Source organism: Mycobacterium sp. NGS50, from assembly GCF_059812545.1.
Genome location: NZ_JCALCW010000026.1, coordinates 1 through 57,133, shown reverse-complemented (window position 1 = coordinate 57,133; position 57,133 = coordinate 1). Strand labels below are relative to the sequence as shown.

Genomic DNA, 57,133 nt, shown 5'->3' with positions numbered 1-57,133 from the left:
GACTTGGCCAACATGCTCAGCAGCTTCGACGCCTCGGACCTTCTCACCACGGCCCCAGTTGATCCGACTGACATCGTCACCGGTGTTAGTGATGTCGTCGACCCCGGTGTAATCGCCGATACCGCCGCGAACACCGCCACCGACATGGCTACCAGCGTCGGTACCGACCTGGCGCCCAGTGTCGGCGGTGAGGTCGCATGCGGCGTCCTCACCATCTTCGGATGGTGCTAGGTCCAAACCAACAGGTTCTGGCTACTGCGCAACGATCAATGCGGTAGCGATCGCTGCCAGCCCCTCACCGCGGCCGGTCAATCCCAGACCGTCGGTGGTCGTCGCCGAAACCGAAACCGGCGCGCCCAGCAGGTCGGACAGCACGCGCTGAGCCTCGGCCCGCCGCGGGCCGATCTTGGGGCGGTTGCCGATCACCTGCACCGCGACATTGCCGATCACGAAACCGCGTTCGGCAAGCATTTCGCGGACGTGGCCGAGCATCGCGGCCCCGGTCACCCCGGCCCAGCGGGGATCGTCGACACCGAAGACCGCCCCGATATCGCCGAGTCCGGCCGCCGACAGCAGGGCGTCGCACATGGCGTGCGCCGCAACGTCGCCGTCGGAGTGCCCGGCGCAGCCGTCGGTGTCTGGGAACTGCAGGCCCAGCAGCCAGCACAGCCGTCCCGATTCGATTGGGTGAACATCAGTCCCGAGCCCGATGCGCGGTAGCGGATTCATCGCCGCACGATCGTTTCGGCCAGCATCAGATCCAACCCGTTGGTGATCTTGAATGCCAGCGGGTCGCCGTCGACCACCTGCACCTGCACTCCGATGTGCTCGACCATCGAGGCGTCGTCGGTGAACGCGCCCGCCCCGGCGCGCTGGTAGGCGCGGGTGAGCAGATCGGCAGCAAAGCCCTGCGGCGTCTGCACCGCGCGCAGGCCGTCACGTTCCGGAGTGCCCAACACCGCGCCGTTGGCGTCGACGGCTTTGATGGTGTCGGCGACCGGCAGCGCGGGCACGACGGCGAGGTGACCGGCGCGCAGCGCCTCGACCACACGCAGGATCAGCGCGGGCGGGGTGAGCGGCCGGGCGGCATCGTGTACCAGTACGAATTCGGGATGTCCGGCGGCTTGCAGGGCCAACCGCACCGACTCGAGCCGCTGGGCGCCCCCGGCGATGACGGTGGCGTCCGACCCGAGGATCAGCTTGGCCTGGTCAATGCGGTCGGCGGGCACCGCAACCACCACGTGGTCGACGACCCCGGATTCGCGCAAGCCGAGCACGGCGCGCTCCACCAGGGTGTGTCCGCCGAGTTCGACGAACGCCTTGGGAACCCCGGCCGCCAACCGTTCACCGGACCCCGCGGCCGGAACGACCGCGACGGTGCCCGTCAATGAATCCTCCGGGAACTCAGGATGCGGCGGCCAGGACCTCGTCGAGGATGGTCTCCGCCTTGGCGTCGTCGGTGTTCTCCGCCAACGCCAGTTCACCAACAAGAATCTGCCGCGCCTTGGCTAGCATCCGCTTCTCGCCGGCCGACAGCCCGCGCTCCTGGTCGCGGCGCCACAGGTCACGCACTACCTCGGCAACCTTGTGAACATCGCCGGAGGCGAGCTTCTCCAGGTTGGCCTTGTAGCGGCGGGACCAGTTCGTCGGCTCCTCGGTGTGCGGGGCGCGCAGCACCTGAAACACCTTGTCGAGGCCTTCCTGCCCGACCACGTCACGCACACCGACATATTCCGCGTTGTCGGCGGGGACCCGGACGGTGAGGTCGCCCTGCGCGACCTTCAACACGAGATACTCTTTTTTCTCACCTTTGATGGTCCGGGTTTCGATCGCCTCAATTAATGCGGCACCGTGGTGTGGGTAAACGACGGTGTCTCCGACCTTGAAAATCATCTGATTCGAGCCCCTTTCGCTCCTCCATGTTAACACGCGCCGCAGACACCCGCGGATCAACGGTGCAGGTCAGGGGCATCGTCACCGAAAGCCCGGGGTTGACAGGGCGACGAATTCGTGCAACAGGTCACACCATTTGCACCGCTGCCGAGCCTGCTCAGCGCCCCGGGCAGCGCCCAACGGCGCCCTGCGCTACCGCAAGCCGAGGCGTCCTACTACAGTGCATAGTCACAACCGCAGAGTCGGTTTCGCTGGGCAGGAGGCTTTGAGTGAACCGCTTCGTTACCCGCCTCTCGGCGGCGGCCGCAGGCCTGGTGACCGCCGTCGCGCTCGCCGGCTGCGGAACCGGCCAGATCTCGCAGACCGCGAACCAGGAGCCTGCCGTCAACGGCACCGGGGGCGTCCTGAAGAACGTGTCGCTGCGCAATGTGCGGATCCAGGCCGAGCAGAACGGCGAGTCCATCCAGCCGGGGCAAACCGCCGACCTGATGTTCGTGGTCAGCAATCAGTCGCCGGACACCGACGACCAGCTGACCGGGGTGAAGACCGACATCGGCAAGGTGGCCTGGCCGGGCGCCAAGAGCTTGCCGGCCGGCGGCATGCTGATCGTCGGGACCCCCGCAGGCGCGGATGTGGCACCGATGAACGCCCTGCAGAAGCTGCACGGCGAGAACGTGAAAACCGGAACCGCCACGGTCGCGTTGACCGAGGCGATCAGCAACGGCCTGACCTACGACGTCACGTTCACCTTCGCCAAGGCCGGCAGCATCACGCTGGGGGTGCCGATCTCCGCGGTGACCAAGACGCAACCGGTGCTGGCCGGAGAACACTAACCGGCTGTCATACCGGCCCGATACGGTCACCACCGTGGCCAAGGCACGATCGCACTACCGCTGCTCGGAGTGCCGCCATGTCACGGCCAAATGGGTGGGTCGGTGTCCGGAATGCGGAACCTGGGGCACCGTCGACGAAGTCGCTGCCCCGACCTCGGTGCCCGGCGCCGCCCGAGTCGCCCCGTCGTCTCCTGCAGTGCCGCTGAGCTCCATCGAGCCGGGCCGCACCCGCCACCATCCGACCGGTGTCGGTGAACTGGACCGGGTACTCGGCGGCGGAGTGGTGCCCGGATCGGTCACCCTGCTGGCCGGGGACCCCGGTGTCGGCAAGTCCACGCTGCTGCTGGAGGTAGCTCACCGCTGGGCGGAATCCGGTCGGCGTGCGCTGTACGTCTCCGGCGAGGAGTCGAGCGGGCAGATCCGGTTGCGCGCGGAACGGACCGGATGCAGCCACGACGAGATCTACCTGGCCGCCGAATCCGACCTGCAGACGGTGCTGGGGCACATCGACACGGTGACGCCGACGCTGGTGGTGGTCGACTCCGTGCAGACCATCTCCACCACCGAAGCCGACGGGGTCAGCGGCGGCGTCACCCAGGTGCGGGCGGTGACCGGCGCGCTGACCGCCGCCGCGAAGACCACCGGGGTGGCGATGGTGCTGGTCGGCCACGTCACCAAGGACGGCGCCATCGCCGGACCACGTTCGCTGGAACACCTGGTCGATGTGGTGCTGCATTTCGAGGGTGACCGCCACTCGGCGTTACGGATGGTGCGCGGGGTGAAGAACCGGTTCGGGGCCTCCGACGAGGTCGGCTGCTTCCTGCTGCACGACAACGGGATCGAGGGCGTGGCCGATCCCTCCGGGCTGTTCCTGGAGCAGCGGCCCGAACCGGTTCCCGGCACCGCGATCACGGTGACGCTGGACGGCAAACGACCGATGATCGGCGAGGTCCAGGCGTTGCTGGCCGCCTCGGCCGGCGGGTCGCCGCGTCGCGCGGTCAGCGGCATCGACCATTCCCGGGCCGCCATGATCACCGCGGTGCTGGAGAAGCACACCGGATTCAAGACCGCGGCCAACGACATCTATCTGTCCACTGTCGGCGGCATGCGGCTGACTGATCCCTCCGCGGACCTGGCGGTGGCCGTCGCGCTGGCCTCCGCGATCCTGGACGTGCCGCTACCGGCGCACACGGTGGCGATCGGCGAGGTGGGGCTGGCCGGTGACCTGCGGCAGGTGGCCGGGATGGATCGCCGGCTGGCCGAGGCGGCCCGGCTCGGATTCACCACCGCGCTGATCCCGCCCGGGTGCACCGCGGTGCCGCCCGCGCTACGCACCTTGGAGGCCGCCACCATCGCCACCGCGCTGGGACACCTGCTCAACGTCGGCGGATACCGTGCCGGCGCACCCACCCGGCCGCATAGCCTGGATGCGCCCGCCGAGCACGTCGGCACCGAACAGAACGGATGGTCGTGAGTATGGGCAGACGGACGGTCCGGGCCATCGCGCCGGCGCCCCAGCCCACCTTGCGCGACGCCATCGAACAACTGGCGCCCGGGACACCGCTGCGCGACGGCCTGGAACGGATCCTGCGGGGCAGAACCGGCGGGCTGGTGGTGCTGGGCTGCGACGAGCGGGTCGAGGCGATCTGCGACGGCGGCTTCGAACTCGACATCCGCTATGCACCGACCCGGCTGCGCGAGCTGGCGAAGATGGACGGGGCTGTGGTGCTGTCCACCGACGCCAGCCGGATCGTGCGGGCCAACGTCCAGCTGGTGCCCGACCCGTCGATCGCCACCGACGAATCGGGCACCCGGCACCGCTCGGCCGAGCGCACCGCGATCCAGACCGGGTTCCCGGTGATCTCGGTGAGCCACTCGATGAACATCGTCACCGTGTACGTCGGCGGGGAACGCCATGTGCTCGCCGACTCGGCGACCATCCTGTCGCGGGCCAATCAGGCCATCGCGACGCTGGAGCGCTACAAAACCCGGCTCGACGAGGTCAGCCGGCAGCTGTCCCGGGCCGAGATCGAGGACTTCGCCACGCTGCGCGATGTGATGACCGTGGTGCAGCGGCTCGAGATGGTCCGCCGCATCGGTCTGGTGATCGACAACGACGTGGTGGAGCTGGGCACCGACGGCCGTCAGCTACGGCTGCAGCTCGACGAACTACTCGGCGGCAACGACACCGACCGTGCATTGATGGTGCACGACTATCACGCCAATCCCGAGCCGTTGTCCAAGGAGGAGGTGGCCGCCACGCTCCGCGAACTGGACACCCTGTCCGACACCGACCTGCTCGACTTCACCACGCTGGCAACAATTTTCGGATATCCGTCGACGGTCGAGGCGCAAGACTCGGCGATGAGCGCACGCGGCTACCGGGCGATGGCCACGATACCGCGGCTGCAGTTCGCCCATTCCGATCTGTTGGTCCGGACGTTCGGAACGCTGCAAGGCCTGTTGGCGGCCAGCGCCAGCGACCTGCAGGCGGTCGAGGGCATCGGCGCGATGTGGGCCCGTCACATCCGCGAAGGGCTCTCACATCTGGCGGAGTCGACGATCGCCGACCGGCTGGACTGACCGTCGTCAGTTGTGCGGCGGCCCGGGCGCCGGCGGCGGTCCGGGCGGCGGCCCCTGCGGCGGGGACAGCTGCCCGTCGGCCGGCGGCGCACCTTCCTGGGGCGCCCCGGTGGCCGGGGATGCCTCGGCCAGGACGAACGGCACCGTCGCCGATCGCAGGTTCCCCAGCTGCACGACGAGGTTGTAGGTTCCGGGCCCGATCGGCTGCCTCGGCAGCGGGCACTGCGGCGCCGAACCCATCCCCGTCCACGTCACCGCGGTGGTCACCTGCTCGCCCGGGGTGAAGGTCTTCACCAACGTCTCGTTGGAGGGCGCGCAGTCCAGGTTGGACCACAGCCGTTGGTTGTCCAGCGAATAGACGTAGGCCGCCAGCACCGCGGCCCCCACGTCACGCTTGCAGGCCACCAACCCGATATTGGTGACGACCATGGTGAACTTCGGCTGCTCCCCCACCGTGAAGCGGGGTTGGTTGGTGTAGCCCTTGACCGCCAGCGTCGAGTCCGGGCAGTCGTCGCCCTCCCGCAGTATCGGCGCCGGCTCCACAGCGGCCGTCGGCGTCGGGGCGTTTCCCTGGTTGGCCGCCGGCGGCGCCACCTGCGTCTGGCCGGCCTCGGGATGCGGCGCCTGGGATGCCTGCCCGGCCGGCGGCTTCTCGGCGGTCGGTTTGGCGCCCGCGCTGCTGCTCATCACCGAGACGATGATCGCGATAACGGCCCCGATGACCAGCACCGCAATGCCCAGTGCCAGCCCCCGGCGGCGCCAGTAGATTTGCGATGGTAGCGGCCCTTGCGGTTCCAAATCGAGCACGTTCTCACGGTAAGCCCAGGTCACGCAGATTCGTCCGACCCGTGTCGGCGTGTCGTTGCCGCGTTGTGACCTTGCCCGACTATTCGCCGCCGCGCATTCCACATTTGTTGTCACCGATTGACGGCCAACGCGTCCGCTACACCCGACCGCTGACCCGGCTGGGATCGGCGCCGCGTCCGCGCTGGCAGTGCTCTGGGCCACCAGAACCAGCGTCCCAACATCACCACCAACGCGGGCATCAGAAACGTCCGCACGACCAGGGTGTCCAGCAGTAGACCGACCGAGACCGTGACCCCGATCTGGGCGATGCTGGTGACACTGCTCGCGACTAGGGCGAGCATGGTGAGGCCGAATACGATCCCGGCGATGGTGACCACGCCGCCGGTGCCGGCAAACGCTCGCACTAGGCCGGTGCGGATGCCGGCGCCGGATTCTTCCCGAATCCGCAGGGTCAGCAGCAGGTTGTAGTCGGCGCCGACGGCGACCAGCGCGATGAATGCCACCGGCGCGACAGCCCAGTGCAACGGCTGACCCACCAGGTGCTGCCAGGTGAGCACACTTATCCCCAACGCCGACGCGTAGGACACGATCACCGTGCCCACCACCGCCAGCGCGGCGACCGGGCTGCGCACCATCACCAGCACGATGCCGAAGATCAACGCCAGCATCGACACCGCCAACAGCGTGACGTCGCCGCGAACCAACCCCTGCAGATCCCGGGCGAACGCCCCGACTCCGACGACATCCACCGAGACCGGGGTCAGCGTGCCCTCCTTGGTGGTTTCGGCGACGGCGACGTCGATCTGCCGGGCTCGCTGGGCGCCGTCGACGCCCCATTCCTCTCCAGCGCCGAACACCAGCAGTCGGGTGGCGCGGCCATCCGGCGAGATCAGCATCGTCAACGCTTCCCGATAACGCGGATCGACCAACGCCTGGTCGGGCAAGTAAAAGCCGCCGGCCGCGCTGGCCCGAAAGTCGGTGTCGATCTCGTGCAGAAAATCGGTGAGCTGTCGCAGCTGCGGCGAGGACGCGGCGATGGCGCCGCGTAGTTCGCCGGTGGCGTCTCGGGCCTGGCTTAGCACGTCGCGCATCGCCTGTAGCGCCGGCGGCAGTTGCGCCATCCCCGAGGTGGTGACAGCGGATCCGGCAGTGAGTTGCGCAGCGCCACCGGATAATTCGGTACTGCTTCGGACCATGCTGTCGACGGGCTCCAGCACGCGCTGCACGATCGAGCAAATCGGGTTCGTCGGACAGTCCGGGGTGGCATCGACATAGTCGCGTAGCGGGTCCAGATATCCCGACAACGTGGTGGCGCTGGTCTGCAGCCCCTCCATCCCGGAGCGCAGATCGGTGGCGGCCGAGCCGATCACGCGCATTCCGTTGGCGCCGCTCGCCATCCCGCTGCCCATGCGATCGACCGCCCCGTCGAGCCGGGTCAGCATGGCATCCAGATCGGCAAAGCGCGCCAGGCGGTCGCTCAACGAGTCGAAGCCGTCGCCGAGTCGCTGTCCCAACAACCCGGCCTGATAACTCAGGGTCGCCTCTTTCGGTACGGTGCCTGCGGGCCGGCTGGCGGATTGCACCATCCGCACCCCGGGGAGAGCCATCAACCCTCGGGTGATCCGTTCGACGGCGATCAGCCCGGCCGGGTTGCGCAGATCGTGATCGGCAGCGACCGTCACCACCGCGGGCAGCAGGGTGTTGACCGGGAAGTGCCGATCCATTGCCGCATAGCCCCGGTTCGACTCGGTGTCGGCCGGTGTCGCCGACGGTTCGTTCCAGCCGGCGCGGATACCGGCAACCGGCAACATCAAGACGACGATCAGCCCGAGGGTGGCCGCCAATATCGGCGCCGGCCAACGTGCCACCATCACCCCGATACGACGCCAGCGCCGCGCGGTGCGCGAACGGTCCGGCTCCAGCCAGGCACGTCGAGCCGCCAGCGCGATCAACGCCGGGGTCAGCGTCAAGGCGGCCAGCATGCCCATCGAAATTCCTATCGCACAGGGGATTCCGGTGCTACGAAACATGCCGATCTTGGCCAGGCTCAAACATGCCAGCGCCGCCGATACGGTCGATGCGGAACCGACGATCACCGGTGCCACTCCCCGCACGGCTGCGGTCAAGGCAGCCGTCGATTCGATGCCACGACGGCGGCCCTCCTGGTAGCGGCCGATCAGAAAGATCGCGAAATCGGTTCCGGTGCCGAGCACCATGGCCGCAAGCAAGGCAACGGTGAATAGCGACACCTCGATGATTCCGTGGCTGCCGAGCAGGGCCACCAGCGGCCGGGCGACCCCCAACCCTAAACCCACCGCGATCAGCGGGACGGCAGCCGCGACCGCCGAACGGTAGACAATCAGCAACAGCGCCATGATCACCAGCACGGTGGCAGCGGTGATAGCCAGCATCTGGTTGTCGATCGCGGCCAACTCGTCGGAGATGCTGGCGCCCGGCCCGGTGAGGTAGACGTGCAGGCCGGCGGGCGGATCGAGTCGGGCCATCGTGGCGCGTACCGCGTTGACGGCATCGGCGGCCGCAGAGGTGCCGATCATCCCTGGCAGTTGCAGCATCAGGCTGACCGCGCCACCATCGCGACTCTGCGCCAACGGCGCGGTCACCGGTGCCGACCACAGGTCAGTGACCGAGTCGACATGGCGGATGTCGGCGTGCAGGGAGGTGACCAGGCTGTCGTAGTAGCTGCGGTCGGCCGCCTGTAGTGGCTTGTCGCGTTCCAGCACGACGTAACAGAAGTTGTTGCCGGGTGGTTCGTCGAATTGTTGGGCCGCATGTGTTCCGGCGGCCACGCTGGGTGCGCCTCCGGGAATGAAAGCTCGGGAATGCGCAGCGACGACCCGCTCCAACTGCGGTACCGCCAGATTGGCGAGGGCCGCGGCCGCGATCCACCCCAGAACGATCATCGCGGCCCAGCGCTGGGTGAACCGGGCGGCGGAGCCCAGCAGATCAGGCAATGGCCTGCAGCGGGATCGGCATACCGTCGAACAGCCCGTTGAGTCGTGGTTCATCATGCTGGATCGCCCGCACCCGCACCGATCGATGCGATGCGGCGTCAAGCAGGGAACGCAGCCCCCGCTGTTGCGCCGCCAGCTCGGCTCTGGCGTCTTCGGCGGGCACCCCGTCGTGGTGGGCCTGATCCAGCTTGGCTGTCAGCGCAGTCATCCAGCGGTGCTGCAACGCCAACAGCAGTCCTTCTTCGTCGCCGAAGAGCCGCTCGATGTCAGGCAGCCTGCCGGTGAAATCCAGTGCCGCGTCCACATCTTCGGCGGCGCGTTCGATCAGTTCGGCCATGAAGGCCATTCGTTCGTGGAATTGTGTCCAGGTCATGACTTCGACGCTAGGCAGCCTGCGCGGCGCCGACATCATGCCGGAGTTCGGTTTTCGGTCTCCTACCGCGGTCGCAAACGAGATCCTCCCGCGGCATGATGTGTAACGCTGCGTCAGCTTCTACGATGGGTCGATGCTGCGAGTGAGCGAGTTCGCCCAGGGCTGGGCGAAGCGGCACGCCGTGCTGATACCTCCGGGGTTCTCGTTGATTTTCGGCATCACGATCGACGCCACGACGGTACTGATCCTGATCGGGTCCATGCTGCAGCGCACCAGCGCCGATCTGCCCGCGGTGGGCGTCGCGGCAGGATTCGTGGCCCTACCGATGCTGCTGATTCCCGTCGTGGCGGTCGGATACAAACCGGGGTTGGCGTGGATCAGCTACGTTTCGGCCTGCATCGTTCTACTGTTCGCCACCTCCACACCGGTCGCCAATGACTTCGCCCCGCTGCTGCTGGTGTTGATGACGGGCGCCGTCGCGGCCCTCACCGGGACGCTGTGGGCATCGTTGGCTTTCGTCTCGGCGGTCGCGGTGTTGGTCGCCGCGTGGGCCACACACCGTCTCGACGGGCTCCCGCTGTACCTGAGCGTGCTGGCGTTCGGTTGGTTGATCGGATACCTGCTCCGAACCCAGGCGCAGCTGCTGGTCGCCCAGCAGCAGATGCAGGCCGATTTGGCCGCCCATGCCGCCGCCGACGAGCGCCGCCGCATCGCCCGTGAAGTGCACGACGTCATCGCCCATTCGCTGTCCATCACGCTGCTGCACGTCACCGGTGCCCGGCACGCACTGCAGCAGGATCGCGACATCGACGATGCGGTTGACGCGCTCAGCGACGCCGAGCGGCTGGGCCGGCAGGCGATGGCCGACATCCGGCGCACCGTCGGCCTGCTCGATGCCGGACCGGCGGGTACTGCACCGGAACCCGGCATCGCCGACATCGGCGAGCTGATCGCGGACTATCTGCAGGCCGGGCTGGATGTCTCGCTGCGCGTCGACGGGCAAGACGACGACGTGTCGGCGGCGGTGGGGCTGGCGCTGTACCGCATCACCCAGGAGTCGCTGGCGAACATCGCCAAGCATGCGCCGGACGCGAAAGCGACAGTGGATCTGATGATTTCGCCCTCCTCGGCGCGCCTATCGATCCTCAATGCGGTGCCGGTGCCGGTGCCGGTGCCGGGGTCGGCGTCGTCCGCCGGCGGTCATGGCCTGGCCGGGATGCGGCAACGCGTCGAGCTGCTCGGCGGCGTGATCGACGCCGGCCCGTGCCGGCAGGGCTGGTCGGTGTGCGCCGATATCCCGCTGACCGAGCCCGGCCCGCCGCGGCGACGGTGCCCCCGCTGACATGGACGGCGCCGAGATTTCCGTGCTCCTGGTCGACGACCAGGACCTGGTCCGGTCCGGCCTGCGCCGGATTCTGCGCCGCAAGGACGGGTTCGTCATCGTCGCCGAATGCGCGGACGGTGACGAGGTTCCCGGTGCCGTCGCCGAGCACCGCCCCGACGTGGTGGTGATGGATCTGCGGATGAAGCGGGTGGACGGCATCGAGGCCACCCGCAGGCTCGCGGCGCCGGGGTCGCCGCCGGTGCTCGCGTTGACCACGTTCAACGAGGACGAGCTGCTGTCCGGGGCGTTGCGCGCCGGGGCGTCGGGTTTCGTGCTCAAGGACTCCTCCGCCGAGGAGGTGATCCGGGCGGTGCGCGCCGTCGCCCAGGGCGATGGCTACCTCGACCCGGCCGTCACCGCTCGGGTGCTCGGCACCTACCGCGAGGTGGTTGCCGAACGACGGGCGGACCCGGTGGTCGGGCTGACCGCCCGCGAGCTCGACGTCCTGACGTTGATCGGGCAGGGCCGGTCGAACGGTGAAATCGCCGAGGAGCTCTACATTTCGGAGGTGACGGTGAAAAGCCACATCGGTCGCATCTTTCTCAAACTGGATCTACGCGACCGGGCGGCAGCCATCGTCTACGCCTACGACCACGGCATCGTCGTACCGCGGCAGGGCGGCGGAAACTAATCGGCGGGTTCGTCACCGATTTCGCCGAGGTGATCGCGCAGCACCGCCCGACCGTCAGCCAACTGATAGGTGACCCCGGCGATCGCCAGCGTGCCGTTATCCACCCGTTCGGCGATCGCCCGCGAGCGAGCCAGCAACTGTGCGCCGGTCTCGGTCACGTGGCGGGCTTCGAATTCGTCGACCCGGGTCAACCCTTCGCGCCGGCCCAGCAGGATCGACGGTGTCACCCGTTCGACCACGTCGCGCACGTACCCGCCGGGCAGCACACCGTCGTCGAGCGCAGCCAGCGTCGACTTGACCGCGCCGCAGCTGTCGTGGCCGAGCACCACGATGAGCGGCACGTTGAGCACCACCACGGCGAACTCGATCGAGCCCAGCACCGCGGAGTCGATGACGTGCCCGGCGGTGCGCACCACGAACACGTCGCCCAAGCCCTGGTCGAAGATGATCTCGGCGGCCACCCGGGAGTCACCGCAGCCGAACACCACCGCAGTCGGTTTTTGTCCCTCGGCCAGACTGGCCCGGTATTCGATGCTCTGGCTGGGATGCTGCGGGTTTCCGGCGACGAATCGCTCGTTACCCTCTCGGAGTGCCTTCCACGCGGATATCGGGTTCGAATTCGGCATGTCCGACATTCTGCCTTGGATGCGGTGCCGCCGCGAGATGAGTATCGGTGTCGACGAACTGGTGGACTGGTATGACCGGGCCCACCGCGACCTGCCGTGGCGCCAACCCGGGGTCAGTGCGTGGCAGATCCTGGTCAGCGAGTTCATGCTGCAGCAGACCCCGGTGGCGCGGGTGCTGCCGGTGTGGACGGACTGGGTGGCGCGCTGGCCGACCGCGTCGGCGACGGCGGCGGCCAGTACGGCCGATGTGCTGCGGGCCTGGGGGAAGCTGGGCTACCCACGCCGCGCCAAGTGGCTGCACGAGTGCGCGGTGGTGATCGCCCGCGACTACCGCGACGTGGTTCCCGACGACGTCGACACGCTGCTGACGTTGCCCGGCATCGGCAGCTACACCGCCCGTGCGGTGGCCTGCTTCGCCTACGGCCAGTCGGTTCCGGTGGTCGACACCAACGTGCGGCGGGTGGTGGCCCGCACGGTGCACGGCCGCGCCGACGCCGCGGCGCCCGCGGTGACCCGCGACCACGCCGATGTCACCGCGCTGCTCCCCGACGATGCGCGGGCACCGAAGTTCTCGGCGGCGTTGATGGAACTCGGGGCAATCGTGTGTACCGCCCGGACACCGAATTGCGGCGTGTGCCCGCTGCCGTCCTGTGCGTGGCGCGCCGCCGGTCATCCGCCCGCCACCGGTCCGGCACGGCGGGTGCAGCGCTACGCCGGCACCGACCGGCAGGTGCGCGGACGGCTGCTCGATGTGTTGCGGGACAGCGATTCACCGGTAACCCGTACCGCGCTGGACCTGGCCTGGACGGCCGACCCGGTACAGCGCGACCGGGCGTTGGATTCGCTGCTGGCCGACGGGCTGGTGGAGCAGACTTTCGACGGTCGCTTCGGGCTGGCCGGCGAGGGCTAGCGGTGGCGAGGGCTAGCGGTGGCGAGGAGACGCAAATGTGCCTAATTCCATTGCGAATTAGGCACATTTGCGTCTGCTCGCGCTAGGAAAGGAACGCCTCGACGGCATCGCGGAACACCTGCGGCGCGTCGTCGTGCACCAGGTGTCCGGCGCCGGGAACATGCAAATACGTGGTCCGGTGGCCGTTCTCATGCATTTCCCGCATCTGCCCCGGCGGCGTGACCGAATCCCCGGCCTCGATCAGCAACACCGGCGCACGTACCGCTCGCCACTGCGCCCAATAGTCGCGGGTGCCCCACTCGGCGGCGATCTCGACCCACCGCTCCGCGCGACCGTGTAGCCGCCAGCCGGTCGGGGTGCGGTCGAACGCCTCCAGGAAGTACTGCCCCGCGATGGGGCCGAACTGGGCCAGCACCTGTTCGGCGGAGCTGAACTCGACCGGCAGCGCGTGCGCCCAGGGCTCCCAGGCGCCGGTGGTCATACCGCGGAAGTCTGGTGCCATGTCTTCCACCACCAGCGCCGTGACGAGTTCGGGTTGCTGCGCCGCCAGGCACCACGAGTGCAGGCCACCCATCGAATGCCCGACCAGCCGTACCGGCTCGCCCAGCGTCGCGACCGCCTCGCCGAGGTCGGCGACGAATCGCTCGGTGCTGACGGGGTAGGGGTCACAGACCTCGCGGCCGCGGTGCCAGGGCGCGTCATAGGTGTAGACCGCACCCAGCTGGGCCAGCCACCGCAGCTGCCGCGCCCAGGTGCTGCCACGGCCCATCAGACCGTGCACCAGAACCAGGGGCTCGCCGTGCCCACCGGCGTGGGTCAGCGCAGTGCTCCGCATGCCGTCCATCTTGCGTGGCAGGCCGCGTCGAGCTCGCACCGGCCGCCCGGGGACACCCTGCGGCCCGCAGCCCCACCGGGCGCGGCAGGTAGCCTTAGAGCCATGCCAGTGGTGAAGATCAACGCAATCGAGGTACCCGCGGATGCGGGCCCTGAACTGGAGAAACGGTTCGCCAACCGGGCCCACACGGTGGAGAATTCGCCGGGTTTCCTGGGTTTTCAGCTGTTGCGCCCGGTCAAGGGTGAAGACCGGTACTTCGTGGTGACGCAGTGGGAATCCGACGAGGCATTCGAGGCGTGGCGGACCGGTCGGGCGGCTCACGCTCACGCCGGTCAGCAGAATCCGGTCGCGACCGGTGCATCCCTGCTGGAATTCGAGGTTGTGTTGGACGTTGCCGCAGCCGGCGACCAGGCGTAGCCGGGGCCAGGCGCGGCGACGTGCGACGGCGCTGGCAAGCGTCGCCGCGTTGACCGTGACGCTGGTCGCAGGCTGCACCCCCTCCCCCGCCGCGCCCGCCCACGCCGGCGACTCGGCGGTGTCGATCGATACCGCAACCCCGGCGGGTCTGCGGGCGAAGCAGACGTGGGACATGCTCAACTCGGACTGGCCGATCGGCCCGGTCGGCGTGCGCACCCTGGCCGCCCCGGACAAGGTCGATCCGGTCGTCACCACGATGGAAGGGCTGTGGTGGGATCGGCCGTTCACGTTCGACGGCGTCGACATCCGCGGCCAGACGGCCATCCTGCACCTGGTCGCGTCCTACGGGGCCCGCCACGACGTCGAATTGCACGCCGACCGGGCGGGGCTGGTGGACCGGTTCGACGTCACCACCCGCAAGACGCCGATCAATTCCTGGCACGAACTGGACGCCACCCTGGACCGGACCGGCGCGCGGTACTCCTATCAGGCCGCCAAGGTCAACGCCGGCAACTGCGAGCCGGTGGCAGGGGTCAACACCGCCGAATCTCTGCCGTTGGCCTCGATTTTCAAGCTGTATGTGCTCTACGCGGTGGCCACCGCGGTCAAAGCGGGGACACTGTCCTGGGACGACCAGTTGACGATCACCGAGCGCGCCAAGGCGGTCGGCTCGTCCGGATTGGAACAACTGCCACCCGGCGCCAAGGTTTCGGTCCGTATCGCCGCCGAGAAGATGATCGCCACCAGTGACAACATGGCCACCGATCTGTTGATCGGCAAGGTCGGCAACAAGGCCGTCGAGCAGGCCTTGGTCGCCGCCGGCAACCACGACCCGGCCAGAATGACCCCGTTTCCCACCATGCACGAACTGTTTTCAGTCGGATGGGGCAAACCCGACCTGCGGGAGCAGTGGCAGCACGGCTCCCCGCAGGCGCGCGCCGAGTTGCTGCGACAAACCGATTCCCGGCCCTACGAACCCGATCCGTTACGCGCCCACGTCCCCGCCTCGGAGTACGGCGCGGAGTGGTACGGCAGCGCGGCGGACATCTGCCGGGTTCACGCCGCGCTGCAAACCGGGGCAGTCGGTGCTGCGGCACCGGTCAAGGACATCGTGTCCGCCGTCGCCGGCATCGAACTCAACCGCAGCCAGTGGCCATACATCGGCGCCAAAGCCGGTGGGCTGCCGGGGGATCTGACGTTCAGCTGGTACGCGATCGACAAGGCCGGCCAGCCGTGGGTGCTCAGTTTCCAGCTGAACTGGACCCGCGACCACGGCCCACGGGCCGTGGGTTGGATGATCCAGATCGCCCAGCAGGTATTCGGGCTGCTACCCCGAGAGCACTGACGCGGGCGAGCAGACGTAAAAGTGCCCTAAACCAGCGGGTTTAGGGCACTTTTACGTCTGCTCGGCAGTTACTCGGCGGCGTGGGCTCCGCCCGCGCTGTGGGCACCGGCCTTCGCCAGATCCGAGTCGACGGGTTCGGGCTTGCGGATTCCGGTGAACGTGAACACCGCTTCCTCGCCGGCGGATTCGCCGTCCCAGTTGTCGACACCGACCGTGACGATCTGACCGGGGCCGACCTCCTCGAAGAGAATCTTCTCGGACAGTTGGTCCTCGATCTCGCGCTGGATGGTGCGGCGCAGTGGCCGCGCACCCAGCACCGGGTCGAACCCACGCTTGGCCAGTAAGGCCTTGGCCTGGTCGGTGAGCTCCAGCTCCATGTCCTTGCTCTTGAGCTGCCTGGCCACCCGGGCGATCATCAGGTCCACCATCTGGATGATCTCTTCGCGAGTCAGCTGGTGGAACACGATGATGTCGTCGATCCGGTTCAGGAACTCCGGGCGGAAGTGCTTCTTGAGCTCGTCGTTGACCTTCTGCTTCATCCGCTCGTAGTTGTTCTCGCCGCCGCCCTGGGTGAAGCCGAGCCCGACCGCCTTGGAGATGTCGGAGGTGCCCAGGTTGGAGGTGAAGATCAACACGGTGTTCTTGAAGTCCACCGTGCGGCCCTGACCGTCGGTGAGCCGGCCGTCCTCGAGAACCTGCAACAGGCTGTTGTAGATCTCCTGGTGCGCCTTCTCGATCTCGTCGAACAGCACCACCGAGAACGGCTTGCGCCGCACCTTCTCGGTCAGCTGGCCGCCCTCCTCGTAGCCGACGTAGCCCGGAGGGGCACCGAACAGCCGCGACGCGGTGAACCGGTCGTGGAACTCGCCCATGTCGATCTGGATGAGCGCGTCGTCGTCGCCGAACAGGAACTCGGCCAGCGCCTTGGACAGCTCGGTCTTACCGACACCGGACGGGCCGGCGAAGATGAACGAGCCGGACGGCCGCTTGGGGTCCTTCAGCCCGGCGCGGGTACGCCGGATCGCCTTGGAAACGGCCTTGACGGCATCGGTCTGGCCGATGATCCGCTTGTGCAGCTCGTCTTCCATCCGCAGCAGGCGGGTGGTCTCGGCCTCGGTCAGCTTGAACACCGGGATGCCGGTCCAGTTCCCAAGCACCTCGGCGATCTGCTCGTCGTCGACTTCGGCGACCACGTCGAGATCACCGGAACGCCACTGCTTTTCGCGCTCGGCGCGTTGGGCGACCAGTTGCTTCTCCCGGTCGCGGAGGCTCGCGGCCTTCTCGAAGTCCTGCGCGTCGATCGCGGACTCCTTCTCCCGGCGCGCGTCGGCGATCTTCTCGTCGAACTCGCGCAGGTCCGGCGGCGCGGTCATCCGGCGGATCCGCATCCGGGCGCCGGCCTCGTCGATCAGGTCGATGGCCTTGTCCGGCAGGAAGCGGTCGTTGATGTAACGGTCGGCCAGGGTGGCCGCCGCAACCAGCGCCGAGTCGGAGATCGACACCCGGTGGTGCGCCTCGTAGCGGTCCCGCAGACCCTTGAGGATCTCGATGGTGTGCTCGACGGTGGGCTCACCGACCTGCACCGGCTGGAACCGGCGCTCCAGGGCGGCGTCCTTCTCGATGTACTTGCGGTACTCGTCGAGGGTGGTGGCACCGATCGTCTGCAGCTCACCGCGGGCCAGCTTGGGTTTGAGGATGGACGCGGCGTCGATCGCGCCCTCGGCCGCCCCGGCACCGACCAGCGTGTGCAACTCGTCGATGAACAGGATGATGTCGCCGCGGGTGTTGATCTCCTTGAGGACCTTCTTCAACCGTTCCTCGAAGTCACCGCGATAGCGGCTGCCGGCCACCAGCGAACCCAGGTCCAAGGTGTAGAGCTGCTTGTCCTTGAGCGTCTCGGGAACCTCGCCGGCCACGATGGCCTGCGCCAGCCCCTCGACGACGGCGGTCTTGCCGACGCCGGGCTCACCGATCAGCACCGGGTTGTTCTTGGTGCGCCGGGAAAGCACCTGCATGACCCGCTCGATTTCCTTCTCCCGGCCGATGACCGGGTCGAGCTTGCCCTCCATGGCCGCCGCGGTCAGGTTGCGACCGAACTGGTCGAGCACCAACGAGGTGGACGGGTTGCCCGACTCGCCGCCGCGGCCCCCGGTACCCGCCTCGGCGGTCTCCTTGCCCTGGTAGCCGCTCAGCAGCTGGATCACCTGCTGGCGCACCCGGGTCAGTTCAGCGCCCAGCTTCACCAGGACCTGCGCGGCGACGCCTTCACCCTCACGGATCAGGCCGAGCAGAATGTGCTCGGTCCCGATGTAGTTGTGACCGAGCTGCAGCGCCTCGCGCAGGCTCAGCTCGAGCACCTTCTTGGCGCGCGGGGTGAACGGGATGTGCCCCGACGGCGCCTGCTGGCCCTGGCCGATGATCTCCTCGACCTGGCTGCGGACACCCTCCAGGGAGATTCCCAGCGACTCCAGCGACTTGGCGGCGACGCCTTCGCCCTCGTGGATCAGGCCCAACAGAATGTGCTCGGTCCCGATGTAGTTGTGGTTGAGCATCCTGGCCTCTTCTTGGGCCAGGACAACGACCCGACGCGCCCGGTCGGTAAATCTCTCGAACATCGGCGGTTACCTGCTCTCCCTCACATCGGCACTTGGTCGGCCTCGGCTCGGCCCTGTGTACCTGCCATCCACTCTAATGGGCGGCATGGCGCGCTGTGACCTGCCTTGCAGTGCGCACCGCGTTGACAACCCGGGTGCGGACCCACGAAAGGCGTGGCCCTGGACGCAAGAGAGCAACGTCGCAACCCCCGAATACGTTTCCGGGAGGCGATCCGGTTCGCTCGAGGCGAAAACCCGGGGTTAGGTCGCCGCGTGGAAGGCGTCGATGATCTCGGCCGGAATCCGCCCGCGGGTCGACACATTGTGCCCGTTACGGCGGGCCCAGTCCCGGATCGCGGCGCTTTGCTCGCGGTCGATGGTGCCGCGGCGGCCGGTGGCCGCACGGCCCCGACGACGTCCGCTGGTCCGGCGCCCGGCCTCCACCCACTTCTTCAGGTCGTTACGAAGTTTCGTGGCGTTCTTGCTCGAAAGGTCGATCTCATAGGTAACCCCGTCGAGCCCGAATTCGACCGTCTCATCGGCGGCGCCTTGACCGTCGAAATCATCGATCAAGGTGACGGTCACTTTCCTCGCCATTGGCTCACCCTAACGTTTCGTCCTGTGAACTGACTGTGCACAAGTTTGTATTGAGTCCCCGACGAACCAATGTGCCATAAAAGTTCGAGGTATTCAACACAACCGCGGGCGACTCGGTTCAGTTGCCGTGCCGGCGAACAATCGGGAACAAAACCGTCTCTCTAATTGATAGCCCCGTCAACGCCATCAGCAACCGGTCGATGCCCATTCCCGTTCCGGTGCACGGCGGCATGGCGTGCTCCATCGCCGCCAGAAAGTCCTCGTCGAGTGCCATCGCCTCGTCGTCGCCGGCGGCCGCCGCTTTGGCCTGCGCAGCGAACCTCTCCCGTTGCACCACGGGATCGATGAGTTCTGAATAGCCGGTGGCCAACTCGAAGCCCCGCACGTAGAGGTCCCACTTCTCGGTGACGCCGGCGATACTCCGATGCTGCCGTGTCAGTGGCGTTGTCTCCACCGGGAAATCCCGGACGAAGGTGGGCGCCGAAAGCGTGTCGCCGACCGTGTGTTCCCACAATTCTTCGACCATTTTGCCGTGCCCGTAGCCGCGATCGGTCGGGATCTCCACACCCAGTCGCTCCGCGATACGCCGCAATTGAGCGGGCGTCGTGTCCGGAGTGATCTCCTCACCCAGCGCCGCCGACAACGACGGATACATTTCGATCGACGCCCATTCTCCGTCGATGTCGTAGACGGTGCCGTCGGGCAACGGCAGTTGCCTGGTACCGATCGCCTCGTCAGCAACTTCTTGAATTAACTCTCGCGTAACAATCGCGGAATCGTCATAGGTGCCGTACGCCTGGTAGGTCTCCAACATGGCGAATTCCGGAGAATGGGTGGAATCGGCCCCTTCGTTGCGGAACACCCGATTCAGTTCGAAGACCCGGTCGAGTCCGCCGACGACACAGCGCTTCAAGAACAGCTCCGGCGCGATTCGCAGGTACAGATCAACGTCCAGGGCATTGGAATGCGTGACGAACGGGCGCGCCGCCGCCCCACCAGCCAATGTCTGCAACATGGGTGTCTCGACCTCGAGGAATCCTCGGCGCTCCAGCGCGCTTCGGACCGCGCGGACCACCGCGATCCGCTGCCGGGCCACGGCACGCGCTTCCGGGCGCACGATCAGGTCGACGTAGCGCTGCCGGACCCGGGATTCTTCGTTCATCTCCTTGTGTGCGACCGGCAGCGGCCGCAGCGACTTGGACGCCATCTGCCAGCGGTCGGCCAGCACCGACAACTCGCCGCGCCGCGAGCTGATCACCTCGCCGTGCACATAGACGATGTCGCCGAGATCGACATCGGTCTTCCACGCCTCCAGCACCTGCTCACCGACGCTGGCCAGGCTGATCATCACCTGCAGCTGGGTGCCGTCGCCGTCCTGCAGGGTGGCGAAGCACAGCTTGCCGGAGTTGCGGGCGAACACCACCCGGCCGGCGACGCCGACCAGGTCACCGGTCGTGGTGTCGGCGGCCAGGTCGGGGTATGCGGCGCGCACCTCGGCCAGCGAGTGGGTGCGGTCAACGGCGACCGGGTAGGGGTCTTGCCCCTCCGCCAGCAGGCGCTCACGCTTGGCCCGGCGGATCCGGTACTGCTCGGGAACGGCGGATTCGTCAGAGCTCACGACGTGCCAGCTTAATTCAACGGGCAGGCCGGCCTACACCGCGGCGGCACGCCGTAGCGTCGGGGCCATGACCGTCCTCCGATCCACTCTGCTGTTCGTCGTCGCCGCGCTGGCCGAGATCGGCGGAGCATGGCTGATCTGGCAGGGCTGGCGCGAACACCGCGGTGTGGGGTGGATCGCGGCGGGGATCATCGCGCTGGGTGCCTATGGGTTCGTCGCCACTTTCCAGCCCGAGGCCCACTTCGGTCGGATCCTGGCCGCCTACGGGGGCGTTTTCGTAGCCGGGTCGCTGGCGTGGGGCGTCGTCGTCGACAAGTTTCAGCCGGACCGGTGGGATTACCTGGGTGCGGCCGTGTGCCTACTCGGTGTCGCGGTGATCATGTACGCACCCCGCTGACACCATCGCCTCACGTTGAGTCTGCGTCCAGGGTGGGAAATCGGCGCCGGATGCCGCCCTCAACGCATAGTCAACGCCAAGACCGCCCTACCGCGCCGTCTTGAGCTTTCCGCGCTGGCTGTCCCGGTTACGTTCGAAGACCAACCGCAGTCCCTGCAGGGTGAGGTTGGCGTCATAGTGCGCGACGGTTTGCAGGTCGGGTAGCAGCAACGGGGCGGTGTGCCCGGTGGCAACCACCGCGACGTCGTCCCCGCCGAAACCTTCCATTTCGCGGATCCGGCGGACCAGACCGTCGACCAGTCCGGCGAAGCCGAACACGGCGCCGGCCTGCATGCATTCGACGGTGTTCTTGCCCACGACCGAGCGGGGTCGGGTGAGCTCCACCCGGCGCAGTGCCGCTGAGCGGGCAGCGGCCGCATCGGAGGACACCTGCAACCCGGGCGCGATCGCGCCGCCCAGGAATTCACCCTTCGCCGAGACCACGTCCACGCAGATCGAGGATCCGAAGTCGACGACGATGGCCGCCGTCGAGAACTTGTGGAACGCCGCCAGACAATTCACGATCCGGTCGGCGCCGACTTCCTTGGGGTTGTCGACCAGTAGCGGGATGCCGGTGCGCACCCCGGGTTCGATCAGCACCTGCGGCACCGATGGCCAGTACTGCTCGAGCATCAGCCGCACTTCATGTTGCACCGACGGAACGGTGGAAAGCGCGGCCGCACCGGTGAGCCGCTCGCTGTCGTCGCCGATCAGGCCGTCGATCGTCAGCGCCAATTCGTCGGCGGTGATCTCGGCCTCGGTACGAATCCGCCACTGCTGCACCACCGTCGCGTGATCGCCCGAGCCGGACAACAGCCCGACGACGGTGTGGGTGTTGCGGACGTCGATTGCCAGCAGCACGGTTATCGCGCGCTCATTCGGGGGGACAGCAGGTCGGCGGCGTCATCCGGCACGAACGCCGGGTCGCTGCCCAGATCGATCGGCTTGTTGGCGGCGTCGACGAAAACGATGCGGGGCTGGTAGCTACGTGCCTCGGCGTCCTCCATCGAGGCGTACGCGATCAGAATGACCAGGTCACCGGGGTGCACCAGATGTGCTGCGGCACCGTTGATCCCGATGATGCCGCTGCCCCGCTCACCGGTGATCGCGTAGGTGACCAGCCGGGCGCCATTGTCGATGTCGACGATGGTGACCTGCTCGCCCTCCAGCAGGTCGGCGGCGTCCATCAGGTCGGCGTCGATGGTCACCGAACCGACGTAGTGCAGGTCGGCTTGAGTCACCGTGGCGCGGTGGATCTTCGACTTCAGCATTGTCCGAAACATCAATTGGCTCCGATCTCAATGGCGATGTTGTCCAGCAGTCTGGTGGTGCCGAGCTTGGCGGCGACGAGCATGCGAGCGGGTCCGTAGGAGGGGGCGGGGCCCAGTGCGAGGTCCCGGATCTGCAGGTAGTCGACGTCGATCCCGGGTACCGAGGCGAGCGCGGCGCGGGCTGCCACCAGCCCGGCCTCCACCCCGTCGGACGCGGCGACCGCACCGGCCAGCAAGGCCGCTGACAGGGTGGCGGCCAGGTCGCGCTGCACCTGGTCCAGGTACCGGTTACGGGAGGACATCGCCAGCCCGTCGGCTTCGCGCACGATCGGCACTCCGACCACTTGTACGTCGATGTTGAGATCGGCGACCATCTGCCGGATCAACACCAATTGCTGGTAGTCCTTTTCGCCGAAGAACGCGCGATCCGGGTGCACGATCTGCAGCAACTTGCACACCACGGTGAGCACGCCGGCGAAATGGGTTGGCCGCGAAGCGCCTTCGAGTTCGGCACCGAGCGGGCCGGGCTCCACGACGGTGCGGGTCCCGTCGGGATAGATGTCGGCGACGGAAGGGGTGAACACGATCTCGACCCCTTCACCGCGCAGCAGTTCCAGATCCTCATCGAGGATGCGGGGATAGGCGTCGAGGTCTTCGGCGGCGCCGAACTGCAGCGGGTTGACGAAGATCGATACCACCACCACCGCGCCAGGAACCCGTTTGGCAGCGCGGACCAGCGCCAGGTGCCCGTCGTGCAGCGCGCCCATGGTGGGCACCAGCATCACCCGGCGGCCGGTGCGCCGCAGCGCGCGGCTGACGTCGGCGACGTCACCCGGCTTCGGGTAGACGTTGAGCTCACCCGCCGTGAATGTCGGGGTCATTGCGCCAGCACCTCGAAGACGGCGCCGGGGGCGTGGGCGCGCTGCGCGGTGCGCAGCGAGTTCGCCCGGTAGGCCTGTTCCAGGCCGGGATCGATCTCGGCCAGCGCGCGCAGATGCCCACTGAGCGCGGCGGCGTCCCCGCGGGCGACCGGGCCGGTGAGAGCGGCCTGCCCACGCAGCAGCGTGTTCTCCAGCGACGCCCTGGCCAGCGGTCCGATCACGCGTTCGGCGATGCCGCCGGGCTCGTCGCGTACGAGTTCTTGTCCGAGCAGTTCTTGGCCGGCCAAGGCGGCCCGCAGCGCCTGCACCGCATCGGCCAGCACCGTCACCAGGTGATTGCTGGCGTGAGCGAGTGCCGCGTGGTACAGCGGCCGGGCGTCCTCGCGGACGCGGAACGGCTCACCGCCGATCTCCAGCACCAGCGCCTGCGCAATCGCGTATCCGATTTCGTCGGCGGCGGTGATACCGAAACAGGCGTCGGCGAGCCGGGCGATGTCCTCGTCGGCCCCGGTGAACGTCATCGCCGGGTGGATTGCCAACGGCACGCAGCCCTGCGCGGCCAGCGGCGCCAGCACATCCACTCCATTGGCGCCGGAAGTATGGGCGACGATCGTGCCGGGCCGGACCGCGGAGGTGGCGGCCAGACCGGACACCAACCCCGCCAGTTCGGCGTCGGGGACGGCCAAAAGCAGCAGTTCAGCGCCACCGGCGACATCGTCTACCGGCATGATCGGGGTGTCGGGCAGTCGCTGCTCGGCACGCCGCCGCGACGCATGCGAGATGGCGCTGCACGCCACCACCACGTGGTCGGCACGTTCCAGCGCAACACCTAATGCGGTACCGACCCGGCCAGCCGAGACGACACCGATTTTGAGCCGAGCTGGGCGCAATCCGTCGACCTGCTCCATCGCAGAGAAGACCCTCGCAAGTTCTCTTGGTTCGTTCCAGTCCCGCGCTGCGGGTACCGGACGGTCTCCCGGAGTCTAGCCCGGCGAAACGGTGGCCCCCAGTACTAGTTCATCGGATGTGCGGCAATTCACTTTGGAGCGGCTACGCCGCAGGTCTACTTTGGAGCGGCTACGCCGCTGGTCAATCCTCGCGTCGGCGCCGCCGGCCCCCGGTACTCTGTCCGGCCTGCAGTCGTGCTAGCAGGTCAGCCACCGATTGCCCACCGGTGGCCGGGCCGTCGGTGTCGAGGGCCGAATCCGGACCGCGGTGCCGCGGCGGCGCTGCCTGCGGGCCAGTGCCCACCCCGTGGTCTTCAGGCTCGGTGGCGTGCCGCGCCCGTGCCCGGCGCCCCTCATCGCGATACTGCGCGGCAGCCTCGGCACCGCCGATCGGACCGGACGGGAATTCCTGGTGATCGACCGATTCGGACGGACCGGCGTGGCGTCCCCGCCGCTCGGTCGCCGGCGGCACCGGTGGCGGCGTGGTGTTCGGGAACGCCCCCGCATCGTTGAACGCGTTGTCGGCGCTCTCCGCGGGAGTGGACACCCAGTTGCTGCCCGGGGTCCCCGGTGGCAGCCACTGTCCCTCGGCGCCGACCGGCTGCCAACCGCCGGGCTGTTCAGGCACGACTGGTCCCGGCGCAACGGGAGGTTGCGGCGCGGGATGCCACGTTTCCGGGCGTACCGGTTCAGGCGCCTGAGGCGGAGGCGGTGGGGGCGGCGGGGGAGGTGCGGGTTCGCGTCGCGGCGGCGGCTGCTGCTGCCAGCTGCGCTCGTCGCGACCCCAGCCCGGATCCGTTTGCTGCCAGTGCGCGCCGCTGTCTGCGCGCGCATAGCGATCACCGCCGCGATACGGCTCGGCAGGCCGGTAGCCGACGTCGGTGCTGCCTTCGGCACCGAACCCGGCCGGTACCTCCGGTACATCGATGATCGGGTTCATATCGGTGCGACCGCCGGACTCCTCGGCGACCGTTTCCACCCGGCTGCTCGATACCCGGTTAGCCCCCGGGCCGTCGGTCTCGCGACCCCAGTCGCTGTAGGCGCGCACCGGACCGCGTTCGGTCTCCAGCGCCGGGCGGTGCTCGAAGTCGGTGTCGAACAGGATCTCCAGGTTCGTGCGCAGCGCGGCCAACTCGGCGCGTAGCGCCGCCACCTCGTCGGCGGCCTGCGATTGCAGTTCGGAGGACAACTCGCGCCGCAGCTGCGACTCCACCGTCAGCTCGTACTCGCGGCGAGCCGAGATCTCCCGGTCCAGCTGCAGGTCGTAGACCAGCTTCAGATCACGCGCCCGCGCTTGATCCGCATCGCTTTGCCGGCGATAGATCACCGACACGAACGCGGCGGCCACGGCAGCCCACAACGCCAGGATGACGGCGAGCTTCAGCAGCTCCACCCGATTGGTGAAAACGAGTGCGGAACTCGCCCCGATGGCGAGCACCAGCAACGCCGTCAGAAGCGGCCAGCCCGGCCTGCGACCGCCGCGCCGAACCCGGGCGCCGCGGGACAGAACCGTTGTCATTTGCGTCGCTCTCCCCCGTAAACGGGTAGGCGTCCGTCTCTCTGGGGGCTTGCCCCCACCTCAGCTCCCCCGATCTGCATCGTCGCCGGCGCGCATGGGCCCGACTGTACCCGTACGAGGTCAGTCAGCGTGTCGCTGCGCACGGCGATTCTCCCTCGGGCTGCAACGGGTGGCCTACTGCCCGCTATCGGCGGCGGGGTCGGACTGATCGGGTGGCGATTTGCAGCAATGCTGGAGCCACAGCGCCGCAGCCACCAAGGCCGCCGCACTCACGGCGGCCACCAACGCTCCGGGGGTGTCCGTGCCGGCAACCCGCAACGTCGATCGCTGCGGCACCAGGTAGACGAGCACCCCGACCCACCAACCCGCGACCAACGCCCCCACCCATGCCGAGGCCTTGGCGACCATCAGGCTGCGCGCCACCGCCAGCGGGTGTAGCCGGCCGGCTCCCTCGCCGATCTCGCCGTCGTCGATTTTGGCGCGGACATGTCGGCCCCAGCCCGCCTCAGCGACCGCGAACGCCAGCAGCGACACGCCGGTCCACACCGTGATCGGGGGAAACCATCGGTAGGACAGCGTGACCAACACGTAGCCCACCACCGCCGTGGCAACTGCCGCCGCGGTGAGATCACGTTTGCGGGTCGGTCCCATCAGCCGGTGTGCAACCGCAGATCGGTCAGCCGCACTCCCGCCCGGTCCGCGGCGTCCAGTTCAGCCAGCAGCGCGGCGACGGTGCGCGGCTGGCCGGCGACGGTCAGTGCCGCCTCCGGGTCGATCGCCAACCACGGCAGCATCACGAATGCGCGCAGGTGGGCAAGCGGGTGCGGCAGGGTGAGGCCCTCATCGCGGGAAAACATCTCGGCGCCATTGCCTTCGTAGCAGGTGACGATGTCGACGTCGAGGGACCGCGGACCCCACCGCTGACCCCGAACCCGGTCGGCCGCGTTCTCCAACTCGTGCGCGCATCGCAACCAGCCCTGCCCATCACGGGCCGGGTCGTCGACGATCAGCACCGCGTTCAGGAACCGGCCCTGATCCACCCCGCCCCATGGGTCGGTTTCATAGACGCCGGAAACGGCCCGCACCGCGGCACCCAGTCCGTCGACCACCCCTTGCAGCCGGGCCAGCCGGTCGCCCAGGTTCGACCCGATCGACAACACCGCTGTACTCACGGGCGCCGCTCCTCCCCATCACATCGTTCTGCATCGTCGCCGGCGCGACTCACGGGCGCCGCTCCTCCCCATCACATCGTTCTGCATCGTCGCCGGCGCGACTCACGGGCGCCGCTCCTCCCCATCGCTCATGCGCTGACTCCGGCCGGCACCACCGTGCCCCGCCCGCGGCGCGACCGCCGCGCCACCACCCCGACGTCGCGGAACGTCAGCGCGATCGGCGCGTTCGGTTTGTGCACAGTGACCTCCACGGCGTGCACCCGTTGGTCGTTCATTACGTCGTCGGCGATCTCGCCGGCAACAGTTTCAATCAGGTTGCGGGCCGGCCCCGCGACGATGGCCGCGGCCCGTTCCGCCAGCACGCCGTAGTCGTAGGTGTCGGACAGTTCGTCGCTGGCAGCCGCGTCGGCGAGGTCGATCCACACGGTGATGTCGACGAAGAATTCCTGTCCGTCGCGGCGCTCGTGCTCGAAAACACCATGATTTCCCCGAACAGCCAAGCCGCGCAACTCGATTCGGTCAGACATTGTTACACCCTCCGGACGTCCACGCTTCCGCGACCTTCAGCGCGTCCACTGAGGATCGAACGTCGTGTACGCGCACACCCCAGGCGCCATGCACCGCAGCCAGCGCTGAGATCACCGCGGACGCCGTTTCGCGTCCGTCCGGCGGCCGTGCGCTGCCGTCTGATTCCGCCAGCAACGCCCCGAGGAATCGCTTACGTGACGCGCCGACCAGCACCGGCACACCGGTGGCGACCAGCTCCGGCAACGCGTGCAGCAGCGCCCAGTTGTGTTGTGCGGTCTTGGCGAACCCGAGTCCGGGATCGATCACCAGTTTCGCCGGGTCAACGCCGGCGGCGACCGCGCTGTCGATGCTGTCGAGCAGTTCGGTTCGCACCTCGGCGACCACATCGCCGTAGGGCGGCACCTGGTGCGGATGCTTGGCGGACACCGGGCGCCAGTGCATCAGCACCCATGTCGCTTCCGACTCGGCGACCAGTGCGGCCATCGCGGGGTCCGCGCGACCACCCGACACGTCGTTGACGATCCGGGCACCGTTTTCCACCGCCGCCCGGGCGACCGCCGCGTTCATGGTGTCGATGCTCACGGTAATCCCTTGGGAGGAAAGCTTTTTGACAACGGGCGCAATGCGCGCTGTCTCCGTCGCCGGATCTACCCGTACCGCGCCGGGCCGGGTCGACTCGCCCCCAACGTCGATGATCGCCGCACCCTGGGCGGCCAGTTCCAGTCCATGCCGCACCGCCCGGTCAACATCCAGGTAGCGCCCGCCATCGGAGAACGAGTCGTCGGTGACGTTGACCACCCCCATAACCTGCACGCGCGTCGGCTTCACTTGCGCAGGATCAAATCCAGGGCTTCGGCGCGAGAAGCGCTGTCGGTCTTGAATTGGCCACGCACCGCGGAGGTGGTGGTTACCGCGCCGGGCTTGCGGACCCCGCGCATCGACATGCACAGATGCTCGGCTTCGATGACGACGATCACGCCGCGCGGGTCGAGCTTGCGCACCAACGCGTCGGCGATCTGGGCGGTCAGCCGTTCCTGAATCTGAGGACGCTTGGCGTAGAGGTCGACCAGGCGCGCAATTTTCGACAGTCCGGTGACCCGCCCGTCGCGCCCCGGGATGTACCCGACGTGCGCGACTCCGTGAAACGACACCAGGTGGTGTTCGCACGTGGAGTACAACGGAATCTGTTTGACCAGAACCAATTCGTCGTGCTGCTCGTCGAACGTGGTGTCCAACACGGTGTCCGGGTCGGTGTAGAGGCCGGCGAACACCTCGCGGTAGGCGCGCGCGACCCGGGCCGGGGTGTCCACCAGACCGTGCCGATCCGGGTCTTCGCCGACCGCGAACAGCAGTTCGCGGATCGCGGCCTCAGCGCGCTCCTGGTCAAATTGCAGACCGCCAGGCGCCAGGGCATGGGAATTCGGCTGAGCCATCACAGTTCTCCGTCTTCTCAACCGTGCGCCGGCGGTTGCTGCCGACTGCCGTCGGGAGCCGGCTCGTCGGGGGACTCGTCAGGCTGGGGCGGCGCCTGCGGCGCGGGCTGATACGGGGGGTACGGCGCCGGCGGGTAATGCTGCCCCGGTTGCGGCCATTGCGGATGCCAGTAGCCCGGCTGCTGGGGCGGCCAGCCCGGCGCATGCCAGCCGGCCGGAGCCCCGTAGTCGGGTTGAGTTCCCTGCGGTGTGGCACCGTGGCCGTAGCGGGGCGCGCTGTAGCCGCCGGCACCGTATGACCCATTCGTACCGTTGGGCTGCCGCGCGGCGGCCTCCCTGCTCGCCTGGGCGATGGCGGCCTTGAACGCCGGCTCGGGTACCGGCAGCGGCCACGGCTCGCCGCGCTCGATGGCCAGTTCGCCGGGAGTTTTGATCGGCGGCTTGTCCGACGGGATACGGCCACCGAAATCGTCGAACATCGTCAGACGCGGCCGCTTGGTCACGTTGGCGAAGATCGCCTCCAGTTCGCTGCGGTGCAGGGTTTCCTTCTCCAGCAGCTCGCCGGCCAACGTGTCGAGCACGTCGCGGTACTCGGTGAGGATCTCCCAGGCTTCGGTGTGGGCGGCTTCGATGAGTTTGCGGACCTCGTCGTCGATACCGCGGGCGACCTCGTGGGAGTAGTCGGGTTGGGTGCCCATCGTGCGGCCCAGGAACGGGTCGCCGTGTTCGGTTCCATACTTGACGGCGCCCAGCTTGGCGCTCATCCCGTATTCGGTCACCATCGCCCGGGCGATCTTGGTGGCCTTCTCGATGTCGGAGACCGCACCGGTGGTCGGTTCCCGGAACACCAGTTCCTCGGCGGCGCGTCCGCCCATGGCGAAGACCAGCCGCGCGATCATCTCGGATCGCGTCATCAGCCCCTTGTCGTCCTCGGGCACCGACACCGCGTGCCCGCCGGTGCGGCCGCGGGCCAGGATGGTGACCTTGTAGATCGGCTCGATGTCGGGCATCGCCCACGCCGCCAGGGTGTGGCCGCCTTCGTGGTAGGCGGTGATCTTCTTTTCCAGTTCGCTGATGATGCGGCCCTTGCGGCGCGGGCCGCCGACCACCCGGTCCACTGCCTCCTCCAGCGCCGGCCCGGTGATCACGGTGCCGTTCTCCCGCGCCGTCAGCAGTGCGGCCTCGTTGATGACGTTGGCCAGGTCGGCGCCGGACATGCCGACGGTGCGCTTGGCCAACCCGTCGAGGTCGGCGTCGGGTGCCATCGGCTTACCCTTGGCGTGCACCCGCAGCACCGCCTTGCGCCCGGCCAGATCCGGGTTGGACACCGGGATCTGCCGGTCGAACCGGCCCGGGCGCAGCAGCGCCGGGTCCAGGATGTCGGGTCGGTTGGTGGCCGCGATCAAGATGACGCCGGCCCGCTCGCCGAAGCCGTCCATCTCGACCAGCAGCTGGTTCAAGGTCTGCTCACGCTCGTCGTGGCCGCCGCCGAGTCCGGCGCCGCGCTGACGGCCCACGGCGTCGATCTCGTCGACGAAGATGATGCAGGGGCTGTTCTGTTTGGCCTGCTCGAACAGGTCCCGGACCCGCGAGGCGCCCACTCCGACGAACATCTCGACGAAGTCCGATCCGGAGATGGTGAAGAACGGGACCCCGGCTTCCCCGGCGACAGCACGCGCCAGCAGGGTTTTCCCCGTTCCGGGCGGTCCGAACAGCAGGACGCCCTTGGGGATCTTGGCGCCCAGCGCCTGATACCGCGCCGGGTTCTGCAGGAAGTCCTTGATCTCGTAGAGCTCCTCGACCGCCTCATCGACGCCCGCAACGTCGGCGAACGTGGTCTTGGGCATGTCCTTACCCAGCTGCTTGGCGCGAGATTTGCCGAATCCGAACCCCATCCGCGCGCCGCCCTGCATCCGGGAGAACATCACGAACAGCCCGACCAGCAGCAGCGGCGGCAACAGATAAACCAGCAGCGAACCCAGAACGCTGCCCTGGTTGACGACGGTGTTGATCTGAGCATGTTTGCTGTTCAGCGCGTCGTAGAGGGGGACGGCGTACCCGGTCGGATATTTGGTGAGGACCTTGTCGGATCCGTGGGTGTCGTCGTTGGCCTTCTTCAGCGTCAACCGCAGCTGTTGCTCACGGTCGTCGATCTGGGCCTGGGCGACGTTGTCGCTGTCGATCTGCGCCATCGCCACCGAGGTGTCGACGGGCTTATAACCACGGGTGTCGTCGCTCAGATAGAAGAACAACCAGCCCAACAGCAACACCACGGCGAGCGCCGTGACGATGCGGATCACATTTTTGCGGTTCATCAAGCATCGGCCTTAACCGGCCAAGTCCTTCCCATATGCGCAGCTGGACGTAGTTCAGGCTACCGCTAACTAACGTCACTCCAACGACCGGCGGTTCCCGGCACCCGCGCGGTGCGGCCCCTTCCCGACCGCATGGTGCTGTGCTTTGGTGAGACGGTGCGCACATCTACCGAACGGTTCGTGGACACCAACGGCGTGCGGCTGCGGGTGACAGAGGCGGGTGATCGCGGAGCGCCGGTCGTCGTCCTCGCGCACGGCTTCCCCGAACTGGCGTTTTCCTGGCGGCATCAGATCCCGGTGCTGGCCGATGCCGGCTACCACGTGCTGGCCCCTGATCAGCGCGGCTACGGCGGCTCGTCGCGGCCGGAGGCCGTCGAAGCCTACGACATCCACGCGCTGACCGGCGACATCGTCGGCCTGCTCGACGATGTCGGTGCGCAGCGCGCCGTCTGGGTGGGGCACGACTGGGGTGCGCCGGTGGTGTGGAACGCCGCACTGCTGCACCGCGATCGGGTTGCCGCGGTCGCCGGGCTGAGCGTGCCGCCGACGCCGAGGCCACGTCGGGCCCCCACCGAGGTATGGCGGGAGGTCTTCGGTGAGAATTTCTTCTACATCCTGTACTTCCAGCAACCCGGCGTCGCCGACGCTGAGCTGGACGGGGATCCGGGCCGCACCATGCGCCGCCTGATCGGCGGCCCAAGCACCACCGATGATGCCGCGGCGCTGCGGATGGTGGCCGCGGGCCCGGACGGCTTCATCGATCGGCTGCCCGAGCCGGACGGGCGACCGGACTGGATCAGCGCCGAGGAGCTCGACCACTACATCGCCACCTTCACCCGGACCGGTTTCACCGGCGGGCTGAACTGGTACCGCAATTATCGCCGCAACTGGGAAACCACCGCGCACCTGGCCGGCGCCACCACCGAAGTTCCCGCGTTGTTCGTGGGCGGCTCTGCCGACCCGGTCCTGACGTTCACCCGCCGCGACCGCGCCACCGAGGTCTGCACCGGCCCCTACCGCGAGGTGTTGATCGAGGGTGCCGGGCATTGGCTGCAGCAGGAGCGGCCCGAGGAGGTCAATGCCGCCCTGCTGGACTTCCTGAGCGGAGTGCAGTGGCCATGAGCACACCGAATGCTCCACTGCGCTTCGGCGCCTTCATCACCCCGTTTCATCCGGTCGGCCAATCCCCCACGCTGGCACTCGAATACGACCTGGATCGGGTGGTGGCGCTGGACCGACTGGGGTTCGACGAGGCGTGGTTCGGCGAACACCACTCCGGTGGCTACGAACTGATCTCGTGTCCTGAGGTGTTCATCGCCGCTGCCGCCGAGCGCACCAAACACATCCGGCTGGGCACCGGCGTGGTGTCGCTGCCCTATCACCACCCGCTGATGGTGGCCGACCGTTGGGTACTGCTGGATCACCTGACCCGCGGCAGGGTGATGTTCGGTGCCGGCCCCGGGGCGTTGCCGACGGACGCCTACATGATGGGCATCGACCCGGTCGAGCAGCGCCGGATGATGCAGGAATCCCTCGAAGCGATTTTGGCGCTGTTCCGGGCCGCGCCCGGGGAACGCATCGATCGGCATTCAGACTGGTTCACGCTGTGCGACGCCGCCCTGCACATCCGGCCCTACACCCACCCGTATCCCGAAATCTCCACCGCCGCGATGATTTCGCCGTCCGGACCCCGGCTGGCCGGCGCGCTGGGTACCTCGCTGCTGTCGCTGTCGATGTCGGTACCCGGCGGATTTGCCGCACTGGAGACCGCCTGGGAGGTGGTCCGTGAGCAGGCCGCCAAAGCCGGCCACGACGAGCCGGACCGCGCCGACTGGCGGGTGCTGGCCATCATGCACATCGCCGACACCCGCGAACAGGCCATCGAGGACTGCATCTACGGGCTGCCGGAGTTCGCCGACTACTTCGGGGCGGCCGGTTTCGTTCCACTGGCCAGTGAGGTCGATGCCGCGACATCCTCGCCACGGGACTTTGTCGAGGCCTACGCGGCCAGCGGCAGTTGCTGCATCGGCACACCGGATGATGCGATCAGCTACATCACCGGTCTGCTGGAGCGCTCCGGGGGGTTCGGGACGCTGCTGCTGCTCGGCCACGACTGGGCGTCTCCGGCGGCCACCTACCACTGCTATGAATTGTTCGCCCGCACGGTGATCCCGCATTTCACCGGGCAGTTGACGGCGGCCGCGGCATCACACGACTGGGCCAAGGGGGTGCGCGACAAGCTGTTCGGGCGCGCCGGTGAGGCGATCATGAAGGCGGTCAGCGAACACGCCCAAGAGCAGAGCTGAGGCGCAGCCCGCTGCGGTGTCAGCCGTTTGACGCCGTGCCGACGTCGTGCGGCCCCACCGGCTGATAGCTGTGCGCCGCCAGCAGCTGCCGTGACCAGGCACCGACCGTCCCGATCAGCTCGTCGAGGTCCTCGCCGAGTGCCGCGATGATCGGTGCGCAGGCGTTGTCGGTGGCCACCTCGATGTCCTCGCGGACCGTGGCGCCGGCCTCGGTGAGGGTGCCCTCGCCCAGCAGCCCGCGCGACCGCAGCCGTTCGTGTGCGGCGTCCAGATCGGCGTCGCTCCAGGCCCGCGTCCGGATGTAGCTGCGCGGCGGCAGCCCCCGGTACAACTCGGTGATCAATCCGATCTCGGCACCGTCGAAACCGGCACTGCTCCATGCATTTACGTGAACGTCGCCGCGGTATTCGCGCAATTGATCGGCCAGCACCCAGGCGTCGGTCAACGCATCACCGGTCAGGCCCCGGGCAACCAGGCCGGCGAACAGCGGCTTGCCGGCCAGCGACAATGGCTCGGTGGCCCGCCGCAACAGTTGCCCGACGCGGTCCAGGCCGTCGGGACGGGCACCCAGAACGCGGCGCAGTTGGGCCGCTGCTCCGTCGGTACGCGCCTGGCAGATCGTGGCGGCGTCGGTCAGTGTCCAGCCGTAACTGACCGCCGGCACCACGACAGCCGGATTGAACACCCCGAAGGCCGATGCGACCACTTCTCCGGGCACCTGCCCCAGCAGTGCGCCACGGCTGCAGAAGTAGGCCGCCCCGTCGGGCCATTCGACGCCCGCCAGGGTGCGGGGGCTGGGACCGAACCCGAGGGTTTGGTAGCCGCGGTGGCATTCCGGGGCGAAATAGACCTGTCCGGCGAACGGCTCGATAGCCCGCGCGAGCACCCGGGAGGGGTTGGTTGTCATGGTCGCCTCCTTGACGCCAGTGTGCCGCACCGTTGCGCCCGCCAAGCGGTTAGGGTGCCAGGCATGTCGATCGCACGCACCACCCTGCCCACCCGTGTGTTTCTGGCCGTGGCCGCAACCGGCCTGACGGTGGCCACCCTGTCGGCGTGCGACTCCGACCACGAGGTCGGGGACAACCCGCGCCAAGTGGCCGTGGTCGGCGTCGGCGAGGTCAAAGGCGCGCCGGACACACTGATCGCCGAGGTCGGAATCGAGTTCGTCGCATCCGATGTCACGACCGCCATGAATCAGAGCAACGAACGCCAGCAGGCGGTCATCAACGCGCTGGTGGATGCCGCGGTGGACCGCAAGGACATCGCCACCACCCAGGTCGGCCTGCAGCCGCAGTACGCCAACTCCGACAACACGTCGTCGCCCATCACCGGCTATCGCGCCAGCAACGCGATTCGAGTCACCATCCGCCAGCTGGACACCGCGTCGCGGGTGCTGGCGATCATCGTGCACGCCGGTGGTGACGCGACCCGGATCAACTCGGTGGGCTACACCATCGAAGACGATTCGGAGCTGGTGAAGTCGGCTCGAAGCCGGGCTTTCGAAGATGCCAAGGGCCGCGCCGCGCAGTACGCGCAGCTGTCCGGGCTGAAGCTGGGCAGGGTGATCTCGATTTCCGAATCATCCGGCGGCGCGGTGCCCCGCTCGCCGTCGCCGATGCCGCGTGCCATGGCCACCGACGTGCCACTGGAGCCCGGTCAGCAGACGGTGAGTTTCTCGGTCTCGGCGGTCTGGGAGCTGGGCTAAGGCGCAGCGGGTCGCCGCCATCAGTCCCCGACGGTCAGCAGTCCTGATAGATGCGCGGGTCCAGGGTGCCGATATAGGGCAGGTCGCGGTAGCGCTCCAAGTAATCCAGCCCATAGCCCACCACGAACTCGTTCGGGATATCGAAACCCACGTAGGCGATATCGACGCCGACGCGCGCGGCATCGGGCTTGCGCAGCAGCGTGCACACCCGCATCGATCGGGGTTGGCGGGTGGCCAGGTTCCGCAGCAGCCAGGACAGCGTCAACCCGGAGTCCACGACGTCCTCGACGATCAAGACGTCGCGGCCGCTGATATCGCGGTCGAGGTCTTTGAGGATGCGCACCACTCCCGACGACGACGTCGAGGACCCGTACGAGCTGACCGCCATGAACTCGAACTGGGTAGGCAGCGGAATCGCCCGCGCAAGATCGGTGACGAACATGACTGCGCCTTTGAGGACGGTGATCAGTAGCAGGTCCTGCGCGCCACTGTCTCGGTCGGCGCGATAGTCGTCGCCGATCTGCGCTCCCAGTTCGGCGATGCGGTCCTGGACCTGCTGCTCGGTCAGCAGCACCGATTTGATGTCACCGGGATAGAGCTCGGCCGTCACGCTGACAGCGTGCCATGCCACGGCGCAGACAACCAACGGGCACCGCAAAACCCGACGTCACGGCCTTCTGACCGGCTCGTAGCGCAGCGTCAGCACACCCGCCTGCCGACCGGCGAACAGCCGCAGACCAGGCCGGTTGGAACCGACCGCGACCCCGCCTTGCCCCCGCCAACCGGTGACCAACGTGTCCACCGCACGGATCTGCTTGTCGGTCAGGCCGACCGCGCTCCCGGCCAGCAACCAGCTGCGGATCACTCCGCGCCGTATCGGCCCCGGCAGCCCGGCCAGCACCTGGGTGTCCAGGCCGTCACCGGTCAACGCGGTCGGCAGGGCCTCGGCGGACAGGGTGTCGATCAGGTCGGTGTCATCACGCAAGGCGGTCGCGGTGCGGGCCAGCGCCTCGGCGACGCCGCCGCCCAGCACGTCCTCCAGCAGCGGCAGCACCTCGGTGCGCAGCCTGCTGCGGGTGAAGCGGGGATCGGCGTTGTGCGGGTCGCGCCACACCTCAAGCCCCAGCTCTGCGCAGGCGGCATGGCTGATGTCGCGCCGCACCCCCAGCAGCGGGCGGCACCACGGCGGATCGTGTGGCCGCATCCCGGCGATCGAGCGGGCACCCGATCCCCGGCCCAGGCCCAGCAGCACGGTCTCGGCCTGATCGTCGAGCGTGTGCCCCAGCAGCACCGGGGTGCCGGCGCGGGCCGCGTCCAGCGCCGCGTAACGGGCACTGCGCGCCGCCGCCTCGGGCCCCCCAGAGGTCCCGACCCGCACGGGCAGCACCCGCACCTCGACGCAGCCCAGCTCCGCGGCCTGTGCGGCGGCCCGCGTCGCCACCGCAGCGGAGTCGGGCTGCAGGCCATGGTCGACGATCAGCGCCGTGGTGGGCCGGCTGGTCGCGGCAACCGCGGTGAGCGCCAACGAGTCCGGCCCCCCGGACAACGCCACGCACCACGGCCCCGCGGTCGGCATCCACGCCTGGGTGAACGCCGTGACCGCGGCGTGCAGTTGCGCTACAGCACGCGATCGATCCACCGGCGCGGTTCTTCGATCTCAGCGGGCAGCGGCAGCGTCTCCGGACCCGACCAGATCGTGTTGAACCGGTCCATCCCCACATCGCCGACCACCCGGTCCACGAATGCCTTGCCACGGGTGTACTGGCTGAGCTTGGCGTCGAGGCCGAGCATCGCACGCAGCAGCCGCTGCAGCGGCGGTTGGCTGCGCTGGCGCCTTTCCTCGAACCGGCTGCGGATGGTCGCCACCGAGGGCACCGCGGCCGGACCGACGGCATCCATCACGTGATCGGCGTGACCCTCCAACAGCGTTCCGAGGACCAGTAATTGGTCCAGGGCCCGGCGTTGGGGCTCGCCCTGCACCGCGCGAAACAGCCCCAGGATGCCGGTGTTCTCCGGGCCGCCGTCACGGCGGCCCCTGACATAGTCGGCGAGCCTGCCCACCATCTGCAGCACGTCGTCGCCGCTTTCGGTGGTCAGCACCCCCAGTGCGGCCGACATGTACTGCGACAGCCAAGGATTGACGCTGAACTGCACCCGGTGCGTGACCTCGTGCAGGCACACCCACAGCCGGAAATCCGAAGGCCGCACGCGCAGTTGTCGTTCAATCGCAATAACGTTGGGGTACACCAGCAGCAGGGTGCCGTGACCGTCCGCGGCAAACGGGTCGTACTGGCCGAGGATGCCCGAGGAGACGAACGCCAGCACCGCGCCGGTCTGCGTCCCGGTGACACGGGAAGTGAAGCCTCCCGGTGGTTCTTCGGTCCCGCCGGTCATGACCCGCATCGACTCGGCCGCCGCGGCGATCCACTGCCCCCGGTCGACGATGCGGGCCTCGGGCACCGCCTCATCGGAGCCCAGCGCGGTCACCTCGCGCACCAGCGGTTCGGCCGCCCTGGCGGCGTCGGCGAGCTCGTCGATCACCTGGCGACGGGTGTAATCGGTGGTCGGCGGTCCCGATCGGGCCAGCCAGCCGCCGACGGTGGCGGCGAATCGCCAGTCGACGGAGCGACCGACGGTGACCTCGCTGGTGTCACTCACGAGCGCCGCTCCTCACGAGCGGCACCCGCAGGAGCGCAACAGGGCGGCCAGGGCGTCGATCGCGGTGCGACCGGTCGGTCCGGCGTCGTTGGAAATGAACGCGAAGGTCAGCACCCGCCCGTCGCGGTCGGTGACCACCCCGGCCAACGCGTTGGTGCGGGTCAACGAACCGGTCTTGGCCCGCAACCAGCCGGCCGCCCCTTGGTCGATGGCCGGGTCGACGAACCGCTCGGACAGGGTTCCGCTGCCACCGGCCACCGGCAGCAGATCCAGCAATGCCCGCAGCGACGGCTGACCGGGCCCGGCCGCGGCCTGCATCACGCCGTCGAGGGTCTTTGCGGTCAGCCGGTCATCGACCGACAGCCCGCTGGAATCCATCAGGGTGGCGCCGCCGGTGTCGACGTGGGCGGTCCGCAACTGGGCGAGCACCGCATCAACCGCGCCGGCAAACGAGCGGGGGCGGCTGGTGGCCGCGGCAACCTCGCGTCCGATGCATTCGGCCATCACGTTGTCGGAAGCATTCATCATCTCGTTGAGCCGCAGCATCAACGGCGCTGACCGCACCGAGGCAAGTTCACGGGCATCGGCCGGGGCGGCGCCGATGCTGACCCGCCCGACGTCGACGCCGAGTGCTCTGGCCAACGCGAGCCCGGCGTCCAACGCCGGGGTCGTCGACCGTCGGGATTCCACTGTGGTGGGCTGGATCCGGCCGGCATCGACCATCACCGATTCGACCGGGGCGATGTCGCCGCCATCGATATCCAGCGCGTCCCAACCCGGCGCCATCTTCGGACCGGTGAACAACGAGGTGTCGACGCGTACCGCGGTGACATTGACACCTCGGTGGCGTACCTGATCGGCCAAGTCGCTGACGCGGGCTGCTCCGCGATACCAGGTGTCCTCGTCGGGTCCGGCCGCAGACAGAGTGGGATCGCCACCGCCGACCAGCACCACGGTTCCCGCGTCTTCGGCCGCCACCACCCGGGTGGTGACCCGCGCGTCGAGGTCCAGTGTCAGCAGCGCCGCCGCCGAGGTCAGCACCTTGTTGGTCGATGCCGGCTGCAGCGGCAGGTCGGGCGTCTGCGCCCACAGCTGCTGCGCGCTGGCAGCGTCGGTGATCCGTCCGACCAGCCTGCCCAGGTTCGGGTCGGCTACCGCGGCGGCGATGGCGGCCGTCACTCCTGCCGCGGTCGGTGTCGGAGCCGTGTCGGCTACCGGCACCAGCCCCGGATCAGGCGTTACCGGGGCCGGGACCGGAGCGATCTGGGCGTCGCTGTGGTGCCGGGCAGCGGTCATCAGGGCCGCCACCACGACCGTCGCCGCGACCAGCGCCAGCACGATTGCCCCGATCACCAGGTGCGTGGATCGGGCCCACCGAGTCGGACGCATGGCACTCCTGACTTCCGCGGCCCCGTTCCTCCCGGCCGGCACGTGTTCTCCTGCAGCGTATCGCTCCACTAAGGTGGGCCAACGGCGCGCAGCCGACAGCCTTAAACTCACCCAGATACCTACCGACCCACCCAGCTCAAGGAGCCGACACGGTGCAATTCGACGTGACCATCGAAATCCCGAAGGGCCAGCGCAACAAGTACGAGGTCGACCACGAGAGCGGCCGGGTCCGGCTGGACCGTTACCTGTACACGCCGATGGGCTACCCCGCCGACTACGGCTTCATCGAGGACACGCTGGGTGAGGACGGCGACCCGCTGGACGCGATGGTGCTGCTGCCACAGTCGGTTTTTCCCGGCGTGATCGTCGAGGCCCGTCCGGTGGGGATGTTCCGGATGACCGACGAGGCGGGTGGCGACGACAAGGTGCTGTGCGTACCGGCTGGTGACTACCGGTGGGATCACATCGCCGACATCGGCGACGTCCCGTCCTACGAGCTGGACGCGATCAAACACTTCTTCGTGCACTACAAGGACCTGGAGCCGGGCAAGTTCGTCAAGGCCGCCGATTGGGTGGGTCGCGCCGAGGCTGAGGCTGAGGTGCAGCGCTCCGTCGAGCGTTTCAAGACCTCCGGTCACTGAGTCCGGCGGCTGAGCCGCCGTCGAGATCGCATCCAGCGTCGGTGTTTCGAGGCGACGATGCTGGATGCCATCTCGATGGGCGTCGGCGATCCGCGCCAGTGGCATCCTGGAGACTGTGCTGCATTTCGCCGCGAACTTCTGGTGGCTGATCTTCCCGCTGGGCGGGGCGGTAGGCGGTGCACTGCGGGCGGTCGCGGCGGCCAACGAACGCCGGGCCGAACGGCGGTTGGAGCGCTACCGGATCAAACAGCAGACCAAGGTAGCGATGGCCGAGGCGGCCGGCCGCGCCAGGGACAGCGGCAGGGACGGCCGGGACCGCTTTCGCCGCGAGATGACGAAGGTCGCCGAGACCCACAGCCGCACCGATGCCCGTTGGCTGGACTACGAGATGGACATCGCCAAGCTGCTGGACTTCCCACTGATGACCGACCTGCGGAATCCGCTGACCGTCGCGTTCCACCAGGCCAAACAGCGCGCCGACCTGCTGCGACCCGCCAGTGTCGATGAGATTCTCGGAGACCGGGACGCGCAGTTGGAGTATCGCGACGCGGTTCACGGATACGTGAGTGCGTTCGAGATCGCCGAGACCGAGGCGGTTCGCCGCCGGCGCAGCGATTTCTCCGAAGACGAGCAACAACGACTGGCGCGCGCGCAGAATCTGCTGCACCTGGCAGCCGACGATGCCGCCACTCCGCAGGAACGCCAGAACGCTTACGCGCGGGCGAGCAGGGAGCTCGACGGCTTGATCGTGCTGCCGGCCGCGGCCCGCGCCGGCATCGAACGGCGCATTGCCGGACAGATCGAGGCATAGCCTGTCGACACCCGCGACCGGCCGAATCCAATTGCGCTGCGCCGGCTGCCGTAGGTGAGATGCTGACCGCATGGCCCGTCGCGAAGAACCGTCGCGCGGCATTCTCGACCCGGTCGCGAAGATGCTGCGATTGCCGTTCAGCACCCCGGAGTTCATCGACAGAATCATCACCGGCAGCGTGAATCAGGCCGGCCGTCGCACGCTGTACACGCTGATCACCGCCTGGGATCTGGCCGGCGGTGGCCCGTTCGCCGCCAGCGCGATCGCCTCCACCGGCCTGGCCAAAGCCGTCGAGCTGGTGCAAGGCCAGTTCATCGGCCCGGTGTTCGACCCGGTGCTGCGGGCGCTGGGCGCCGACCAGATCCTGTTGCGGGCGTCGCTGTGTTCCTCGCAGCTGGTCGGCCTGGGCATCATGCGCTACGGGGTGCGCGCCGAGCCGATCCACTCGATGGAGGTCAGCGCGCTGGTCGACGCGATGGGCCCCACCCTGCAGCGTTACCTGGTCGGCGACATCGGCTGACCGCGTCGGGTTCGGCGCGAGCGGCAATGTGACGACACGCCATCCGCGTGTCGCGTCGTGAATTTGGCTCTCGCGGCCCGCAACAGCCACAGCGTGAGCCGACCCGGATGCTCAGTCGTCGACGGTGCGGGTTTTGTAGAGGCTGACGACGGCGGTGCCGACCAGCGTCACCACGATGACAGCGAGACTGGCCGCGGTGGAAATTCTTGGCACGTCCAGCGGCTGGCCGCCGTTGACGAACGGCAACTCGTTGCGGCGCAGCGCTTGCAGAATCATCTTGACCCCGATGAACAGCAGGATCAGCGACAGGCCGCGGGATAGGTACTGCAGCCGCTTCATCATCCCGCCCAGCAGGAAATACAGCTGGCGAAGCCCCATCAGGGCCAACACGTTCGCGCTGAACACCAGATACGGCTCCCTGGTCAGCCCGTAGATCGCCGGGATGGAATCCAGTGCGAACACCAGGTCGGTGGTTCCCAGGGCCAGCACGACGAAGAACATCGGTGTCGCCACCCGTTTGGCGCCGTCGCGCAGATACAGCCGCAAGCCATCCCAGCTGTCGGTGGTGTTCAGATACTTGCGGGCGAACCGCACCACCGCGTTATCGCCGTCGCTGTCCTCGGCGCCGCCCAACAGCAGCCGGAACGCGGTCCAGATGATGAACGCGCCGAACAGATAGAACGTCCACGACACCTTCTGGATTGCCACGGCGCCGGCGGTGATGAACAGGCCACGGAATACCAGCGCCAAGATGATGCCGAAAAACAGCACTTCCTGCTGGTAGCGCCTGGGCACATTGAAGCTGGCCATGATGAGGACGAACACGAACAGGTTGTCCACCGACAGGCTGTACTCGGTGAGCCACCCGGCGAAGAATTGCATCCCGAACCGGGCGTCGTGACCGAACCAGATCCAGCCGCCGAACAGGACGGCGAGCAGGATGTAGCACGACAGCGCGACCGCGCATTCCCGCATCGACGGTTCGTGGGGCCGGCGTGCGATCACCAGCACGTCGAACAACAGCACGGAGATGGTCACCGCCAGGGTGACGATCCACTCCAGCAGCGATATGTGCAACGGCACGGCCTCCGGTCGTCAGGCAAGGGGGTACTGCGGCCGCTGAGCTGGCTTGCAGCGAAAAAGAAGTCCCCTCGCCGGAACAGTGTCTCAGGTCACCGGCCGAACGGCATTCCGAGATTCCACAGCCCGCCCGATCCCCAGCTTTTTCACCAGCATTCGCGGCCTGGTAACGGGACGGTCACCGACGGGCCGACCGTTACCACCACTGTGGGGCTCATGCAGGCGACAGGTGCTCTGGATGACCTACTAGTTTCAGCGACCGCCCGCCTTCTGACCGTGCCGGTGGAGCAGCTGTACGCGCTGCTTTGGCGCGCGGGGGTACTGGAGGTCGTTTCTCAGGCGCCGAGGAGCCGTCCCCCGGTGCCGAGCGCCGGGCAGCCGACACGCCATGTGCGACGGCAACCGCAGCCGTCGCGGCAGCAGCCGACGACAGCGCCTGCGCCCAGCCGACCGGCCCCACCGGTGTACAGCCGAGCAGCTGGCTGACCCCGGGGGTGCTGACCAGCAGCCCGAACACCGCAAACGAGCCGGCTGCGGTCACCACCACCAGCGGGGCGTGCGAGTCGACCAGGGTCTGACCGAGCTCGGTGGTAACCAACGAGATCAGCGCCACCGTGGCGGCACGCTGCGGGGTGCCGGTCACCGACGCCATTCCCCACGCGGCGGTGGCCGCGGCTGCGGTGACCGCCCCGCGGAATGCCACCGCACGCCACAGTCCGCGCTCGTCGAGGCCGTGCCCTCCGACCCGGTCGACCGGGCCGGCCGGGGTGCTGACCGCGACCGCGGTGGCCGGAAGCGCGTCGGTCAGCGTGTTCATCAGCAGCAGCTGGCGGGTGTTCAGCGGCGACATCCCGGTGAACGCGGTACCGATGACCGAGAAGATCACCTCGCCGGCGTTGCCGCCGAGCAGCCCGGACACCGCCGTCTGCACACCCCGCCACAGTCGCCGGCCCTCGTCGATGGCATCGGTCAGCGCACCGATGCGGCCGTCGGTCAGCACCACGTCGGCCACCGTGTGCGCCGAGTCGCTGCCGCGGGCCACCACTCCGACACCGACGGTGGCAACCCGGATCGCGGCGGCGTCGTTGGCGCCGTCGCCGACCATCGCCGACACCTTGCCGGCGCGCTCGAGGGTCTGGACGATCTGCACCTTGTTCTCCGGTGACATCCGGGCGAAGATCACCCGCTCACATGCCACCCGCTCCTGATCCTTGCGGGACAGTTCGTCCCACTCCGATCCGGTGATGACCTGCTCGGGCTGGACCTGCAGCCCCAGGTCTGCCGCGATCGCGGTGACGGTGACCGGGTGGTCGCCGGAGATCAGCCGGATGCCCAAACCCCGTTCGGTCAGGTCGGCAAGCAGCTTGGCGGCGCCCGGCCGCGGCGTGTCGGCGATGCCGACCAGGCCGGTCAGCGTCAGCCCGGCTGCGGCCAGCTCGACCATCTTGTCCGTGTCACCCATGGCTGACTTGGCCTGCGCAGCGGTCAGCGTGCGCTGGGCCACCGCGATCACCCGCAGCCCCCGGGCCGCCAGTTCGTCCACCGTGACCTGTAGTTCAGCGGCCACGGCGCTGTCTTTGCAGGCTGCCAGCATGACTTCGGGCGCACCCTTGATGCTCAGCTCGGTGCCCGACAACGCCGCCGAGAACGCCCGCCCGGAACGGAACGGCAGGAACGCGTCCGGGGCGGCGGCCTTGGCGGCCGCCTTGGCAGCGTCGGCGTTGTCGGCTGCGCCCTCGATGATGGCCTGGTCGGTGGCGTGGGCGTGCGCATCGCCGTGCGCCGGCGGCGCGGCGTAGGCGGCGACACGCAGCACGTCGGCCTCGGAGTGCCCCGACACCGGGTGCACCAGGGTGACCCGCAGCCGGTTCTCGCTGAGGGTTCCGGTCTTGTCGAAGCAGACCACGTCGAGCCGGCCGAGCGCCTCGACCGCCCGCGGCACCCGCACCAGCGCACCGGTGTCGGTCAGCCGGCGTGCCGAGGCGTACTGCGCCAGCGTCGCCATCAGCGGCATCCCCTCGGGCACCGCGGCCACCGCGATCGCGATGGCGTCACCGAGGGCTTGGCGCAGCTGACCGCCGCGCAACAGCCCAAGTGCACCGACCAGCACACCACCGCCGGCACTGACCGGGAACGCCTTGTACATGACCCGGCTGAGCTGGTGCTGCAGGCCCACCACCGGCAGATCCCCGGCGGCAAGTTCGGCGGCCCGGCGGGTCTGGGTGTCGGCACCGACGGCGGTGACCAGCCCGACCGCCGTACCGGCGACGACGGTGCTGCCCGCATAGAGCATGCAGCTGCGTTCGGCCAGCTCGGCGCCCGGTGTAGGCGCGGTCTGCTTGTCCACCGACAGCGATTCACCGGTCAGCGAGGACTCGTCGACCTCCAGGTCGATCGCCTCGATCACCCGGGCGTCGGCCGGTACCACCTCGTTGCTGCGCACTTCGATGACGTCACCGGGCACCAGCAGCTCGGCCTTGACCTCGGCGTACGTCGAGGTGCCGTCGGGACCGGCGGTGACCCGGCGGGCCAGCGGGGTCTGCTGCGCCAACAGCACGTTGAGCTGGCTCTCGGCCCGCATCTGCTGCCCGGCCGCCAGCATGGCGTTGCCGACCAAGACGAAACCAACCATCACCGCGTCGACCGGGGAACCCAGGATCGCGGTGGCCGCCGATCCCACCGCCATGATCGGGGTCAGCGGGTCGGACAGCTCGGCGCGGACCGCCTTGGCGAACTGCCAAGCCGGGTGCGGGGGCCGGGTCTCGTCGCCGAACGTCGACGCATGGGCGTCGGCATCCGGTTCGGGCAGGATGCCACGCACCTGGTCGATCGACATCGCGTGCCACTCGTAGGACGGCGCCGGCCGCGGTGCGGGCGTCCGGATGACCCGGCGCGCCAGCAGATACCCGGAGAACAACCCGGCGGCACCGCCGATGGTCACCGGCCCGGGCCCGCGCCCTTGGCGGATCCGGATGCCGGGCACCATCAACACCGCACCCAGCGCCGAAGCACCGGCCGACAGGGTGATGCCGCTTTGGCTGGCCTGCCGCGCCGCCGGCAGCGCACGCAGCACGTGCCAGACGCCGGCCAGGTCGTCCAGCAGCAGGTCGGCATGCCACGGCGGTGCGGTATCGGTGGCCGGCATGACGCCCAGCGCCAGATCGGCGCCGGCCAGTGCCTGCGCCGCGGTCGAAGACAGCACCGCGACTGTGCGCCCGGCCCGCTGCAACTCGGTCAGCGCGACACTCAGGGCTTCGTCGATGGCCTCCTGGCCGGCCGGACACGGTTGAAGCTCGTCGAACGCGGTGCGCAGCTCGCCGAGGGTGTCGACGTCGACGGAGACCATCTCCACATCCGCGACCCGCGCCTCGGCCAGCACTGCTGCCGCCAGCGGGTGCAGTGCCGGGGCGATCAGGACCTCCACCGCCTGTTTCTGGGTGCCCTGGCCGCCGCCGGGCACCCGCGGCACCCGGTGCCAGCCCGGGTTCAGGCCCGGCTTGTCGAGCAACTTCTGCGCCTTCTCCCAAGCCGCCGTGAGCTGCGTGGCACTGGCGCCTCGGACGGTCACCACGCGCAGCGTCTGGCTGCACAACACCCGCGGGTCGACCACGATGGCATCCACCTTGTCCAGGCGGCGCAGCGCATCCGGTCGCAGCGGCAGCACCCCGTGCTGGTCGGCCAGACCGCGGCCGAGCGTTGCCGCGAACGATTCGCGGGTGGTGCGCAGCGCCTTCGGTGCGGCGGTCACCGCCGCGGTCGACGCCATGTTGACGTCGCGGGTGATGGCGCCGACCAATCCGGCGCCGATCAACTGCACCCAGGCGATGCGGTTGCCGTGCCGCTCGGCCGGTCCGTCCGGTGCGGTGGTCGGGCGCCGCACATCCTCGGGGACGTCGGGCTGTTCGGCGTAGGCGGCCAGTGCCGGTTCGTAGCGGCTCCAGGCCTGCGCCGCCGCCCGGCTCTCGGTGGCCTTGATGCCCTGCATCGCCAGGTCCACCGTGAGCGTCGTCATCGACAGGGTGGCGACGTGCGCGCCGATCGAGACCAGTGACAGCACGCTGTCGGTCGCGACGGTGCCGATCCGGTCCTCGAGCAGGTTGCGCACCCACGGCTGGTAGTTGGCGACCGCCGACACCGCGCCGACCGCGACCGGCGCTGCCGGGATCCGCATCGTCTTACCGACGGCCGCGATGGCCAGTCCGGCGGCGTTCGCGCCAAGCAACGCCCCGCGAACCGCCAGCAGCAGGCCATCGCCGGGCAGGCTGCCCGATGAAGCCTCTGGACGCACTGGGCCGCACTGCTTTTCGGCGTCGTCGACTACCGAACACAATGCGTCGATAGAGGTTTGGTCGCCGTCGATCTCAACGACGACCCGCGACAGTGGGCGGTTCAGGTGTACCGAGGTGACACCGGGCTGCTCTTGCAGCGCGGCGCGCACCACCGATCCCAGTTCGGCACCGTCGGGTCCGGCCAGGTTGCGTACCTCGATCCAGGCGCGCCCGTCGCCGCTCCACGAGTGTCTGGTCAGCCTGGCAACGGAGGTTTCACCCGAGAGCACCTTGGCGCCCTCGCGCAGCGGAATGGCAGCGATGTCGAGGCTGGCCTCCGCTACCGAACCGATGGCCCCGACCGCCGCGGTCGCGGTGTGCATCGCGGTGTCAAGCAGCGCGGAGGTTGCCCGGAATCCGATTTCGGCCGCGCGCAGCGGCAAGAACTTTTGCAAAACAATTCGCCTTACTCAACCTTGGGCGGGTGGTGTGTGGCAGTGCGCTGCCACGTTACCGTCGCGCCGTGGCCGTACGCGGCGCGGATCGCCGCGCCTTGGTCGGGGATTTCTTCACCGCGGTCGACTTCTTCGCCGTGCCCGCCACCGGGGCGGCGGGCACCTCGGCACGTGCCGGCTTCGCCGCTGTGTCGCCGGCTTTTCCGGGACGGTTCAGCTGCCGCAGCACCAACGCGCCACCACCCACCGCCAGCAGCAGCGGCCACTCCACGAGCCCGCTGATACCAACCGCACCCAACGTCAGGGCGGCCGCCGGCGTGGAACGGCTTCCGCTGCCCAGTCCCCGCCGCATCCCGTCCAGCGTTCCGGAGACACCGCCGATCACACCGCTGACGGCAGCGCCACCGACCGCACCCGCGGCGCTGGTGACGGCGTCGGCCGCGCGGCCCACCGTTTGACTTACTGTGCGCACTGTTGCGCCGACAACATTCATCAGACACCTCCGGTCGTCCTGACAACGCCGGAGGTCTCTTCCGCCGATAGCGGCCCGCGGTGCCGGTCGTCCGATGACGGTCGACGTGATGACGACGCCGCGGCGAAGGAATACTCCCCTCCACCGTGCAGTATGCCAGATGCGGTGCGCCGTGCCACGGGCTAGCCGACGGCGACGACCCGCTGCACCCGGCTACGCCGCGCTGGCGATCGCCGCTGAGCCGACGGCGACGACCCGCTGCACCCGGCTACGCCGCGCTGGCGATCGCCGCTGGGTAGGTTCTACAGGCGTGCCGACACCGAAGGTCCCCGCGCAATATCTGCGCGCGGCCTCAGCGCCGCAGGCCCGGACGCTGATCGACATCCTGCACGCGACAGCGGCTCGTTACCCGGACGCGGCCGCGATCGACGACGGCTTGGTGATGTTGACCTATGCCGAGCTCACCGCCGATATCGAGGAGACGGTCAGCTGGCTGGCGGCCCGCGGCATCGGCCGCGGCGATCGGATCGGGATCCGGATGCCGTCGGGAAGCTACGCGCTGTACACCGCCATCCTGGCGGTGTTGGCGGCCGGTGCAGCCTATGTGCCGGTCGACGCCGACGACCCCGTTGAGCGAGCCGAGTTGGTGTTCACCGAGGCACAGGTGGCTGCGGTCATCACCGAGCGCGGCCTGGTGCGCGGGCCGGGGTCATCGCGGGGGTGGCGCGCTGCGGCACCGTTCACCCGGGACGACGCGTGGATCATCTTCACCTCGGGATCCACCGGAACCCCCAAAGGTGTTGCGGTCACGCACCGCAACGCCGCCGCGTTCGTCGACGCCGAGGCCGAGCTGTTTGTGCAGGACCACCCGATCGGTCCCGGCGACCGGGTGCTGGCCGGGCTGTCGGTGGCCTTCGATGCATCGTGCGAGGAGATGTGGCTGGCGTGGCGGCACGGCGCCTGCCTGGTTCCGGCGCCGCGCTCGCTGGTGCGCAGCGGCATGGACCTGGGACCGTGGCTGGTGGCGCGTGACGTGACGGTGGTGTCGACGGTTCCGACCTTGGCGGCACTGTGGCCCGCCGAGGCGCTGGAAGCGGTGCGGCTGTTGATCTTTGGCGGCGAAGCCTGCCCTCCGGAGCTCGCCGACCGACTGGCGGTCGAGGGCCGCGAGGTGTGGAACACCTACGGCCCCACCGAGACCACGGTGGTGGCGTGCGCGGCCAAACTGGGTGGTGATGGCCCGGTGCGCATCGGGCTGCCGCTGCCGGGCTGGGATCTGGCCGTGGTGGATGCCGCGGGGGTGCCGGTGCGCGACGGCGAAGTCGGCGAACTGGTGATCGGCGGCGTCGGGCTGGGCCGTTACCTGGACGCCGACAAGGACGCCGAGAAGTACGCGTCGCTACCCGATCTTGGTTGGCGCCGCGCCTACCGCAGCGGGGACCTGGTCCGGCTCGAATCCGAGGGTCTGGTGTTCTGCGGGCGCGCCGACGACCAGGTCAAGGTCGGCGGTCGTCGCATCGAGTTGGGCGAGGTGGACGCGGCGCTGCTCGGGTTGCCCGGCGTCAGCGGCGGTGCGGCCGCGGTGCGTCGCAGCGCCAGTGGCAGCCCGCTGCTGGTCGGCTATGTCGCTGCCGCCGACCCGGCGTTCGATCTGGTCACCGCCCGCGCAGCGCTGAGCCAGGTGCTGCCGAATGCGTTGGTGCCACGGCTGGTGCTGGTCGATGAGCTGCCCACCCGCACGTCGGGCAAGGTCGACCGCGACGCCCTGCCCTGGCCGGTGGACCTGGACGGCGGTGCAGCCGGGGCATCGGCTGCTGAGGACCTGTCCGGCACCGTGGGCTGGCTCGCCGGACTGTGGCGCGACGTGCTCGGCGCACCCGTCGCCGACCCGCAAGCCGACTTCTTCGCCCTGGGCGGTGGATCCTTGCAGGCCGCCCAGCTGGTATCGACCCTGCGGCAGCGCTATCCGCAACTCACCGTGGCGCAGCTCTACGACCATCCCCGGCTGGGGTCACTGGCCGGATTCCTCACCGAACTCGATCCGCCCGATCCGCCTGCCACGGCGCCGCGGGCGGTACCGCCCACACCACGTGCGACCCAGGCCGCGCAGGTGCTGCTGGCGCTGCCGCTGGCCACCCTGACCGGGCTGCAATGGGTCACCTGGCTGGCACTGATCAACAACACCGCCGTCGCCCTGCATCCGCTGCCCTGGCTGGCACCACTGAACTGGTGGTGGGTCGTCGTCGGGTTCGTCGCGTTCGTTACCCCGCTGGGGCGGATGACGATCGCGGTGCTCGGGGCGCGGATGCTGCTGGCGGGCCTGCAACCGGGAAGCTACCGGCGCGGCGGCCCCGAGCACCTGCGGGTGTGGCTCGCCGAACGCCTGGCAACCGCCAGCGGCGCGGAGAACCTCTCCGGCGCGCCGTGGCTGGTCTATTACGCCCGGGCGTTGGGCAACACCGTCGGCAAGTCGGTAGACCTGCATTCCGCCCCGCCGGTGACCGGGATGCTGACGTTGGGGCACCGGTGCTCGATCGAGCCGGAGGTCGACCTGTGCGGACACTGGATCGATGGCGACCTTTTCCACGTCGGCCCGATCACCGTCGGCAACGACGCCAGCATCGGAGCCCGGACCACCTTGTTGCCCGGCTCGTCGATCGGTAAGAACGCCGACGTCGCGCCGGGCTCCGGGGTGATCGGCAAGGTGCGCAACGGCCAGTACTGGACCGGGTCCCCGGCGGTGAAGTCGGGCAAGGCCCACCACCCCTGGCCGCAGCCGCGGCCGCCGCGCCGCCCAGCGTGGGTGGCGGTGTACGGGCTGACCTCGGTGCTGCTGGGCGGCTTGCCGCTGCTGGCGCTGGGCGCGGGCCTGGCGGTGCTGGGCTGGGCGGTTCGCGACACGCCCACCCTGCCCGCGGCGATCCTGCCGGCGGCGGCGTGGACACCGGTGGCGGCGGTGGTCGCGTTGGGCAGCTACGCCGCCCTGACCGTGGCCGGGGTGCGGATCCTGTCGATCGGGCTGCGCGCCGGCTACCACCCGGTGCGCAGCCGGGTCGGTTGGCAGCTGTGGGCCACCGAGCGGCTGATGGACGCTGCGCGCAACTACTTGTTCCCGCTGTACGCCAGCCTGCTCACCCCGTCCTGGCTGCGCCTGCTGGGAGCGAAGGTCGGCCGGGGCACCGAGGTCTCCACCGTGTTGTTGACCCCGAAATTCACCACCGTCGCCGACGGCGCCTTCCTGGCCGACGACACCATGGTGGCCTGCTACGAGTTGGGCGGCGGCTGGATCCACGTCGGCCCGGCCACCGTCGGCAAGCGGGCGTTCCTGGGCAACTCCGGGATCACCCAGCCCGGTCGACGGGTGCCCGACGACGGACTGGTGGCAGTGCTGTCGGCGGCCCCGGCCAAGGGCAAGACCGGTTCGTCCTGGCTGGGCAGCCCTCCGGTGCGGTTGCGCCGCCACGCCAGCCAGGTCGACGTCAGCCGCACCTTCGACCCCCCGGTACGGTTGAAGCTGATGCGTGCCGCCGTCGAGACATGCCGGGTTATCCCGGTAATGGTGACATTTGCCATCGGCGTCGCGGTGCTGACCGTCATGCAGTGGACGGCAACGCAATTCGGGTACCGATGGGCCACCCTCACCAGCGGTGTCGCGCTGCTGGCCGCCGGGGCGGCGGCCGGAGCAATCGCCGTCGCCGCGAAATGGATTGTGGTGGGCGGGATCCGGGTGGGCGAACGCCCGCTGTGGTCGTCGTTCGTGTGGCGCAATGAAGTATCCGACTCTTTCGTCGAAGTCGTCGCCGCACCGTGGTTCGCCCGCGCGGCCAGCGGCACCCCGGTGATGAACCTGTGGCTACGCGCGCTGGGCGCCGACATCGGCCCCGGGGTGTGGTGTGAGACCTACTGGCTGCCGGAAGCGGATCTGGTCAGCCTGGGTCAAGGCGCGACCGTGAACCGCGGCTGCGTCGTGCAGACACACCTGTTCCACGACCGGATCATGCAGATGGACACCGTCGTACTGGAAGCCGGGGCCACCTTGGGCCCGCACTGTGTGGCGCTGCCCGCAGCCCGAATCGGTGCCGGCGCGACCGTCGGGCCGGCCTCGTTGGTGATGCGCGGTGACGCGGTGCCGCCGTTCTCGCGGTGGCAGGGGAACCCGATTGTGCCGTGGACCGGTAAGAAGCGCCGCGGCTCGGCGGACGCGACGGAGGAGTCCGCCGCGTGAGTAAACCTGTCAAAGCCGCCAAGAGCGTGCCCCCGGTTCGCGACCCGTACCTGCCCAAGAACGGCAACGACGGTTACCGGGTGTCGCGCTACGACCTTGAGCTGGACTACAAGATCGCGGCGAACCGGCTGACCGGGACCGCCACGATCACCGCTGTCACGTCGGCGGCGATCCGCGTCCTCACCTTGGATCTTGCGGAGGGATTGTCGGCCACCAAGGTGCTCGTCAACGGCCAACGGCCGACACGCTTCTCGGCGTCCGGCGGCAAACTTCGCCTGACCCTGCCGGCCGCGCTGCCCGCCGGCGCCGCGCTGTCGATCAGCATCCGCTATTCAGGGTCTCCTCGACCGGTCCAAAGCATGTGGGGGGAGGTCGGTTTCGAGGAGCTGTCGGACGGTGTGCTGGTCGCCGGGCAACCCAACGGCGCCCCGTCGTGGTTCCCCTGCGACGATCGGCCCAGCGCCAAAGCCAGCTACCGCATCCAGATCAGTACCGACAACCACTATTACGTGGTCGCCAACGGCGAACTGGTCTCTCGACGCACCGGGGCCGGGCAGACCACCTGGGTCTACGACCAGGCCGAGCCGACGTCGACCTACTTGATCACCGTGCAGATCGGCCGCTACGCGAGCCAGCCGCTGACCGGGTCGGCGGTGCCGATGCGCGCGGTGCTGCCGGCGCGGCTGCAGCAACGTTTCGAACGAGACTTCGCCCGCCAACCCGAGATGATGCAGCTGTTCGTGCAACTGTTCGGGCCCTACCCGCTGGCCGGCGGCTACACCGTGGTGGTGACCGACGACGATCTGGAGATTCCGCTGGAGGCGCAGGGGATCTCGATCTTCGGCGCCAACCACTGCGCCGGCGACGGCACCTCGGAACGACTCGTCGCACACGAGCTGGCCCACCAGTGGTTCGGCAACAGCGTGACGGTGCGGCACTGGCGCGACATCTGGCTGCAGGAGGGCTTCGCCTGCTACGCGGAATGGCTGTGGTCCGAGCACGCCGGGGGCCCCAGCGCCGACGAGCTGGCCCACCGCTACCACCAGCGGCTGGCCGAATCGCCGCAGGACCTGCTGCTGGCTGACCCGGGGCCCGCCGACATGTTCGATGACCGGGTCTACAAGCGGGGTGCGCTGACCCTGCACACCCTGCGCGGCGACCTCGGCGACGACAGCTTCTTTGCCCTGCTGCGCGATTGGGGCACCCGCTACCGACACGGCAACGCCGACACCGCCGATTTCACCGGGCTGGCCGCCAACTATGCGACGGTCTCGCTGCGGCCGTTGTGGCAGGCGTGGCTGTATTCGACCCCGGTTCCTCCGCTTGAGCAGACCCGATGACCGACGCATCGGCTGGGCCTTCCATGGGTCCGGTCACCCGGGCCAGTGTGGCGCGGGTCGGTGCGGCGACCGCGCTCAGCGCGCTGTGCGGCTACGCGGTGATCTACCTGGCGGCACGCGATCTGGCGCCGGACGGCTTTTCCGTCTTCGCCGTGTTCTGGGGCGCGTTCGGCCTGGTCACCGGTGCCGCGAACGGGCTGCTGCAGGAGACCACCCGCACCATCCGATCCATCCGGTTCGGGGAGCCGGCCCCGGGCCGGGTCACCCGTCCGTTGCGGGTGGCGGGGCTGGTCGGCCTGGCCTCCGCGGTGGTGATCATCGGCAGCGCCCCGCTGTGGGGCGCCCAGGTCTTCGCACAGCAGCGCTGGCTGTCGGTGGGACTGCTCGGCGTCGGACTGGCCGGGTTCTGCCTGCACGCCACCCTGCTGGGCATGCTGGCCGGCGCCAACCGGTGGACCCAATACGGGGCACTGATGGTAACCGACGCCGTCATCCGGGTGACAGTGGCCGCCGCCGCGTTCGCGATCGGCTGGGGGCTGGCCGGATTCCTGTGGGCCACGGTGGCCGGCGCGCTGGCCTGGCTGCTGATGCTCATCGCCTCACCGCCGACCCGTTCGGCCGCCCGGTTGTTGGGTCCGGAGAGCACCGCGGAATTCCTGCGCGGCACGGCGCACGCGATCACCGCCGCAGGCGCCAGCGCGATCCTGGTGATGGGTTTTCCCGTGCTGTTGAAGGCGACCTCCGGCGACCTGGGCGCCCAAGGCGGGGTGATCATCTTGGCGGTGACCTTGACCCGGGCGCCGCTGCTGGTCCCGTTGACCGCGATGCAAGGCAACCTGATCGCGCACTTCGTCGATCAGCGAACGCACCGGCTGGCGGCACTGATCGGGCCGGCCTCGCTGATCGGCGGGGTCGGTGCGCTCGGAGTGGTGGCCGCCGGACTGGTCGGCCCGTGGCTGCTGCGGGCGGGATTCGGCGCCGACTACCAGGCGTCCGGCAGCCTGCTGGCGTGGTTGACGGCCGCCGCGGTGATGATGGCGACGCTGACGCTGACCGGCGCGGCCGCCGTCGCGGCCGCACTGCACCGGGCCTACGCGCTGGGCTGGGTCGGTGCGACGGTGGCGGCGGCGTCGCTGCTGCTGCTCCCCCAGGACTTGCCGACCCGAACCGTGATCGCCCTGATGTGCGGGCCGCTGGTCGGAATCGCCGTACACCTGGCCGCGCTGATCCGAGCCCGCGGCTGATCAGCGTGTAGTTTGTAGGAACTGATGAACCCGAAGGAAATTGCCACCCACGGCGTCTGGATCATCATTCCGGCCTTTAACGAAGCCGCCGTCATCGATGAGGTCATCGCCGGCGTGCGCGCGGCCTTTCCGCATGTCGTGTGCGTCGACGACGGCAGCCGCGACGGGACCGGCGAGATCGCCCGTCGCGCCGGGGCTCACCTGGTGCGCCACCCGGTCAACCTCGGCCAGGGGGCGGCGATCCAGACCGGTGTCGAGTATGCCCGCCGCCAGCCCGGCGCCCAGGTCTTCGCCACGTTCGACGCCGACGGTCAGCACCAGGTCGGCGACGTCCTCGCCATGGTGGAGCGGTTGGCCGCCGGCGACGTCGACATCGTCATCGGCACCCGCTTCGCCAGCCCCGCGGGCAGCCCCGCGAGCCGGCCGCCGCTGCTCAAACGCATCGTGCTGCGCAGCGCCGCGCGGCTGAGCCCGCGCAGCCGCCGACTCGGGTTGACCGACGCCCACAACGGGTTGCGGGTGTTCAACAAGACCGTCGCGGACGGCCTCAACATCACCATGAGCGGAATGAGTCACGCCAGCGAATTCATTCTGTTGATCGACGAGAACGGTTGGCGGGTAGTCGAGGAGCCGATCGAGGTCCTCTACACCGCTTATTCGAAGTCCAAAGGTCAGCCGCTGCTCAACGGCGTCAACATCATCTTCGACGAGTTGCTGCGGGGGAGGATGGCGCGGTGACCATCTCCTTCCATTGGATCCAGGTGCTGCTGATCTTCGCCATCGTGGCGTTGTTCGGGCTGTTGCGCTCACGGACCAGCGCCAAGTCCCGGGCGTGGGTCAAGGTCGGCTATATCCTGTTCGTCTTCGCCGGTATTTACGCCGTGCTGCGCCCCAACGACACCACCGTGCTCGCCCACTGGCTCGGGGTGGACCGCGGCACCGACCTGATGCTCTACGCGCTGATCATCGCGTTCCTGTTCACCACGCTGAGCACCTACATGCGGTTCAAGGACCTGGAATTGCGGTACGCGCGGCTGGCACGGGCGATTGCGCTGGAGAGCGCGCAGGCACCCGAGGAGCGGTGACGGCGCGAGCCGACGGAACCATGAGTACGGTCGACACCCGAACCACTTCGCGCTCCCGGATCGTTGCCTGGGCACTGTGGGACTGTGGCGCCACCGGCGTGAACGCCGTGGTCCTGACCTTCGTCTTCTCGGTCTACCTCACCGAACAAGTCGGGGCCGGTCTGCCCGGTCCCACGACACCGGCCAGCTGGCTGGGCCGGGCGCTGACGTTTGCCGGGCTGTTCGTGGCGTTCTTGGCCCCGGCGACCGGGATCTGGGTGGACGCCCCGCAACGGCGTCGTGCCGCGCTCGCGATCCTCACCGGCATGGTGGTGGCGATGACCTCGGCGATGAGCCTGATCGAGGCCGACTACCGCTACCTGTGGCCGGGTCTGGTCCTGCTGGCCTGCACCGCGGCCTGCAGTGATCTGGCGACGGTGCCCTACAACGCTGTGCTGAGCCAACTCTCCACACCGCAGAACACCGGGCGTATCTCCGGAATCGGTTCGGCCTCAGGGTTTTTCGGCAGTGTGCTGCTGCTGATGATCTTGTACACCGGATTCATCGCCGGCGACGGCGATACCCGTGGCCTGCTGGGGCTCGCGGCGGCCCACGGCCACAACATCCGGGTGGCGATGCTGGTGGCGGCGGCGTGGCTGGCGGTGTTCGCCTGCCCACTGTTGATGCTGGTGCGGGCCCCGGCACCGGTTGCGCCCCGGGCGACCGTGGGGCTGGTGGGCGCCTATCGTGCGCTGTGGAGCGAAGTGAAGGCCGAGTGGCGACGCGATCACAACGTCGTCTACTACCTGTTGGCCAGCGCGGTGTTCCGAGATGGGCTGACGGGCATCTTTGCCTTCGGCGCGGTGCTCGGTGTCAGCGTGTACGGCGTATCGCAGGCCGACGTCCTGATCTTCGGCGTCTGCGTCAGTGTGGTGGCCGCGATCGGCGCGGTGGTGGGCGGTCTGCTCGCCGATCGCGTGGGCCCCAAATCCGTCATCATGTATTCGCTCATCGCCATGATCGGGACCGGCCTGGCGCTGCTGTGCGCCGCCGGGCCGGTGGCGTTCTGGATCTGCGGGCTGCTGCTGTGTTTGTTCGTTGGGCCGATCCTGGCGTCTGCCCGCGCCCTGATGCTGCGAATGTCGGCGCCGGGCAAGGAAGGTGTGGCCTTCGGCCTCTACACCACCACCGGGCGCGCCGCGTCGTTCCTGGCACCCTGGATGTTCTTCACCTTCGTCGACCTGTTCGGTGCCGACCGGGCCGGGATGGGTGGATTATGCGTGGTGCTGGCGGCAGGTCTGCTCGCCCTGATCGGCGTGCGGGTCCCCAGCGAGGACCGGTAGGTCATGCTGGCCACTGTCCTGGTGATGGCTCTTGCGGTGAGCCTCGAACCATTCCGGATCGGCATGACCGTCCTCATGTTGAACCGCCCGCGACCGATGCTGCAATTGCTGGCGTTCTTGTGCGGGGGCTACGCGATGGGGATGAGCGTCGGTCTGGCGGTCCTGTTCGTCTTCCGGCGGGTATTGCTGGGATCCACCTACTTCACTTTGCCGACGGTTCAGATTCTGATCGGCGCGCTGGCCCTGCTGGTCGCTGCGGTGGTGGCTGCAAAGGACGTCACCGCATGGTTCGGCCCCCGTCGCGGACTGCTGGCGGCTCCGGCCGAACGACTGCTGAACGGCCGGTCGTTGTGGGTCGCGGGTGCAGCCGGCCTGGGTATCGCGTTGCCGTCGGTGGACTTTCTGGCTGCCCTCGCTGTCATTCTGGCTTCCGGTGCGGCAGCCCTCACGCAAGTCGGAGCGCTGGTGATGTACACCGTCGTGGCCTTTGCGCTCGTCGAGATTCCCCTGCTCGCCTATGCTCTCGCGCCGCAACGAACACGAACGTCGGTGGCTGCGATCCACGACTGGATCCGGTCACGCCGCCGTGTCGAGGTCGCTGCGCTGCTCGGGGTTCTCGGACTCGTGCTACTCGCCGTCGGCATCACCGGTCGCTAGGTGGGCGAGCAGACGCAAAGGTGCCCTAAACCCTC

Annotated in this window: 52 protein-coding genes and 2 pseudogenes (1 of these 54 cut by a window edge); 24 read left to right on the top strand and 30 right to left on the bottom strand. The window is 68.7% G+C overall.

Translation table 11 applies throughout. From position 1 onward, the window contains the following. On the top strand, window positions 1–231 hold the end of the coding sequence (locus tag AC5Y36_RS18025) for a hypothetical protein (RefSeq protein ID WP_500042302.1). 324 nt of this gene lie to the left of the window's left edge; 231 of the gene's 555 nt are visible here — the last part of the coding sequence; its start codon lies beyond the left edge, outside the window; its stop codon occupies window positions 229–231. Window positions 232–252: 21 nt separating this feature from the next. Here the strand turns inward: AC5Y36_RS18025 and ispF are convergent, their stop codons facing one another. From ispF to carD, 3 genes are read right to left on the bottom strand one after another with little or no spacing between them, the layout of a single operon-like run. Continuing rightward, window positions 253–729, bottom strand: coding sequence for a 2-C-methyl-D-erythritol 2,4-cyclodiphosphate synthase (gene ispF, locus AC5Y36_RS18020; protein ID WP_500042301.1), 477 nt, complete (start codon window positions 727–729; stop codon window positions 253–255). Next, window positions 726–1,388, bottom strand: coding sequence for a 2-C-methyl-D-erythritol 4-phosphate cytidylyltransferase (gene ispD, locus AC5Y36_RS18015; protein ID WP_500042300.1), 663 nt, complete (start codon window positions 1,386–1,388; stop codon window positions 726–728). The genes ispF and ispD overlap by 4 nt, the downstream gene beginning before the upstream one ends. 16 nt (window positions 1,389–1,404) lie before the next feature. After that, window positions 1,405–1,893, bottom strand: coding sequence for an RNA polymerase-binding transcription factor CarD (gene carD / locus AC5Y36_RS18010; RefSeq protein WP_500042299.1), 489 nt, complete (start codon window positions 1,891–1,893; stop codon window positions 1,405–1,407). A gap of 269 nt (window positions 1,894–2,162) precedes the next feature. Between carD and AC5Y36_RS18005 the strand changes: the two genes are divergently transcribed. Genes AC5Y36_RS18005 through disA form a run of 3 tightly spaced genes read left to right on the top strand, consistent with a single transcriptional unit; the run spans window position 2,163 to window position 5,309 of the window. Further along, a complete protein-coding gene (locus AC5Y36_RS18005; protein WP_500042298.1) occupies window positions 2,163–2,726 on the top strand; it encodes a copper chaperone PCu(A)C domain-containing protein in 564 nt (187 codons plus the stop codon). A 34-nt stretch (window positions 2,727–2,760) separates the two neighbouring features. Then, window positions 2,761–4,200, top strand: coding sequence for a DNA repair protein RadA (gene radA, locus AC5Y36_RS18000; protein WP_500042297.1), 1,440 nt, complete (start codon window positions 2,761–2,763; stop codon window positions 4,198–4,200). A gap of 2 nt (window positions 4,201–4,202) precedes the next feature. Then, window positions 4,203–5,309, top strand: coding sequence for a DNA integrity scanning diadenylate cyclase DisA (gene disA, locus AC5Y36_RS17995; protein WP_500042296.1), 1,107 nt, complete (start codon window positions 4,203–4,205; stop codon window positions 5,307–5,309). Between the two features lie 6 nt (window positions 5,310–5,315). Here disA and AC5Y36_RS17990 read toward each other — a convergent pair whose 3' ends face one another. The 3 genes from AC5Y36_RS17990 to AC5Y36_RS17980 all read right to left on the bottom strand — a co-directional run bounded on the left by AC5Y36_RS17990 (window position 5,316) and on the right by AC5Y36_RS17980 (window position 9,461). After that, entirely contained in the window at window positions 5,316–6,116 is an 801-nt protein-coding gene (locus AC5Y36_RS17990; RefSeq protein WP_500042295.1) for a hypothetical protein, read from the bottom strand. Between the two features lie 110 nt (window positions 6,117–6,226). After that, a complete protein-coding gene (locus tag AC5Y36_RS17985; RefSeq protein WP_500042294.1) occupies window positions 6,227–9,088 on the bottom strand; it encodes an MMPL/RND family transporter in 2,862 nt (953 codons plus the stop codon). Beyond that, window positions 9,081–9,461 carry a hypothetical protein gene (locus AC5Y36_RS17980; protein ID WP_500042293.1) on the bottom strand — a complete coding sequence of 127 codons (381 nt, stop codon included), beginning with the start codon at window positions 9,459–9,461 and terminating at the stop codon, window positions 9,081–9,083. Before AC5Y36_RS17980 ends, AC5Y36_RS17985 begins: the two co-directional genes overlap by 8 nt. A gap of 133 nt (window positions 9,462–9,594) precedes the next feature. Between AC5Y36_RS17980 and AC5Y36_RS17975 the strand changes: the two genes are divergently transcribed. After that, window positions 9,595–10,803 (top strand): sensor histidine kinase, encoded by a 1,209-nt coding sequence (locus AC5Y36_RS17975; protein ID WP_500042292.1) that lies wholly within the window; start codon window positions 9,595–9,597, stop codon window positions 10,801–10,803. Between the two features lies 1 nt (window position 10,804). Further along, window positions 10,805–11,476, top strand: coding sequence for a response regulator transcription factor (locus tag AC5Y36_RS17970; protein WP_500042291.1), 672 nt, complete (start codon window positions 10,805–10,807; stop codon window positions 11,474–11,476). On the opposite strand, the gene AC5Y36_RS17965 is transcribed toward AC5Y36_RS17970, so the two are convergent. Continuing rightward, window positions 11,473–12,102, bottom strand: coding sequence for a carbonic anhydrase (locus tag AC5Y36_RS17965; protein WP_500042290.1), 630 nt, complete (start codon window positions 12,100–12,102; stop codon window positions 11,473–11,475). The genes AC5Y36_RS17970 and AC5Y36_RS17965 overlap by 4 nt on opposite strands. Here AC5Y36_RS17965 and AC5Y36_RS17960 point away from each other — a divergent pair. After that, window positions 12,101–13,012, top strand: coding sequence for an HhH-GPD family protein (locus tag AC5Y36_RS17960; RefSeq protein ID WP_500042289.1), 912 nt, complete (start codon window positions 12,101–12,103; stop codon window positions 13,010–13,012). The two genes, AC5Y36_RS17965 and AC5Y36_RS17960, sit on opposite strands and share 2 nt — an antisense overlap. An 82-nt stretch (window positions 13,013–13,094) precedes the next feature. On the opposite strand, the gene AC5Y36_RS17955 is transcribed toward AC5Y36_RS17960, so the two are convergent. Then, on the bottom strand, window positions 13,095–13,847 hold the full coding sequence (locus tag AC5Y36_RS17955) for an alpha/beta fold hydrolase (protein WP_500042288.1): 753 nt from the start codon (window positions 13,845–13,847) through the stop codon (window positions 13,095–13,097). Window positions 13,848–13,949: 102 nt separating this feature from the next. Here AC5Y36_RS17955 and mhuD point away from each other — a divergent pair, with 102 nt between their 5' ends. Both mhuD and AC5Y36_RS17945 read left to right on the top strand, forming a co-directional pair. After that, window positions 13,950–14,264, top strand: a complete 315-nt coding sequence (gene mhuD / locus AC5Y36_RS17950) for a mycobilin-forming heme oxygenase MhuD (RefSeq protein WP_500042287.1) — start codon at window positions 13,950–13,952, stop codon at window positions 14,262–14,264. After that, window positions 14,227–15,609, top strand: a complete 1,383-nt coding sequence (locus tag AC5Y36_RS17945) for a serine hydrolase (RefSeq protein ID WP_500042286.1) — start codon at window positions 14,227–14,229, stop codon at window positions 15,607–15,609. The genes mhuD and AC5Y36_RS17945 overlap by 38 nt, the downstream gene beginning before the upstream one ends. 68 nt (window positions 15,610–15,677) lie before the next feature. On the opposite strand, the gene clpC1 is transcribed toward AC5Y36_RS17945, so the two are convergent. The 3 genes from clpC1 to lysS all read right to left on the bottom strand — a co-directional run bounded on the left by clpC1 (window position 15,678) and on the right by lysS (window position 20,418). After that, the gene (gene clpC1 / locus AC5Y36_RS17940; RefSeq protein ID WP_500042285.1) at window positions 15,678–18,224 is read right to left on the bottom strand and encodes an ATP-dependent protease ATP-binding subunit ClpC; all 2,547 of its coding nucleotides are present in this window, start codon (window positions 18,222–18,224) and stop codon (window positions 15,678–15,680) included. A gap of 240 nt (window positions 18,225–18,464) precedes the next feature. Beyond that, window positions 18,465–18,800 carry a histone-like nucleoid-structuring protein Lsr2 gene (gene lsr2 / locus AC5Y36_RS17935; protein ID WP_500042284.1) on the bottom strand — a complete coding sequence of 112 codons (336 nt, stop codon included), beginning with the start codon at window positions 18,798–18,800 and terminating at the stop codon, window positions 18,465–18,467. A 118-nt stretch (window positions 18,801–18,918) separates the two neighbouring features. Continuing rightward, window positions 18,919–20,418 (bottom strand): lysine--tRNA ligase, encoded by a 1,500-nt coding sequence (lysS, locus tag AC5Y36_RS17930; protein WP_500042283.1) that lies wholly within the window; start codon window positions 20,416–20,418, stop codon window positions 18,919–18,921. Window positions 20,419–20,485: 67 nt separating this feature from the next. On the opposite strand from lysS, the gene AC5Y36_RS17925 reads away from it, so the two are divergent. Further along, a complete protein-coding gene (locus AC5Y36_RS17925) occupies window positions 20,486–20,815 on the top strand; it encodes a YnfA family protein (protein WP_500042282.1) in 330 nt (109 codons plus the stop codon). 87 nt (window positions 20,816–20,902) lie between these two features. Here AC5Y36_RS17925 and AC5Y36_RS17920 read toward each other — a convergent pair whose 3' ends face one another. The 11 genes from AC5Y36_RS17920 to ftsH form a co-directional block, all read right to left on the bottom strand. Next, window positions 20,903–21,715, bottom strand: a complete 813-nt coding sequence (locus tag AC5Y36_RS17920) for a type III pantothenate kinase (protein ID WP_500042281.1) — start codon at window positions 21,713–21,715, stop codon at window positions 20,903–20,905. 2 nt (window positions 21,716–21,717) lie between these two features. Continuing rightward, complete coding sequence (panD, locus tag AC5Y36_RS17915; RefSeq protein ID WP_500042280.1) at window positions 21,718–22,137, bottom strand: aspartate 1-decarboxylase; 420 nt, start codon at window positions 22,135–22,137, stop codon at window positions 21,718–21,720. Beyond that, on the bottom strand, window positions 22,137–23,006 hold the full coding sequence (gene panC / locus AC5Y36_RS17910; protein ID WP_500042279.1) for a pantoate--beta-alanine ligase: 870 nt from the start codon (window positions 23,004–23,006) through the stop codon (window positions 22,137–22,139). Before panC ends, panD begins: the two co-directional genes overlap by 1 nt. Beyond that, entirely contained in the window at window positions 23,003–23,914 is a 912-nt protein-coding gene (locus AC5Y36_RS17905) for a Rossmann-like and DUF2520 domain-containing protein (protein WP_500042278.1), read from the bottom strand. Before AC5Y36_RS17905 ends, panC begins: the two co-directional genes overlap by 4 nt. A gap of 181 nt (window positions 23,915–24,095) precedes the next feature. Next, complete coding sequence (locus AC5Y36_RS17900; protein WP_500042277.1) at window positions 24,096–25,472, bottom strand: DUF6779 domain-containing protein; 1,377 nt, start codon at window positions 25,470–25,472, stop codon at window positions 24,096–24,098. 174 nt (window positions 25,473–25,646) lie between these two features. Next, window positions 25,647–26,123: a DUF3180 domain-containing protein gene (locus AC5Y36_RS17895; RefSeq protein WP_500042276.1), complete on the bottom strand. Its 477-nt coding sequence runs from the start codon at window positions 26,121–26,123 to the stop codon at window positions 25,647–25,649. Further along, the gene (gene folK, locus AC5Y36_RS17890; protein ID WP_500042275.1) at window positions 26,123–26,644 is read right to left on the bottom strand and encodes a 2-amino-4-hydroxy-6-hydroxymethyldihydropteridine diphosphokinase; all 522 of its coding nucleotides are present in this window, start codon (window positions 26,642–26,644) and stop codon (window positions 26,123–26,125) included. The genes AC5Y36_RS17895 and folK overlap by 1 nt, the downstream gene beginning before the upstream one ends. Before the next feature lie 128 nt (window positions 26,645–26,772). Continuing rightward, window positions 26,773–27,171, bottom strand: a complete 399-nt coding sequence (gene folB / locus AC5Y36_RS17885) for a dihydroneopterin aldolase (RefSeq protein WP_500042274.1) — start codon at window positions 27,169–27,171, stop codon at window positions 26,773–26,775. Further along, the gene (folP, locus tag AC5Y36_RS17880; RefSeq protein ID WP_500042273.1) at window positions 27,164–28,000 is read right to left on the bottom strand and encodes a dihydropteroate synthase; all 837 of its coding nucleotides are present in this window, start codon (window positions 27,998–28,000) and stop codon (window positions 27,164–27,166) included. The genes folB and folP overlap by 8 nt, the downstream gene beginning before the upstream one ends. Then, window positions 27,997–28,605 carry a GTP cyclohydrolase I FolE gene (folE, locus tag AC5Y36_RS17875; protein WP_500042272.1) on the bottom strand — a complete coding sequence of 203 codons (609 nt, stop codon included), beginning with the start codon at window positions 28,603–28,605 and terminating at the stop codon, window positions 27,997–27,999. Before folE ends, folP begins: the two co-directional genes overlap by 4 nt. A gap of 17 nt (window positions 28,606–28,622) precedes the next feature. Next, window positions 28,623–30,920: an ATP-dependent zinc metalloprotease FtsH gene (gene ftsH, locus AC5Y36_RS17870; protein WP_500042271.1), complete on the bottom strand. Its 2,298-nt coding sequence runs from the start codon at window positions 30,918–30,920 to the stop codon at window positions 28,623–28,625. Between the two features lie 132 nt (window positions 30,921–31,052). Here ftsH and AC5Y36_RS17865 point away from each other — a divergent pair, with 132 nt between their 5' ends. Continuing rightward, the gene (locus AC5Y36_RS17865; protein ID WP_500042319.1) at window positions 31,053–32,042 is read left to right on the top strand and encodes an alpha/beta fold hydrolase; all 990 of its coding nucleotides are present in this window, start codon (window positions 31,053–31,055) and stop codon (window positions 32,040–32,042) included. Next, window positions 32,039–33,226: an LLM class flavin-dependent oxidoreductase gene (locus AC5Y36_RS17860; RefSeq protein ID WP_500042270.1), complete on the top strand. Its 1,188-nt coding sequence runs from the start codon at window positions 32,039–32,041 to the stop codon at window positions 33,224–33,226. Before AC5Y36_RS17865 ends, AC5Y36_RS17860 begins: the two co-directional genes overlap by 4 nt. A 19-nt stretch (window positions 33,227–33,245) precedes the next feature. On the opposite strand, the gene AC5Y36_RS17855 is transcribed toward AC5Y36_RS17860, so the two are convergent. Further along, on the bottom strand, window positions 33,246–34,133 hold the full coding sequence (locus AC5Y36_RS17855; protein WP_500042269.1) for an SCO6745 family protein: 888 nt from the start codon (window positions 34,131–34,133) through the stop codon (window positions 33,246–33,248). Window positions 34,134–34,196: 63 nt separating this feature from the next. Here AC5Y36_RS17855 and AC5Y36_RS17850 point away from each other — a divergent pair, with 63 nt between their 5' ends. Next, window positions 34,197–34,931, top strand: a complete 735-nt coding sequence (locus AC5Y36_RS17850) for an SIMPL domain-containing protein (RefSeq protein ID WP_500042268.1) — start codon at window positions 34,197–34,199, stop codon at window positions 34,929–34,931. Window positions 34,932–34,965: 34 nt separating this feature from the next. Here AC5Y36_RS17850 and hpt read toward each other — a convergent pair whose 3' ends face one another. The 4 genes from hpt to dacB are packed head-to-tail and all read right to left on the bottom strand — an operon-like array spanning window position 34,966 to window position 38,978. After that, on the bottom strand, window positions 34,966–35,577 hold the full coding sequence (gene hpt / locus AC5Y36_RS17845; RefSeq protein ID WP_500042267.1) for a hypoxanthine phosphoribosyltransferase: 612 nt from the start codon (window positions 35,575–35,577) through the stop codon (window positions 34,966–34,968). Window positions 35,578–35,598: 21 nt separating this feature from the next. Next, the gene (tilS, locus tag AC5Y36_RS17840) at window positions 35,599–36,570 is read right to left on the bottom strand and encodes a tRNA lysidine(34) synthetase TilS (protein ID WP_500042266.1); all 972 of its coding nucleotides are present in this window, start codon (window positions 36,568–36,570) and stop codon (window positions 35,599–35,601) included. Further along, the gene (locus AC5Y36_RS17835) at window positions 36,549–37,589 is read right to left on the bottom strand and encodes a zinc-dependent metalloprotease (RefSeq protein ID WP_500042265.1); all 1,041 of its coding nucleotides are present in this window, start codon (window positions 37,587–37,589) and stop codon (window positions 36,549–36,551) included. The genes tilS and AC5Y36_RS17835 overlap by 22 nt, the downstream gene beginning before the upstream one ends. Window positions 37,590–37,601: 12 nt before the next feature. Then, entirely contained in the window at window positions 37,602–38,978 is a 1,377-nt protein-coding gene (gene dacB, locus AC5Y36_RS17830) for a D-alanyl-D-alanine carboxypeptidase/D-alanyl-D-alanine endopeptidase (RefSeq protein ID WP_500042264.1), read from the bottom strand. Window positions 38,979–39,130: 152 nt separating this feature from the next. Here dacB and AC5Y36_RS17825 point away from each other — a divergent pair, with 152 nt between their 5' ends. The 3 genes from AC5Y36_RS17825 to AC5Y36_RS17815 all read left to right on the top strand — a co-directional run bounded on the left by AC5Y36_RS17825 (window position 39,131) and on the right by AC5Y36_RS17815 (window position 40,950). Beyond that, entirely contained in the window at window positions 39,131–39,619 is a 489-nt protein-coding gene (locus AC5Y36_RS17825; protein ID WP_500042263.1) for an inorganic diphosphatase, read from the top strand. A 64-nt stretch (window positions 39,620–39,683) separates the two neighbouring features. Then, window positions 39,684–40,430 (top strand): hypothetical protein, encoded by a 747-nt coding sequence (locus tag AC5Y36_RS17820; protein ID WP_500042262.1) that lies wholly within the window; start codon window positions 39,684–39,686, stop codon window positions 40,428–40,430. Window positions 40,431–40,500: 70 nt separating this feature from the next. Beyond that, entirely contained in the window at window positions 40,501–40,950 is a 450-nt protein-coding gene (locus AC5Y36_RS17815) for a TetR/AcrR family transcriptional regulator (RefSeq protein ID WP_500042261.1), read from the top strand. Window positions 40,951–41,061: 111 nt separating this feature from the next. Here the strand turns inward: AC5Y36_RS17815 and AC5Y36_RS17810 are convergent, their stop codons facing one another. Then, window positions 41,062–42,027 carry a TerC family protein gene (locus AC5Y36_RS17810; RefSeq protein ID WP_500042318.1) on the bottom strand — a complete coding sequence of 322 codons (966 nt, stop codon included), beginning with the start codon at window positions 42,025–42,027 and terminating at the stop codon, window positions 41,062–41,064. Between the two features lie 219 nt (window positions 42,028–42,246). On the opposite strand from AC5Y36_RS17810, the pseudogene AC5Y36_RS17805 reads away from it, so the two are divergent. Next, window positions 42,247–42,321 (top strand): annotated as a pseudogene (locus tag AC5Y36_RS17805) (hypothetical protein); the annotation flags it as partial. Here AC5Y36_RS17805 and AC5Y36_RS17800 read toward each other — a convergent pair. Together AC5Y36_RS17800 and AC5Y36_RS17795 are read right to left on the bottom strand one after the other, a co-directional pair. Then, window positions 42,290–46,741, bottom strand: a pseudogene (locus AC5Y36_RS17800) (HAD-IC family P-type ATPase); the annotation flags it as partial. The pseudogenes AC5Y36_RS17805 and AC5Y36_RS17800 overlap by 32 nt on opposite strands. 67 nt (window positions 46,742–46,808) lie before the next feature. Beyond that, window positions 46,809–47,246, bottom strand: coding sequence for a hypothetical protein (locus AC5Y36_RS17795; RefSeq protein ID WP_500042260.1), 438 nt, complete (start codon window positions 47,244–47,246; stop codon window positions 46,809–46,811). Window positions 47,247–47,535: 289 nt separating this feature from the next. Between AC5Y36_RS17795 and AC5Y36_RS17790 the strand changes: the two genes are divergently transcribed. The 7 genes from AC5Y36_RS17790 to AC5Y36_RS17760 are packed head-to-tail and all read left to right on the top strand — an operon-like array spanning window position 47,536 to window position 57,098. Beyond that, window positions 47,536–51,450, top strand: coding sequence for a Pls/PosA family non-ribosomal peptide synthetase (locus AC5Y36_RS17790; protein ID WP_500042259.1), 3,915 nt, complete (start codon window positions 47,536–47,538; stop codon window positions 51,448–51,450). Next, window positions 51,447–52,790: a M1 family metallopeptidase gene (locus AC5Y36_RS17785; RefSeq protein WP_500042258.1), complete on the top strand. Its 1,344-nt coding sequence runs from the start codon at window positions 51,447–51,449 to the stop codon at window positions 52,788–52,790. The genes AC5Y36_RS17790 and AC5Y36_RS17785 overlap by 4 nt, the downstream gene beginning before the upstream one ends. After that, window positions 52,787–54,034, top strand: coding sequence for a lipopolysaccharide biosynthesis protein (locus tag AC5Y36_RS17780; RefSeq protein ID WP_500042257.1), 1,248 nt, complete (start codon window positions 52,787–52,789; stop codon window positions 54,032–54,034). The genes AC5Y36_RS17785 and AC5Y36_RS17780 overlap by 4 nt, the downstream gene beginning before the upstream one ends. A 24-nt stretch (window positions 54,035–54,058) precedes the next feature. Then, a complete protein-coding gene (gene ppgS / locus AC5Y36_RS17775; protein ID WP_500042256.1) occupies window positions 54,059–54,772 on the top strand; it encodes a polyprenyl-phospho-N-acetylgalactosaminyl synthase PpgS in 714 nt (237 codons plus the stop codon). Between the two features lie 2 nt (window positions 54,773–54,774). Further along, complete coding sequence (locus AC5Y36_RS17770; protein WP_500042317.1) at window positions 54,775–55,119, top strand: DUF2304 domain-containing protein; 345 nt, start codon at window positions 54,775–54,777, stop codon at window positions 55,117–55,119. Between the two features lie 20 nt (window positions 55,120–55,139). Beyond that, the gene (locus tag AC5Y36_RS17765) at window positions 55,140–56,441 is read left to right on the top strand and encodes an MFS transporter (RefSeq protein ID WP_500042255.1); all 1,302 of its coding nucleotides are present in this window, start codon (window positions 55,140–55,142) and stop codon (window positions 56,439–56,441) included. A 3-nt stretch (window positions 56,442–56,444) separates the two neighbouring features. Continuing rightward, a complete protein-coding gene (locus tag AC5Y36_RS17760; RefSeq protein ID WP_500042254.1) occupies window positions 56,445–57,098 on the top strand; it encodes a GAP family protein in 654 nt (217 codons plus the stop codon). Window positions 57,099–57,133 lie beyond the last annotated feature (35 nt).

Bases quoted from the DNA above. Each gene is read 5' to 3' on its own strand.
- ispF (WP_500042301.1), bottom strand. From the start codon at position 729: ATGAATCCGCTACCGCGCATCGGGCTCGGGACTGATGTTCACCCAATC.
- carD (WP_500042299.1), bottom strand. From the start codon at position 1,893: ATGATTTTCAAGGTCGGAGACACCGTCGTTTACCCACACCACGGTGCC.
- disA (WP_500042296.1), top strand. From the start codon at position 4,203: ATGGGCAGACGGACGGTCCGGGCCATCGCGCCGGCGCCCCAGCCCACC.
- AC5Y36_RS17980 (WP_500042293.1), bottom strand. From the start codon at position 9,461: ATGACCTGGACACAATTCCACGAACGAATGGCCTTCATGGCCGAACTG.
- AC5Y36_RS17975 (WP_500042292.1), top strand. From the start codon at position 9,595: ATGCTGCGAGTGAGCGAGTTCGCCCAGGGCTGGGCGAAGCGGCACGCC.
- AC5Y36_RS17970 (WP_500042291.1), top strand. From the start codon at position 10,805: ATGGACGGCGCCGAGATTTCCGTGCTCCTGGTCGACGACCAGGACCTG.
- AC5Y36_RS17960 (WP_500042289.1), top strand. From the start codon at position 12,101: ATGTCCGACATTCTGCCTTGGATGCGGTGCCGCCGCGAGATGAGTATC.
- AC5Y36_RS17965 (WP_500042290.1), bottom strand. From the start codon at position 12,102: ATGCCGAATTCGAACCCGATATCCGCGTGGAAGGCACTCCGAGAGGGT.
- AC5Y36_RS17955 (WP_500042288.1), bottom strand. From the start codon at position 13,847: ATGCGGAGCACTGCGCTGACCCACGCCGGTGGGCACGGCGAGCCCCTG.
- mhuD (WP_500042287.1), top strand. From the start codon at position 13,950: ATGCCAGTGGTGAAGATCAACGCAATCGAGGTACCCGCGGATGCGGGC.
- clpC1 (WP_500042285.1), bottom strand. From the start codon at position 18,224: ATGTTCGAGAGATTTACCGACCGGGCGCGTCGGGTCGTTGTCCTGGCC.
- lsr2 (WP_500042284.1), bottom strand. From the start codon at position 18,800: ATGGCGAGGAAAGTGACCGTCACCTTGATCGATGATTTCGACGGTCAA.
- AC5Y36_RS17925 (WP_500042282.1), top strand. From the start codon at position 20,486: ATGACCGTCCTCCGATCCACTCTGCTGTTCGTCGTCGCCGCGCTGGCC.
- panD (WP_500042280.1), bottom strand. From the start codon at position 22,137: ATGTTTCGGACAATGCTGAAGTCGAAGATCCACCGCGCCACGGTGACT.
- panC (WP_500042279.1), bottom strand. From the start codon at position 23,006: ATGACCCCGACATTCACGGCGGGTGAGCTCAACGTCTACCCGAAGCCG.
- AC5Y36_RS17905 (WP_500042278.1), bottom strand. From the start codon at position 23,914: ATGGAGCAGGTCGACGGATTGCGCCCAGCTCGGCTCAAAATCGGTGTC.
- AC5Y36_RS17900 (WP_500042277.1), bottom strand. From the start codon at position 25,472: ATGACAACGGTTCTGTCCCGCGGCGCCCGGGTTCGGCGCGGCGGTCGC.
- AC5Y36_RS17895 (WP_500042276.1), bottom strand. From the start codon at position 26,123: ATGGGACCGACCCGCAAACGTGATCTCACCGCGGCGGCAGTTGCCACG.
- folB (WP_500042274.1), bottom strand. From the start codon at position 27,171: ATGTCTGACCGAATCGAGTTGCGCGGCTTGGCTGTTCGGGGAAATCAT.
- folE (WP_500042272.1), bottom strand. From the start codon at position 28,605: ATGGCTCAGCCGAATTCCCATGCCCTGGCGCCTGGCGGTCTGCAATTT.
- ftsH (WP_500042271.1), bottom strand. From the start codon at position 30,920: ATGAACCGCAAAAATGTGATCCGCATCGTCACGGCGCTCGCCGTGGTG.
- AC5Y36_RS17865 (WP_500042319.1), top strand. From the start codon at position 31,053: ATGGTGCTGTGCTTTGGTGAGACGGTGCGCACATCTACCGAACGGTTC.
- AC5Y36_RS17860 (WP_500042270.1), top strand. From the start codon at position 32,039: ATGAGCACACCGAATGCTCCACTGCGCTTCGGCGCCTTCATCACCCCG.
- AC5Y36_RS17855 (WP_500042269.1), bottom strand. From the start codon at position 34,133: ATGACAACCAACCCCTCCCGGGTGCTCGCGCGGGCTATCGAGCCGTTC.
- AC5Y36_RS17850 (WP_500042268.1), top strand. From the start codon at position 34,197: ATGTCGATCGCACGCACCACCCTGCCCACCCGTGTGTTTCTGGCCGTG.
- dacB (WP_500042264.1), bottom strand. From the start codon at position 38,978: ATGCGTCCGACTCGGTGGGCCCGATCCACGCACCTGGTGATCGGGGCA.
- AC5Y36_RS17820 (WP_500042262.1), top strand. From the start codon at position 39,684: ATGCCATCTCGATGGGCGTCGGCGATCCGCGCCAGTGGCATCCTGGAG.
- AC5Y36_RS17815 (WP_500042261.1), top strand. From the start codon at position 40,501: ATGGCCCGTCGCGAAGAACCGTCGCGCGGCATTCTCGACCCGGTCGCG.
- AC5Y36_RS17795 (WP_500042260.1), bottom strand. From the start codon at position 47,246: ATGAATGTTGTCGGCGCAACAGTGCGCACAGTAAGTCAAACGGTGGGC.
- AC5Y36_RS17780 (WP_500042257.1), top strand. From the start codon at position 52,787: ATGACCGACGCATCGGCTGGGCCTTCCATGGGTCCGGTCACCCGGGCC.
- ppgS (WP_500042256.1), top strand. From the start codon at position 54,059: ATGAACCCGAAGGAAATTGCCACCCACGGCGTCTGGATCATCATTCCG.
- AC5Y36_RS17765 (WP_500042255.1), top strand. From the start codon at position 55,140: ATGAGTACGGTCGACACCCGAACCACTTCGCGCTCCCGGATCGTTGCC.
- AC5Y36_RS17760 (WP_500042254.1), top strand. From the start codon at position 56,445: ATGCTGGCCACTGTCCTGGTGATGGCTCTTGCGGTGAGCCTCGAACCA.